The organism is Cucumibacter marinus DSM 18995 (assembly GCF_000429865.1).
GTDB lineage: Bacteria > Pseudomonadota > Alphaproteobacteria > Rhizobiales > Devosiaceae > Cucumibacter > Cucumibacter marinus.
Genome location: NZ_AUCR01000009.1, coordinates 169,556 through 225,524 on the forward strand (window position 1 = coordinate 169,556; position 55,969 = coordinate 225,524).

At 62.7% G+C, this 55,969-nt stretch carries 46 protein-coding genes and 1 tRNA gene (1 of these 47 only partly in view); 27 read left to right on the top strand and 20 right to left on the bottom strand.

All coding sequences use genetic code 11. The features are described 5' to 3' along the window. A protein-coding gene (locus G489_RS0106885) for an apolipoprotein A-IV repeat region-like domain-containing protein (RefSeq protein ID WP_029040921.1) crosses the window boundary here: on the top strand, positions 1-2,996 show its 3' portion. The gene continues 1,927 nt to the left of window position 1, outside the view; the window shows 2,996 of its 4,923 coding nt (coding positions 1,928-4,923); its start codon lies beyond the left edge, outside the window; it ends in the stop codon at positions 2,994-2,996. Positions 2,997-3,131: 135 nt separating this feature from the next. Here G489_RS0106885 and G489_RS0106890 read toward each other — a convergent pair whose 3' ends face one another. From G489_RS0106890 to acs, 8 genes are all read right to left on the bottom strand, one after another. Next, positions 3,132-4,397: an MFS transporter gene (locus G489_RS0106890; RefSeq protein WP_155889332.1), complete on the bottom strand. Its 1,266-nt coding sequence runs from the start codon at positions 4,395-4,397 to the stop codon at positions 3,132-3,134. 96 nt (positions 4,398-4,493) lie between these two features. Further along, positions 4,494-5,522: a glycosyltransferase family 4 protein gene (locus tag G489_RS0106895; protein ID WP_029040923.1), complete on the bottom strand. Its 1,029-nt coding sequence runs from the start codon at positions 5,520-5,522 to the stop codon at positions 4,494-4,496. Continuing rightward, positions 5,519-6,322: a UDP-2,3-diacylglucosamine diphosphatase gene (locus G489_RS0106900; RefSeq protein WP_029040924.1), complete on the bottom strand. Its 804-nt coding sequence runs from the start codon at positions 6,320-6,322 to the stop codon at positions 5,519-5,521. The genes G489_RS0106895 and G489_RS0106900 overlap by 4 nt, the downstream gene beginning before the upstream one ends. A gap of 111 nt (positions 6,323-6,433) precedes the next feature. After that, positions 6,434-7,039, bottom strand: a complete 606-nt coding sequence (locus G489_RS0106905) for a LysE family translocator (RefSeq protein WP_051332388.1) — start codon at positions 7,037-7,039, stop codon at positions 6,434-6,436. Between the two features lie 75 nt (positions 7,040-7,114). Next, positions 7,115-8,212 (bottom strand): glycoside hydrolase family 3 N-terminal domain-containing protein, encoded by a 1,098-nt coding sequence (locus tag G489_RS19455; RefSeq protein ID WP_051332389.1) that lies wholly within the window; start codon positions 8,210-8,212, stop codon positions 7,115-7,117. A gap of 87 nt (positions 8,213-8,299) precedes the next feature. Continuing rightward, positions 8,300-11,074 (bottom strand): EAL domain-containing protein, encoded by a 2,775-nt coding sequence (locus G489_RS0106915; protein ID WP_029040926.1) that lies wholly within the window; start codon positions 11,072-11,074, stop codon positions 8,300-8,302. A 67-nt stretch (positions 11,075-11,141) separates the two neighbouring features. After that, a complete protein-coding gene (locus G489_RS19460; RefSeq protein ID WP_051332390.1) occupies positions 11,142-12,053 on the bottom strand; it encodes a FecR family protein in 912 nt (303 codons plus the stop codon). Between the two features lie 199 nt (positions 12,054-12,252). Beyond that, entirely contained in the window at positions 12,253-14,190 is a 1,938-nt protein-coding gene (acs, locus tag G489_RS0106925) for an acetate--CoA ligase (RefSeq protein ID WP_029040927.1), read from the bottom strand. Positions 14,191-14,337: 147 nt separating this feature from the next. Here acs and G489_RS0106930 point away from each other — a divergent pair, with 147 nt between their 5' ends. Further along, the gene (locus tag G489_RS0106930; protein WP_029040928.1) at positions 14,338-14,919 is read left to right on the top strand and encodes a GNAT family N-acetyltransferase; all 582 of its coding nucleotides are present in this window, start codon (positions 14,338-14,340) and stop codon (positions 14,917-14,919) included. A 12-nt stretch (positions 14,920-14,931) separates the two neighbouring features. On the opposite strand, the gene G489_RS0106935 is transcribed toward G489_RS0106930, so the two are convergent. From G489_RS0106935 to G489_RS0106960, 6 genes are all read right to left on the bottom strand, one after another. Continuing rightward, positions 14,932-16,287, bottom strand: a complete 1,356-nt coding sequence (locus tag G489_RS0106935; RefSeq protein WP_029040929.1) for a lipopolysaccharide biosynthesis protein — start codon at positions 16,285-16,287, stop codon at positions 14,932-14,934. Between the two features lie 8 nt (positions 16,288-16,295). Further along, on the bottom strand, positions 16,296-17,432 hold the full coding sequence (locus tag G489_RS21685; protein WP_051332391.1) for a lipid II:glycine glycyltransferase FemX: 1,137 nt from the start codon (positions 17,430-17,432) through the stop codon (positions 16,296-16,298). 130 nt (positions 17,433-17,562) lie between these two features. After that, on the bottom strand, positions 17,563-18,897 hold the full coding sequence (locus tag G489_RS0106945; RefSeq protein WP_029040930.1) for a TRAP transporter large permease: 1,335 nt from the start codon (positions 18,895-18,897) through the stop codon (positions 17,563-17,565). Beyond that, the gene (locus tag G489_RS0106950) at positions 18,894-19,433 is read right to left on the bottom strand and encodes a TRAP transporter small permease (protein WP_035871834.1); all 540 of its coding nucleotides are present in this window, start codon (positions 19,431-19,433) and stop codon (positions 18,894-18,896) included. The genes G489_RS0106945 and G489_RS0106950 overlap by 4 nt, the downstream gene beginning before the upstream one ends. Continuing rightward, entirely contained in the window at positions 19,423-20,472 is a 1,050-nt protein-coding gene (locus G489_RS19470; RefSeq protein ID WP_035871836.1) for a TRAP transporter substrate-binding protein, read from the bottom strand. Before G489_RS19470 ends, G489_RS0106950 begins: the two co-directional genes overlap by 11 nt. Before the next feature lie 101 nt (positions 20,473-20,573). Further along, positions 20,574-21,047: an Lrp/AsnC family transcriptional regulator gene (locus G489_RS0106960; RefSeq protein ID WP_029040932.1), complete on the bottom strand. Its 474-nt coding sequence runs from the start codon at positions 21,045-21,047 to the stop codon at positions 20,574-20,576. Positions 21,048-21,188: 141 nt separating this feature from the next. Between G489_RS0106960 and hppD the strand changes: the two genes are divergently transcribed. The 10 genes from hppD to G489_RS0107010 all read left to right on the top strand — a co-directional run bounded on the left by hppD (position 21,189) and on the right by G489_RS0107010 (position 35,971). After that, the gene (gene hppD, locus G489_RS0106965) at positions 21,189-22,307 is read left to right on the top strand and encodes a 4-hydroxyphenylpyruvate dioxygenase (protein ID WP_029040933.1); all 1,119 of its coding nucleotides are present in this window, start codon (positions 21,189-21,191) and stop codon (positions 22,305-22,307) included. Positions 22,308-22,373: 66 nt separating this feature from the next. Next, complete coding sequence (locus G489_RS0106970) at positions 22,374-22,751, top strand: Rieske (2Fe-2S) protein (protein WP_081691444.1); 378 nt, start codon at positions 22,374-22,376, stop codon at positions 22,749-22,751. Between the two features lie 127 nt (positions 22,752-22,878). Further along, positions 22,879-26,358 (top strand): indolepyruvate ferredoxin oxidoreductase family protein, encoded by a 3,480-nt coding sequence (locus tag G489_RS0106975; RefSeq protein WP_029040935.1) that lies wholly within the window; start codon positions 22,879-22,881, stop codon positions 26,356-26,358. A 49-nt stretch (positions 26,359-26,407) separates the two neighbouring features. Beyond that, positions 26,408-27,556: an isovaleryl-CoA dehydrogenase gene (locus tag G489_RS0106980; RefSeq protein ID WP_407059824.1), complete on the top strand. Its 1,149-nt coding sequence runs from the start codon at positions 26,408-26,410 to the stop codon at positions 27,554-27,556. A 2-nt stretch (positions 27,557-27,558) separates the two neighbouring features. Then, positions 27,559-29,166, top strand: coding sequence for a carboxyl transferase domain-containing protein (locus G489_RS0106985; RefSeq protein ID WP_029040937.1), 1,608 nt, complete (start codon positions 27,559-27,561; stop codon positions 29,164-29,166). A 2-nt stretch (positions 29,167-29,168) separates the two neighbouring features. Beyond that, on the top strand, positions 29,169-31,163 hold the full coding sequence (locus G489_RS0106990) for an acetyl/propionyl/methylcrotonyl-CoA carboxylase subunit alpha (RefSeq protein WP_035871838.1): 1,995 nt from the start codon (positions 29,169-29,171) through the stop codon (positions 31,161-31,163). After that, positions 31,160-32,023 (top strand): hydroxymethylglutaryl-CoA lyase, encoded by an 864-nt coding sequence (locus G489_RS0106995; protein ID WP_029040939.1) that lies wholly within the window; start codon positions 31,160-31,162, stop codon positions 32,021-32,023. The genes G489_RS0106990 and G489_RS0106995 overlap by 4 nt, the downstream gene beginning before the upstream one ends. Beyond that, complete coding sequence (locus G489_RS0107000) at positions 32,013-32,783, top strand: crotonase/enoyl-CoA hydratase family protein (protein WP_029040940.1); 771 nt, start codon at positions 32,013-32,015, stop codon at positions 32,781-32,783. The genes G489_RS0106995 and G489_RS0107000 overlap by 11 nt, the downstream gene beginning before the upstream one ends. Before the next feature lie 25 nt (positions 32,784-32,808). Beyond that, on the top strand, positions 32,809-34,779 hold the full coding sequence (locus G489_RS0107005) for an acetoacetate--CoA ligase (RefSeq protein ID WP_029040941.1): 1,971 nt from the start codon (positions 32,809-32,811) through the stop codon (positions 34,777-34,779). Positions 34,780-34,795: 16 nt separating this feature from the next. Beyond that, entirely contained in the window at positions 34,796-35,971 is a 1,176-nt protein-coding gene (locus G489_RS0107010; RefSeq protein WP_029040942.1) for an acetyl-CoA C-acetyltransferase, read from the top strand. Positions 35,972-35,976: 5 nt separating this feature from the next. Here G489_RS0107010 and G489_RS0107015 read toward each other — a convergent pair whose 3' ends face one another. Together G489_RS0107015 and G489_RS0107020 are read right to left on the bottom strand one after the other, a co-directional pair. Next, positions 35,977-37,239 (bottom strand): SulP family inorganic anion transporter, encoded by a 1,263-nt coding sequence (locus G489_RS0107015; protein WP_029040943.1) that lies wholly within the window; start codon positions 37,237-37,239, stop codon positions 35,977-35,979. Between the two features lie 52 nt (positions 37,240-37,291). After that, positions 37,292-38,227, bottom strand: coding sequence for a phytanoyl-CoA dioxygenase family protein (locus G489_RS0107020; RefSeq protein ID WP_029040944.1), 936 nt, complete (start codon positions 38,225-38,227; stop codon positions 37,292-37,294). A gap of 124 nt (positions 38,228-38,351) precedes the next feature. On the opposite strand from G489_RS0107020, the gene G489_RS0107025 reads away from it, so the two are divergent. From G489_RS0107025 to G489_RS19475, 9 genes are all read left to right on the top strand, one after another. Further along, positions 38,352-39,209 (top strand): hypothetical protein, encoded by an 858-nt coding sequence (locus tag G489_RS0107025; RefSeq protein ID WP_029040945.1) that lies wholly within the window; start codon positions 38,352-38,354, stop codon positions 39,207-39,209. 260 nt (positions 39,210-39,469) lie between these two features. Further along, entirely contained in the window at positions 39,470-40,684 is a 1,215-nt protein-coding gene (locus G489_RS0107030; RefSeq protein WP_029040946.1) for an ROK family transcriptional regulator, read from the top strand. Further along, complete coding sequence (locus G489_RS0107035; RefSeq protein ID WP_029040947.1) at positions 40,681-41,934, top strand: M20 family metallopeptidase; 1,254 nt, start codon at positions 40,681-40,683, stop codon at positions 41,932-41,934. Before G489_RS0107030 ends, G489_RS0107035 begins: the two co-directional genes overlap by 4 nt. Positions 41,935-41,965: 31 nt before the next feature. Then, positions 41,966-43,024, top strand: coding sequence for a substrate-binding domain-containing protein (locus tag G489_RS0107040; protein ID WP_029040948.1), 1,059 nt, complete (start codon positions 41,966-41,968; stop codon positions 43,022-43,024). 129 nt (positions 43,025-43,153) lie between these two features. Then, positions 43,154-44,218, top strand: coding sequence for a substrate-binding domain-containing protein (locus G489_RS0107045; protein WP_029040949.1), 1,065 nt, complete (start codon positions 43,154-43,156; stop codon positions 44,216-44,218). Positions 44,219-44,303: 85 nt separating this feature from the next. Further along, on the top strand, positions 44,304-45,257 hold the full coding sequence (locus G489_RS0107050) for an ABC transporter permease (protein WP_029040950.1): 954 nt from the start codon (positions 44,304-44,306) through the stop codon (positions 45,255-45,257). An 18-nt stretch (positions 45,258-45,275) separates the two neighbouring features. Next, positions 45,276-46,469: an alanine racemase gene (locus tag G489_RS0107055; protein WP_029040951.1), complete on the top strand. Its 1,194-nt coding sequence runs from the start codon at positions 45,276-45,278 to the stop codon at positions 46,467-46,469. A gap of 20 nt (positions 46,470-46,489) precedes the next feature. Then, positions 46,490-47,227, top strand: a complete 738-nt coding sequence (locus G489_RS0107060) for an ATP-binding cassette domain-containing protein (RefSeq protein WP_029040952.1) — start codon at positions 46,490-46,492, stop codon at positions 47,225-47,227. A gap of 416 nt (positions 47,228-47,643) precedes the next feature. Continuing rightward, complete coding sequence (locus tag G489_RS19475) at positions 47,644-48,831, top strand: alpha-D-ribose 1-methylphosphonate 5-triphosphate diphosphatase (protein ID WP_051332392.1); 1,188 nt, start codon at positions 47,644-47,646, stop codon at positions 48,829-48,831. On the opposite strand, the gene G489_RS0107070 is transcribed toward G489_RS19475, so the two are convergent. From G489_RS0107070 to G489_RS0107080, 3 genes are all read right to left on the bottom strand, one after another. Then, a complete protein-coding gene (locus tag G489_RS0107070) occupies positions 48,828-49,334 on the bottom strand; it encodes a GFA family protein (RefSeq protein ID WP_035871842.1) in 507 nt (168 codons plus the stop codon). The genes G489_RS19475 and G489_RS0107070 overlap by 4 nt on opposite strands. Positions 49,335-49,357: 23 nt before the next feature. Further along, positions 49,358-50,191 carry an alpha/beta fold hydrolase gene (locus G489_RS19480; protein WP_210162588.1) on the bottom strand — a complete coding sequence of 278 codons (834 nt, stop codon included), beginning with the start codon at positions 50,189-50,191 and terminating at the stop codon, positions 49,358-49,360. A gap of 160 nt (positions 50,192-50,351) precedes the next feature. Further along, the gene (locus G489_RS0107080) at positions 50,352-50,717 is read right to left on the bottom strand and encodes a VOC family protein (RefSeq protein WP_029040954.1); all 366 of its coding nucleotides are present in this window, start codon (positions 50,715-50,717) and stop codon (positions 50,352-50,354) included. Between the two features lie 376 nt (positions 50,718-51,093). Here G489_RS0107080 and G489_RS0107090 point away from each other — a divergent pair, with 376 nt between their 5' ends. The 3 genes from G489_RS0107090 (at position 51,094) to G489_RS0107100 (ending at position 53,364) form a co-directional block, all read left to right on the top strand. Continuing rightward, entirely contained in the window at positions 51,094-51,744 is a 651-nt protein-coding gene (locus tag G489_RS0107090) for a TetR/AcrR family transcriptional regulator (protein ID WP_029040955.1), read from the top strand. A 111-nt stretch (positions 51,745-51,855) separates the two neighbouring features. Beyond that, complete coding sequence (locus G489_RS0107095) at positions 51,856-52,749, top strand: dienelactone hydrolase family protein (RefSeq protein WP_155889333.1); 894 nt, start codon at positions 51,856-51,858, stop codon at positions 52,747-52,749. A 75-nt stretch (positions 52,750-52,824) separates the two neighbouring features. Then, the gene (locus G489_RS0107100; protein WP_051332398.1) at positions 52,825-53,364 is read left to right on the top strand and encodes a GNAT family N-acetyltransferase; all 540 of its coding nucleotides are present in this window, start codon (positions 52,825-52,827) and stop codon (positions 53,362-53,364) included. A gap of 153 nt (positions 53,365-53,517) precedes the next feature. Here the strand turns inward: G489_RS0107100 and G489_RS0107105 are convergent, their stop codons facing one another. Continuing rightward, a complete protein-coding gene (locus tag G489_RS0107105; protein ID WP_245578836.1) occupies positions 53,518-53,877 on the bottom strand; it encodes a Rho termination factor N-terminal domain-containing protein in 360 nt (119 codons plus the stop codon). A gap of 184 nt (positions 53,878-54,061) precedes the next feature. Here G489_RS0107105 and G489_RS19485 point away from each other — a divergent pair, with 184 nt between their 5' ends. The 3 genes from G489_RS19485 (at position 54,062) to G489_RS0107120 (ending at position 55,272) form a co-directional block, all read left to right on the top strand. Beyond that, positions 54,062-54,241, top strand: coding sequence for a hypothetical protein (locus G489_RS19485; RefSeq protein ID WP_035871848.1), 180 nt, complete (start codon positions 54,062-54,064; stop codon positions 54,239-54,241). Positions 54,242-54,385: 144 nt separating this feature from the next. Then, positions 54,386-54,461 (top strand) — tRNA-Lys (locus tag G489_RS0107115). A gap of 154 nt (positions 54,462-54,615) precedes the next feature. Continuing rightward, on the top strand, positions 54,616-55,272 hold the full coding sequence (locus G489_RS0107120; protein ID WP_029040959.1) for an SOS response-associated peptidase: 657 nt from the start codon (positions 54,616-54,618) through the stop codon (positions 55,270-55,272). The last annotated feature ends 697 nt before the right edge of the window (positions 55,273-55,969 follow it).

A 55,969-nucleotide genomic window follows, 5' to 3' on the forward strand; every position in this document is an offset into this window, starting at 1 on the left:
TGGGCCGTGGCGTCGACGAGGCCGTCCTGCGCATCTCCGGCGCCGAAGAAGGCATGGTCGCCAAGGTCACCGGGGCCACCCAGTCGATCGAAACCAGCGTCCAGTCGCTGTCTTCGACCGTGGATTCGGCCATGGAGCGCTCGACCGAGTTGCTCTCGCGTTCGAGCCAGGAAATGTCGAGCCGCGTCGACCAGCACCTCGATACCATCGAGACCCGTCTCGATGGCTCGGTGCATCGCATGACCGACATGGTGGACAGCCGCCTGGGTACCCTGCCCGAGGCGATCACATCGCGTGTCGAAATCTCCGCTGAACGCCTCAACGCGCTGCACGAGACCATCAACACCACCATCTCCGCCTCGATGATCGACCTCGAATCCGGTGCCGAGCGCATCGAATCGACACTCAACGAGCGCGTCGGCGGTTTGGCCATGCGCCTGTCGACCGATGTCGAGGATGCCGCGTCGCGCATGGACGGCATTGTCCGCCAGGCCATGACCCAGCTCGGCGCTGCCACCGCGAATATCGAGTCTCTGGTCGGCGAGAAGGCCGTCGAGACCGCCGAGGACCTGTCGAAGCGCGCCGAGCAGCTGCACAGCCTGCTGTCGGGCCAGGTCGACCTGTTCACCACCCTGGTGGACGAGAAGACCGCAACGATCAATCAGACCATCGATTATCAGACCGCCAATCTCGACCAGCTTATGGGCTCCAAGCTCTCCGCACTGCGTGAATCGCTGGGCGAACAGAGCGAGACGCTGATCGATCTGATCGATTCCAAGGCGAACGCCATCACCGGCGCCCTCAACTCCAATTCGGATTCCTTCGGTCGCCTGATCGACCAGAAGTCGGCCCTGCTCTCGACGGCCCTGTCTACCCAGGCCGACACCTTCCGCGAGAAGGTGGACGAGCGGGCTGTAGCGCTTCACAACGCCCTGTCCGAACGGGTTGGCGAGTTCGAGACCACCTTCGACGAGCGCACACGCACCCTCAGCGACCTGGTCAGCACCTCTTCGGAAACCTTCCGTTCGCTGGTCGACCAGAAATCCGCGGCGCTCAACGCAGCCCTCGCCCATCGCACCGAGGAATTCGAAACGCTCGTGGAAGCCCGGACCGGCACCCTCTCCGAAGCCCTGTCGAGCCGCACGGAAGAGTTCGAAAGCCTCATCGAGGCCCGCACCGGCACCCTTGCGGAAAAGCTGGCCACCAGCACCATCGCCTTCGAGGAACTGGTCGCCCAGCGCACCGCAGCCCTCGACGAAGTGGTCTCCGGTCGCACCGAGGAATTCCGCACGCTGGTCGATCAGCGCGCGGCCGCCCTCAACGACGCCGTGGCCTCGAATTCCGAGAACTTCCAGGCCCTGGTCTCCGAAAAGTCCAAGGCCCTGGCCGAAGCCCTCGAATCCCACGCTGCTGCCTACCAGCTCATGATCGAGGAAAAGGGCTCCGAGCTCGAAAACAATCTCAAGAGCCATGGCAATGTGTTGCGCGCGGCCCTCGAACTCAATGCGTCCGAGGCCGAAGGCATCATGTCTGCTTCCACCGAGCGGATCGCTTCGGAAGTGGCCGCGGTTCTCGAACGGCTCAACGCCTCCAACCAGAGCCTGCAGCAGATCCTCGATACGTCCACCGAGAGCCTGGCGCAGCTTGAAGAGTCGGTTGGCCAGCACACCACCAACTACGCCGAAACCATTCGCGACGCTGTCATCGACACCCGCGAAGCCGGCCAGTTGATGAACAACCACGTCGATGCCCTGCGCGGCACGATCTCCGGCCTGCTGGAAGAAATCGAATCCATCAAGTCGAACCTCACCGAGCACACTGCCGGTTTCTCGACTGCCGCCCGAGACCTCACCGAGGCCGGCACGGTTACCGTCGAGACCCTGGAAGGCGGCCGCGCAGCCATGGATGCCATGGTGGCCGGTTTCTCTACCCGCGCCGACGAGATCGATCAGCGCCTGCGGGCCTTTGCCGAATCCCTGTCGGGAACGGTCGAGGAAACCGAGGCCCGCATCTCCAGCGCCCGCGAGGCGATGGAAGCCGCGGTCCGCGACAGCTCGAACCAGCTCGCCGACAATCTGCGCTCGGTCGCCGAAACCGCCAGTGGCGAGGGCCAGCGCACCGGGGAAGCCCTGCGCTCGACCCAGCAGGCGCTCATCGCCGAGTTGCAGGAAGCCATCGCCGAGGCGAGCGCGAAGTTTGCCGAGACGGCGGAAGCCATGCGCGGCACCGCAAGCGAGGTCGGAAAGGAACTGGCCAACACCCGTGCCGAACTGCAGCGCGGCGTGATGGAACTGCCCGAGGAAACCAAGGCGAGCGCCGCCGCCATGCGCCGGGTCGTTGCCGAACAGATCGAAGCGCTGAACGAGCTCAATGCCATCGTCAAGGCGCAGCCGATCTCGCGTGACGTCTCGACGGCCAGCAAGCCCGCGCCGCGCCCGGCCCCTGCTCCGGCACCCGAGCCAAAACCGGCCCCGGCACCCGCACAGGCCTCTGCTCCGGCTCCCGAGCTGGCAAAGCCCGAACCCGCCAAGCCCGCTGCTGCCAAGCCGGCTGCACCGCTGAGCCGCCCGGCCGCACCGGCGCAGGCGTCCACAAGCGGTGGCGACGAGGGCTGGCTGCGCGATCTGCTGCGGAACGCCACTGCAAACGAGCAGAACGCCAATGGCCTGCCGAGCCTGATGACAGACATCGTCAATGCCATCGACGACGGCGCGCTGGCTGAAGCATGGCAGCGGTTCCGCCGCGGCGAGGCCAATGCCTTCACCCGCCGGCTTTACACGCTGTCCGGTCAGGGCACCTTTGACGAAATCCGCAAGAAGATCCGCCGTGAGCCGGAATTCTCGCAGGCCGCAAAGGCCTACATGGCGGACTTCGAAAAGCAGCTCAAGGAAGCTTCCCAGGGACCCGGCGGCATCGCCGATTCCCAGAAGGTTCTGATCTCCGAGCGCGGCAAGGTCTACACCATGCTGGCCCATTCGAGCGGCCGGCTCGACTAGAGCTTCACGAGTGGGCGGCACCGCACGGCCGCCCCTCGATCCTGCTGATGCAGGCTCTCATCCCCGCCTCTCATCGAGGCGGGGTTTTTCTTTGAGAGTGTGCCGTGAGCTGCGGCAGGACCCGCAAGGGTCCCCTTAGCCGTCGAGTTCCTGGCGCGGGCTCATCATCCTGAGCGAGATCATCATGCACACCGCTGCGGCCAGCGCGGTCACCCCGGCCATCCAATAGGCATCGGAGCCGATGCGCGCGACAAGGAAGCCGAAACCGGTGAGCGCCAGCACCATCGCAATCTGACGGATGGTGACATAGAAACTCTGGGACTGGGCGGCGATATCCTCGCTGGTCCAGTTGGCAATGAAATTGACCATGCCGAGATAACCGAGCCCGAACGAGGCCATGTGCAGCGCCTGCAGCGGAATGTACCACCAGATATCCGGCTGGAGCGCGAAACCCACCCAGCGGACCGCGGCTAACAGGCACGCCGCCAGTAGCAGATGGCGCGCAGAAAAGCGCCGTGCGAACCGGTGGAAGTAGAGCATGATGATGATTTCGCAGGCCGGCGCGACGGCCCAGAGCGGACCGATCAGCCCCTCGGGAATGCCGGCGCGCTTCCACAATAGCGAACCGAAGCCCATCTGCGCCATGTGGCTCGCCTGCAGAAGCGCCCCGCCCACCAGAGGCAGGAAGTACCATGGCCGCCAGGCCTGTGACAGCTTGGTGGCAACAAGCGGATGCGGCGGCCGGCTTTCGGCGGTAACAACCGAGGAAGGCTGAGACGGCAGCGAAGACCGGGTGGAAGGCGTCGAAAAACCCTTGGGCGGCTCTTCACCGGCCTGCCGGAAGCGCGGCAATTGCAGCGCGGCCAGGATCAGCACGACATTGACCGCCACAATGATCGGCACAAAGGCACCCGCGCCGAGCCAGCCGAGCACAAGCCCGGAAACCACAGTCACCACGGTGAACCCCACCGTGCCCCAGACCCGCATCATGCCGAAGTTCACATTGTGCCGGCGCGCCAGATACATTGCGGCGGCATCGACGACCGGCGCGATGGCCTGGATCGGCACGATTAGCAAGGTCCACACGATCAGGATTTGCCAATAGCCATCCACGAAAAACAGCAGCAACGGAAACACTGCGGCCAGCAGCGCCCCGGCGATGATCACCTGGCGCCAGTCGCTGGCCTTGTCGGCAATGCGCCCGACCACGAGATTGAGCATGATCATCACAAAGATCGGCGCGGCGCTGATCGTGCCGATCTGCGTTTCGGCGATGCCTTGCTCGTTCAGCCAGATCGGCAGAAACGGGTTAGCCACCGCCGCCGTGTTGAACAGGGTGGCGTAAAAGATCGATGTTCGGGCTTCAGGCGAAAGCGCCCGTCCCGGCATGGCCGTAGTCAAAGGAAGTTCTCCCGGACGGGACGTGAGTCAGAACGCAAAGTCTGCGCGCGCATGACCGATTTGGCAAGCGGGAGCGGACCTGTCGGGAAACCGGCCTCAGGCGGCCACTTCCTCCGCTTCTGTTCTCACATGCACCAGCGAAGCGGCAAACTGTTCGGCGCATTCGCGCCAGGTGAAGCGCTGGGCATGGCGGCGGGCGTCGTCCCGGTTGAGCAGCAGCGCCTTGCGGATCGCCTGGTTGAGGTTTTCGTCCATCGAGCCGGCGCGCGGGTCGGTGAGCACATCGACCGGCCCCATCACCGGATAGGCCGCGACCGGGAGACCACAGGCCATCGCCTCGATCATGACATTGCCGAAGGTATCGGTTTTCGAGGGGAACACGAAAACATCGGCGCTCTGATAGGCAGTGATCAGATCGTCCCCCACCCGTTTGCCGAGGAACACAGCCTCCGGATAGCGCTGCTTGAGTTCGGCGAGCTGCGGGCCGTCGCCGACCACGATCTTGGTGCCCTGCACATCGGTCCTGAGAAACGCCTCGACATTCTTTTCGACCGCCACCCGACCGACATAGAGCATGTGCGGCCCCGGCAGATCGGTGAAGCGGGTCTTGGGCCCGGGCGCGAACTGGGCCGCATCGACCCCGCGCGACCAGAGGCTCAGATTTGTGAATTCGCGCGCCTCGAGGTCGCGTGCCACGCTCGGCGTCGGCACCAGCGTCGCACTGGCCCCCGCATGGAACCAGCGCAGATAGGCATAGGACCATTCGGATGGCACCGGCAGCCGCGCCGCGACATATTCAGGGAACCGCGTGTGATAGCTCGTGGTGAAGCGCAGCCGGTTGGTGACGCAGTGGAACCGCGCCATCAGCCCCAGCGGCCCTTCGGTCGCGATATGGATATGGTCGGGATCGCCCCCTTCAATGGTCTCGGCAATGGCGCCGAACGGGGCGAGCGAGAGGCGGATTTCAGGATAGGTCGGCAGCGGCATGGTCCAGAACCGCTCGGGGGTGAGATAGCTCACATCGTAGCCGAGACCGACGAGTTCACGGCCCACCCTTTCGAGCGAGCGAACCACGCCGTTGACCTGGGGGTGCCAGGCATCGGTAACGATGATCAGCCGTGTCACGCGACCGCCCTTTCCTTCCCTGCCCTGGGTTTTTCGAGGGATTCCACATGGAGATCCGTCCAACGGATCAACTCGAAACTCCCGTCATAGTTCTCAACGACCGCGGTGCAGCTCTCAACCCAGTCCCCGGTATTGATGTAATGCGTGCCGAATTCGTGGTGCATGTCGGCGTGATGAATATGCCCGCAGATCACCCCGTCGACCCCGGACCGCTTGGCTTCGAGCGCCAGCGCTTCCTCGAAACGGCCGATGAAGCTGACCGCATTCTTCACCTTGTGCTTGGCCCAGGCCGAAAGCGACCAGTATTTGAGCCCGAGTTTACGGCGAACCCAATTGATCAGGATGTTGACGCGCAACGCCGAGTTGTAGGCCCAGTCCCCCAGATGAGCGAGCCATTTGGCGTGGCGCACGACCACGTCGAACTGATCGCCATGGATGACGAGGTACTGCTTGCCGTCGGCGGTGTGGTGCACGACCTTGTCGACGATCTCGATGTCCCCGAAATGGGTGCCGAGATACTCGCGCAGGAATTCGTCGTGATTGCCCGGCAGATACACGATGCGTGAGCCCTTGCGGGCCTTGCGCAGGAGTTTCTGGGTCAAAAGATTGTATTGCTCAGGCCAGCGCCAGCTTTTCTGCAGCCGCCAGCCGTCGATGATGTCGCCCACAAGATAGATGGTGTCGGCGTCGTGGCACCTCAGGAAATTCAGAAGCTGTTCGACCCGGATGGCCCGCATTCCAAGATGCAGGTCCGAGATGAACAGCGCCCGGGTGCGGCGTGTTTCTATTTCGTCCGACACTGTGAACTCACATGACTGTCAGGCTTCAACGGAAGCCTATCGGCGATTCAGGATACATTTGTGTGACAGTATAGCCCGAGCGCCGATACCGATCAAAAACCAAACTGCGGTTCAAAACACAAATAGGGCAACAGCGATCAGCATCAAGCCCGCCAGAATCCAGCCCAGAACGTGCTCGAGGCCAGTGCGCTGCAGCAACAGCGCCAGCTGCCGTCCGAAACCGACCCAGATCACCGCGCTGAACGGACCGAGCGCGACCGTGCCCGCCGTCAGCCACAGGATCGAAGCCAGCCACCAATCCCCGCTGGCAACGAATGCCGCGGCATAGCCCGTCGCCATCGCCCACGCCTTGGGATTGATCCACTGGAACGCGGCCGCCTCGAGAAACGTCATGGGCCGGCCCGCCGTCTCTCCGCCCGACATGTCGATGCGCAGCCCCAGAAGCCGCCAGGCCAGATAGAGGAAATAAGCCGCCGCCGCATAGCGCAGCACGTCCTTGACCACCGGATAGGCCTGGAACACCTGCCCGAGCCCCAGAGCCACCAGGAACACCATGAACCCGAACCCGAATATGATCCCCAGCGCATGCGGCACGGTACGCCGGACGCCGAACTTGGCGCCGGATGTCATGAGCATGAGATTATTGGGTCCCGGCGAGAAATAGGTCGGGATGGCAAGGGTCAGGAAACTGATGATGGCAGTCAGTACGGCGTCCATATTTAAGTCAATAAACCTGACCTAAATACAAGGCAAGCCGTTTCCTGATGAATTCTGGTGATCAATGGATCACGTTCACCCCCGCAAGCGGGACTTGAGCGCCATGATCCGGCCATAGCTCTCATCGATCCGCGCCGCGAAAGCCGGATCGCGCTCGGCCTCTGTCACCATGATGTCGAGGATCTCGTCGGCGAGCCCGAGATGCGGCGAAACCGTGTTGGAAAACAACAGGATATCGTTACCTGCATTGACTGCGTTGATGACCGTTTCCGACAGGCTGAAATGCTTGCGGATCGCTCCCATTTCGAGGTCGTCGGTGATCACAACGCCGTCATAGCGCAGCGGCTGGCGGAGGAAGAACTTGATCCCGATCGGTGAGAGGCTTGCCGGGGCCTGTCCGCCATCCTGGTTGAACCGGTCCATGAACAGATGGCTCGACATCACCATGTCGATATCCCCGCTCTGCGCCAGCGCCGCATAGGGCTGCATCTCGGCCTGCGACCAGCTCTGCGAAATATCGACAAAGCCTTCATGGGTATCGCCCGTACTGGAGCCGTGCCCGGGGAAATGCTTGAGAGCGGTCAACACGCCGGCAGCCCGGTGTCCCTCGACAAAGGCGCGCGCATAGGCCGAAACCTTGGCCGGATCGGCCGAGTAGGACCGGCCGTATTTGGCAATGATCGGGTTGGACGGATTGACGTTGACATCAACCACCGGACCGAAATTGAGGTTGAATCCCAAGGCCCTGAGGGAGGATGCCAGCGATTTGTAGACATTCTCCGCCTGCCGCGGAGACCGGTTTTCCGCGATCCACTGCGCCGTCGGGATCTCTTCGAACCCCACCGCCTCTGTCAGCCGCTCGATATAGCCGCCCTCCTGGTCGAGGGCGATGAAGGGCGGCACCCGCCCGCCGGCTTCGAGGAACATCTGGTTCATCGATTTGACGGCATTGAGGGAAGCGACATTGTATTTGAGATACATCAGCCCGCCGATCTTGCCATCGCGGATCAGCGCAGCCATGCCGCGGGGCCAGTCGTTCGCGGCGCTGTCGCCCTGAAAACCCAGAAGCAGCATCTGGCCGGCCTTGGCCCGGATGTCCTGTGCCTGTGCGGTCACGGACGCGGACAGCGCCGTTGAGATCACCAGCATCGCAATCAGAAGTCGCCTGATCATATCCGAATATCCCGAGCCATTTGCGCCACCCTGCGCAATTGCTGTGGCGGCGAAATGGCAGACTAGAAGGAAAAAGTGGAGAAGCCCTTATCCCCGGCCGCCGACAGCGATCGGCAGTGGTCCGGCAAAGGCTTCGGCAATCTCCGCCGCGCTCTGCGGGCGCCCGAAATGATAGCCCTGCCCGATCTGGCAGCCGGCGAGCTTGAGGACCCAGGCCTGATCCGCCGTCTCGATCCCCTCGGCCACGACGGCGAGATCGAGGGCGTCACACAGCGTCAGGATCGAACGCACGATGGCCATGGAGGAGATATCCTCGGGCAGGTCCTTGATGAAGGAGCGGTCGATCTTGACCGTATCGACCGGCAGCCGGGCCAGATAGCCGAGCGAGGAATACCCCATGCCGAAATCGTCAAGCGCAACCGCCACGCCACGGTCGCGGATTTGCGACAGGGTGGCAATGAAGCTCTCCGGCTTGCGGATAAACACGCTTTCCGTGATTTCGACTTCAAGCCGCTCCGGCGGCAGGCCGGACAGTTCGAGGGCCTGGTCGATTTCCGTGAGCACATCGCCATATTCGAACTGAAGCGCCGAAACATTGACGGCGACACGGCAGTTCGAGGGCCATGTCACTGCATCCGTACACGCCTTGCGCATGGCCCATGAGCCCAGCATCATGATCAGCCCGCTGTCTTCGGCGAGCGGAATGAACTGGGCCGGAGACACATGGCCCAACAGCGGATTGTGCCAGCGCATCAAGGCTTCGGCGCCAATATGTTGACCAGTCTGCAGATCGACCTGCGGCTGGTAGACGATCCGCATCTCGTCGCGCTCAAGGGCTTCGCGCAGCGCGACATCGAGCCGCTGGAACTGCTTCACCCGCGCATCGAATTCGGCATGGAAGAAACAGTGGCTGTTGCCCGGCTGCTCCTTGGCTTCGGCGAGCGCCATGTCGGCATGGGCGATCAGGGTCTCCGGATCGCTGCCCGACGCATTGGAATCCGTCAGCCCGACACTGATCCCGATCACCGCCCGGTGTTCGTTGATCACATAGGGCGCAGACAGGATTTCGATCAGAACCTTGATGAAGCCGACACGTTCTTCGAGCGTCAGCACGCGCGGCACGGCCAGCGCGAACCGGTCCGCCCCGAGCCTGGAAACGCAGAAGCCGTCGAGACCCTCAAGCCGCCGCACTACCTGGCAGAGCACTTCATCCCCTACACCGTGTCCCAGGGATTCGTTGATGTTCTTGAACCGGTCGAGATCGATCAAGACCAGCGTCACACCGACATCGTCGGTCCGCCAGTTCTCGAAGAAATGGCAGATATCGGTGGCCAGACGCGTCCGCGAAAGGGCCCCGGTCAATGCATCATGATCGGCCAGGAACCGCACTTCGGCCTGGTGCCGGGTCCGCTCCGTGATATCCCGGAAGGTCAGGCATGCCACGCGCTCAACGGTCGTCTCGTCAACGCCCGGCACTTCGGAAACCGATATCGTGAACTCGATGACAAACTCGCTGCCGCTCGAGGGCCCGGCCAACATGGCTTCGACCGGCTCGCGGTAGCTCTGTTGGGCCCCGGGATTGCGCATCACTTCCATCACCGCTTCGGCCAGCACCGGCGGCAGCGCGGCTACGACGTTTTCGCCCGTCAAACGGCCATCGTTGTGCAGGAGGCGGGCGACCGGATCGCTGGCCGTGAGGATAACGCCCTCCTGATTGACGACCACCACCCCGTCGAAGTGATCCTTGATCACCCGGTCCAGAATGGCTTGTGTCGCGGCCTGCTCGCGTTCCTTGGTCCGCGCCAGAAGGCCGCGCAGATCGATCTCCCGGCTCATCACTGCAAGGATCAGGGCGATCGAGGCCGCATGGGCGCCGGCGGTCTCAGTCACGATCCCGGCACGGTCGAACAGCACCATGGCCGCGATTTCGAGACCGAACGAACCCACAAATGAGAAACTCAAAACGGCCCAACCGCTGTAATCGCGTTTGAGGAACACAATGCCGAGGCACAGGGCCAGCCCGAGCAGGGCTGTAACGCCGGGACCGGTCTGCACGAGGTTCCGGTCAAGAAGCAGGGTTTCTGCAGCTGCGATTTGCAGGATGGGGCCGTAGGCAATGCCAAACCGCGGCACGACGAGATTGTCGCGAAGTTCAGTTGCACCAGCGCCAATCACCACATTTTTTGAGCGCAAGCGGTCGGGATCGACCTGCCCGGTGAGCACGTCCGCGGCCGAGATGACTTCGACGGATTCTATATCGATCGAATAATCGATCAGGAATGACGAGAGATCCTCGGATTCCATGCCCGCGAGCACGCTGGGCAACGAACTTGTGGCTTCCCCGCCAATCATCACCGAGCGGGGAAATCGGCGGATCACGCCGTCATTGTCGGCAACCACATTTACGGCCGCTGACCACGCATGCTCGGCAAATGCAGGAAGCGGGGCGTTAATCGCCTCGACCACGCGCCCATCGGCGAGTTCCACTGGCTGGCGGAAACTGGCCAGAGTTACGAACCCCCCTGCTCGCTCAAGCGCGGCGGCGAGAGCGGCATCGTCCTCCGGCGTCGAACGGGAGGAGAAATCGACATCGAACGCGATCTCGTCGACGCCGTAATCGAGCAGGACATCGATCAGCTCGGCATGAACCCGGCGGGGCCAGGGCCACACACCGATGGTGTCAAGCGCCCGGGAATCGATCGACACCATGACGATGTCACCGGTGGGTGCGCGATTGCCGAGAGAAAAGCGCAGGTCCTGAAGCGCATGGTCGGCGGATTGGAACAAACCGAAGGCCGCAGCAACAAACACTGCCGCCGAAATCACGGCAGCAGTGAGAATCTGTTTGATTGCTTTGGTCACGTTGCCCCCGAGACGCTAAGCCGGATGCGCCGGCCACTCTGGGCCCGCGCATCCGGGTAATTCTGGACTAGAGCAGTCCGCCAACAGTGTTGGTCAGTTTCTTGACAAGGCCCCCGCCGTTGCCTTGTCCGCCACCATTTCCGTTGCCGCCGCCATTGCCGTTGCCGCCGCCGTTACCGCCGCCATTACCGTTGCTATTGCCATTACCGTTGCCATTGCCGTTCCCATTCCCATTGCTGTTTGAATTGCCGTTGCCATTGTTGCCGCTGTTTCCGTTGCCGTTGCCGGTCAAGGCATCAACGGTGTTCCCGACGGTCTTCTTGAGCTGGCCAGGTGCCGTTTCGAGGCCGTTGCCATTGCCCTGACTGCCCGGATCCACTGGTTTGCCGGTCGCCATGTCCACAACGGCAGGCAGGCTGCCCTCGCCATCAACCTCAAGCGACATGCCGGTGTCTTCGCTGGCGCCTGCCTGTTGGCCCGGACGGATATCGACACGGGCCCGACGCTTGGCGTCCTGCACCTGCACCACGCCGCGTTCGACCTTGACCATGGCCCCGTTTTCATCCGCATCGACGCTGAACCGGGTTCCCTTCACCACGGCAGCGAGTTGCCGCGTGATCACGGCAAAATGCCGAACATTGCGCTTTTCGACGTCAACATCGAGCGTGCCGAAATCCTGATACACATTGGTGAATTTTTCCCCGGGTGCCCGGTCGACGACCCGGATCTGGGTGTTTGCTCCCAGATTCATGACTTCCTTGCCGCGCCGTAACTCCACGCGACCGCCCTTGCCGGTGCGCAGGATCACGCCATCCGGCAGTTCGTCGCCGCGCACAAGCTCCTGCCATTCACCGTCGGAAAGGAAATGGACCGGTCCGCGCAACTTGTCGGCAACCCAGTCAGTTGCCCAGGCCGGAACCGCACTCAGACTGGTGATGGCTATAAGAGCCGCACCTATGATTTTCGCCGCGTTGTTCATTGTGACGCCCCACATTTGTCGTCCCTAAGGACTTTTCCGGGGTTCACTATGAAACAGGCTGCCCAAGCAACACTTAACGCGCCGGGAAAGCTCCAAATGCGGTTTTCATTTCATGAATCGAACGGTTAGATCTTGAACCGTTCGGACAAAAAAAAGGGCGGCCCGAAGGCCGCCCTTGATCCGTAAAACCACTTATCAATCAGCGGTTCTGGCGATTCTCGATCAGATCGTCGACAACGCCCGGGTCAGCCAGCGTCGAAGTATCGCCAAGAGAACCATAGTCGTTCTCGGCAACCTTTCGCAGAATTCGGCGCATGATCTTGCCCGAACGGGTCTTGGGCAGGCCGGGAGCGAACTGGATGAGGTCGGGCGTACAGATCGGTCCGATTTCCTTGCGCACCCAGCTCTTGAGCTCGGCCTTGAGGTCGTCGGAAGGCTCTTGCCCGGACATTAGCGTGACATAGCAATAGATACCCTGCCCCTTGATGTCGTGCGGATAACCGACTACGGCAGCTTCGGAGACCTTGTCATGCGAAACAAGCGCGCTTTCGACCTCGGCGGTGCCAAGGCGGTGGCCCGAGACGTTCAGCACATCGTCGACGCGGCCGGTGATCCAGTAATAGCCGTCGGAATCCCGGCGGCAGCCGTCACCGGTGAAATAGTAGCCCTTGTAGGTCTCGAAATAGGTCGAGACAAAGCGGTCATGATCGCCATAGACCGTCCGCATCTGGCCCGGCCAGCTGTCGGCGATGCACAACACGCCTTCAACGCCATTGCCTTCCTGCACTTCGCCTTCGGCGGACAGGATTTCAGGCTTGATCCCGAAGAACGGCTTGGTGGCCGAGCCCGGCTTGGTGGCCGTCGCCCCGGGGAACGGGGTAATCATGAACCCGCCGGTTTCTGTCTGCCACCAGGTGTCGACGATGGCACAGCGTCCGCGGCCGACCTTTTCGTGATACCAGCGCCAGGCCTCGGGGTTGATGGGCTCGCCCACCGTGCCCAGGATCCGCAGGCTCGACAGATCGGCGTTGTCGACGAAATGATCGCCGGCGCCCATCAGCGCACGGATCGCGGTCGGCGCGGTGTAGAAGATGTCGACCTTGTGCTTGTCGCAGACCTTCCAGAAGCGCGAGGCATCCGGATAGTTCGGCACGCCCTCGAACATCAGCGTCGTCGCGCCGTTCGCGAGCGGGCCATAGACGATATAGGAATGCCCGGTCACCCAGCCCACATCGGCGGTGCACCAGTAAATATCGCCATCATGGTAGTCGAAAACCAGCTGATGGCTCAGCGAGGTGTAGACGAGATAGCCACCGGTCGTGTGCAGCACGCCCTTGGGCTTGCCGGTCGACCCCGAGGTGTAAAGGATGAACAGCGGATCTTCCGCATTCATCGGCTCGGGCGGGCAGTCCGGCGAGGCCTTTGCGGTTTCCTCGTGATACCAGTGGTCGCGGCCATCAACGAAGCCGACATCGCCGCCGGTGCGCTTGACCATCAGCACCTTGACGCCATCGACACCATCGAGCGCCTTGTCGACATTGGCCTTGAGCGGCACGGCCTTGCCACCGCGCACGCCCTCATCGGCGGTCACGACGATCGTGGCGCCGCAATCCTGCACGCGGCTGCGCAGCGCGTCCGGCGAAAACCCGCCAAACACCACCGAGTGAACGGCCCCGATGCGGGCGGAGGCCAGCATGGCATAAGCGGCTTCCGGGATCATCGGCATGTAGATGCAGACCCGGTCGCCCTTCTTGACGCCCATTGCCTTGTAGGCATTGGCCAGCCGGCTCACATGCTCATGCAATTCGCGATAGGTGATGTGCTTGTCTTCATCCGGGTTGTCCCCTTCCCAGATGATCGCGGTCTGGTCGCCCCGGGTCTCGAGATGCCGGTCGATGCAGTTGGCGGAAACGTTGAGAACCCCGTCCTCATACCACTTGATGGAGACATCGGGGTATTCGAAGGTGGTGTTCTTGACCTTGGTATAGGGCTCGATCCAGTCGAGCCGTTTGCCCTGCTCGCCCCAGAATGCATCCGGATCAGCGATCGATAGCGCGTACATATCTTCGTACTTCGCAGCATCGATCTGGGCGCGCGCCGCGATCTCCGCAGGCGGCTCGAAAATATCGCTACTCATGGGTTACCCTCCTCAAGGTGCCTCTTTGACGCGCTTTATAGCCACACCATCCCCTTTGTTTCAAACACATAACCGACGCACGTTGTCGCAAGGAAAACGCAAACAATTCCCGCTAGCCTCGGGGCGTGGGCGCAAAAGGTGATGATAATGGACGATAACGCGCGACCGAATTTTTCCGTCAGAGCGTCGACGGCAGGTGACCTCGACTGGGCATATGAACGCCTTGTCGAGGCGATCGATACTTCACCCTATTACAACGACAGTTTCAAGGCCTGGGAGAAGGCCAGGCTCAACCGGAAATTCGTTGATGACCTGTTCGCCCACGACCCGTGGCACATCTTTATCGGCGAAGCTGACGGCGAACGGGCTTCGGTGCAGTTTTCCGGCCCCGATTGCGGGGTGTTGTTCCTTTATTGGTCCTACGTGTCCTTCCCCTACAGAAACTCGGGGATTGCCCAGTTTTCCCTGAGGCGCTGGGCGGAGCATTTCGACCGTGGCGACTTCCACAAGGCCGTCACGTTCACCAGGCCGGACAACCGGGCCGCCAATATCCTGATGAAGAGGTTCGGTTGGCAGCTCGTGGCCGAACTTCAGCAGCATATCTTTGGCGAGAACTATTTGATGTTCGACCTGCCCTTCGAGAAGGTGAACCCGGGCTATGTGACGCTCGAGCAGCCGGGCCGGCTTGGCCGCGTGGCCCGCCGCATCAAGGCATTGACCGCCAGGTAGAACTTGGCGCGATCAGCGGATGTCGGGGATTTGCCCTTCGGCATCGAGAGCCGGGCGCCCCGCCTCGAGCTTCAATCCGGCAAACACCGAAACATCGGCGCCGGTCACCGCCCGGCACATCCCCCACCAGCCTGCAGACAGCGCCATCAGGGCGGCCAATGCCGCCAGCGCCGCACCATTGAGGCCAAAGGCCGGGATCAGCACGAAATTGGCCACGACCAACGTGATCAGCCCGCCCAGCACCACCGGCAGCGCCGCATAGGGCCGGTCACGCAAGCTCAGGACGAGCGTTGCCGGGCCAAAGGCCGACCGGATGACCAGCCCGCCCATCAGCACCAGCAAGGCGGGATAGCCTTGCTCGAAGGCAGGGCCGAACAGGGACAGGGCGAGCGGCCCAAGAATGGCCGCTGCGATCAGGGCCAAAACCGATACCGCCAGCGCGATCAGGTTGGACTGCACCACCCGGTGGGTGAATGCGGCCTTGTCTTCTCCCGCATTGGAGGCGAACAGGTCCGGCAGGAACACCGAATAGACCGCACCGATACCGAAACTGGCCAGGACGAAGAACCGGACACAGACCCCGAAGACCGCAAGCTCTTCATGGGTCATCAGGTTCGAGATCAGAATGAGGTCGAAATCGAACAGGAAATCGGTCGCGGCCGCGATGATCACCCAGGGCGCTGCAAACCGCCACCAGCGGGCATAGGCGGTGCCCAGCCCCTCTCCCGATCCGCGCGGCACACGATTGACGGCGCGATAGGTGATCACGCCGTGCCCGACAGCATTCAGCGCGAGAACCAATGTCAGGCCGAGCGCCAGATGAACGAAGGGCAGCGTTGCCCCGCCTTCCCACACAGCAAGGGCCCCGACAATCGCAATCATCGCCAGCGGACGCACAACGACGTCCGGCGCGAATGCCACCAGGGGCCGCCTGAGCCCCACAAGCATGCCGCCGCAGATAAACACCACCGATTGTGCCACGGCACCGGCAAGCCAGGCGCCGCCGACCGGAGACAAGGTCTCGACCCATTCTGTCTGCGGCAGCGGAAGAAACATGAACGCGGCGAGCAGGAGGCTCGACAACACCACGACATGCAGAACCGCCGTGCCGACAAAGCCGCGCAGCAGGTCGCCTCTGCCATTGGTGGCATATTCGGCGGCAAAATAGCTGGCGATGACCTGAAAACCGAGCGGCAACACCATCGCGGTGAGATTGATCGCGGCCACCAGCAGCAGGTACTGGCCGAGCGTTTCCGCTCCCCACAGATTGGCGATAAGCATCTGCACGCCGAACAGCAGCCCGGCGCCGAACAAACGGCTGCCGAAGATCGCTGTGCTCTTGGAGATGACGTGGCTGATGCGCGCCATGCTGCGGCCTAGCCCCGGGGGGCCTTGCGGTCCAGTACGCGCTTGATGCGGGCGCGGAGATCGCGAATGCCGTAGATGGTTGTGCCGAAAAGGCGTGGCCACCAATGATGGGCGTAATGCATGACCGGCGGCACCTGAGTGATCATGCCGGCCTTGCCGACCATGCCCGCCTTGAACTGGTGCAGCCCGTCGAAGCCATCCGTCCCGCCCAGATCATACCATTTGATGCGCGGGTTCCGGCTGAGCCATTCGATGATCCGGCCATGCATGAAATAGCCGGCCCTCAGCGGCAAAGCGTCGTCGCTGGTTGCGCCATAGAGATAGACCGCGGTCTCCCCGGCGGTGAAGATCACCGCGCCGGCGACGGCCCGCCCCTGCTTGCGCACCATGAACACTTCCGGCCGAACGCCTGGATCGGCCTTCATCAAGTCAGGCAGGCTCGTGAAAGCGGAATAATCAGGAAACTGCTTGCGCGCTGACATTTCTTCATAAAGCGCGTTGAACACATAGAGCGCGTCAGAGCCGCAAAGCTCGAACGTCATCTCTTCCTTCTCCGACTTTCGCAAATGGTAGCGCCACTTTTGCGCATAGCTCTTCATCGTCTCTTCGGACGACAGCCCGATCCGCACGAAATACCGGTTGGGATAGGGCAGCTGCGGGCCGGGCCGGAACTGCTGCTCTGCCAGTGCCGCATGCGCGTAATTGTCCTCGACCGGCATGGCGCGCGGCAAGATGGAGAGCATCAGCCCCTTCTCTGCCGCATAGCGTTGCTTGAGGATATCGACCATCGCCGCGTAGTTCGCCGGCGCATCAGCAGAGTTCTGGTCGGCCAGCACCGGCCCCCATTTGACCACCGCAAAGCCGCCAAGCCGGAACGGCAAGGATTTGTGCATGATCAGGCAACCGCCGATGACGGAGCCGGCACGGGTAAATCGGAGGGCATCGATTTCCATATTGGGCCAGCGTACGGCCGAAAACGCGACCAGCTGCTCCTGGCAGACGCCATCCATCTCGCCGACAAGGCGATCCCATTCGCCCGGGGCGACAAGCTCGGCAGTGACACCGCGCGACGCCGCAATGGCGCCGGGCTGGTGCCGATCCGCGGATTGCTCATCAATGTGGGGAAGCGCCGTTTCGGCCGACATAGAAGACCCCTGTTTTGAATTCGGGGCCTAAAATCGCATCGAAACCTTACTCAAGAACAACTAGCAACTCGTCAAAGCCGTGTTTTCGTCTGCCATGGTTAAGTTGCTTTGATAATTGGTAAAACTTGTCCTAATTTGTGCCCAGACCGGTGAGCACCAGGCTCAACCAGGGCACGGCGACGAGCAGGCTGATCCGGATCAGATCCGCACCCACAAACGGCAGGACACCGCGATAGAGAGCCGCAGGCTCGATGGTTGGCGCCACGCGCCGGATGACAAACAGGTTGAGCCCGACCGGCGGGGTAATCAGGCCCAGTTCGACGACGATCAGCACCAGAATACCGAACCAGACCGCAAACTGATCATGGGTCAGGCCGAAATCCAGCCCTGCCAGGGCCGGAAAGACAACCGGGACGGCCAGAATGATCATGGAAAGGCTTTCCATGACACAGCCGAGCACCACGAAGCCCAGCAGCACAGCGGCCAGCAGAAGATGCGGTGGCACCGGCGCTTCGGCAATGAATGACGCCAGCATGGCCGGCAGGCGCGTGAGGGCCAGGAAGCTGTTGAACACTTCGGCTCCCAACAGAATGAAGTAGATCATCGCGGTCGTGATCGCCGTCGCCTTGAAAGCCGCGAGCAGAGTTTGCCGGTTCAGTCCGCCGCGCGCGAAGGCCAGAACCGCAGTGGCGACCACCCCCACCGAGGCCCCTTCTGCCGGCGTGAAGACCCTTGTGTAAATGCCGCCAATCACAATCAGGAAGATGGCTGCCGCCGGCCACACAGCCCGCAAGGCCGCCCACAGCTCGGCATCATCGAAAGCGCGGTTTTCGGGCGTTTGAGGCCGGTTCCGCGTCATTATCCACACCACGCCAAGATAGCCGAGCACCGCCAGAAGACCGGGGATGAGCGCCGCGGCAAACAGGGTCGCCACGTTCTGCTCGACAAGAATGGCATAGATCACCAGCACGACCGATGGCGGTATCAGGATGCCCAGCGTTCCTCCCGCCGCCAGCACTCCCGCGGCAAGCGCATCATCTGTGCCGCGCCGCTTGAGCTCTGGCAGGGCCACCTGACCCATGGTCGCCGCCGTGGCCAGGGAAGACCCGCAGATCGCCCCGAACCCCGCACAAGCCAGCACGGTCGCGCCTTCAACACCGCCGCGTCGCCGGCCCATCGCGGCGTCAGCTGCGCGAAACAATGCCTCCGAGATTCCGCCAAGACCGGCAAACTGGCCCATGAGAATGAATAGCGGCACCACCGCCAGCCCGTGGTTGGAAAAGGTGCTCACCATGACCGATTTGAGCTGCGCGAGCATGGGCGCCGGTGTGCCCAGCACGAGCAGGCTGCCCGCCACGCCGCAGACCAGCATGGCAAGGCCCGCGGGTACGCGAATGAGGATCAGGGCCAGCAATAGGCCGAGCCCGGCAAAACCGAGTGTCGCGCCGCTGAGGCCCGCAATCATGGCCCGACAGGCTCCCCGCCACGCTCAAGCGGCTTTCCGGTGACCGCCAACGCGGCGCCAAAAAGGCTGATGCCGGCCCATGCCACCCCGGGGATCATCACCCCGGCATAAAACCACCAGACCGGAAACTGCAGGATATAGGTGGTTTCGCCGCTCTGGAATTTGTCAAACAACCCGAGGCCCAGCCGCCAGGCCAGAAGGCAGGCGATAACAGCAAAGCCGAGCGCCACAGCGAGGTCGAGCACATACCGTACCGGCCGCACAAAGCGTCGCGCGAGAAAATCAACGGCGGCATGCCCGCCTTCGAGTTGGCACAGCGGCAGAAAGCAGGCGACTGCGATTGCGGCGCCGAGTTGGATCAACTCAAAATCGCCCGGGACCGGCCGAAGTCCCAATGGAACCAGCGCCCTCCCGGCAATGCTGACACAACTCATCAGCGCCATGGCGCAAAGGATGAGCCCGCCGATCAGGGCAAACCCGTGCGCCACAAGACGAACCGGGCGAGCAACAGCCCGCCCGTCGGCTCTACTCTTCATCTTCGACGAAATTCGCGCTTTCTTCGATCAGTTCCTTGGCGCGGGCCAGGAGCGCGGCACCGTCATAGCCTTTGTCGGCCATTTCGCCGATCCAGCGTTCGGTAACCCGTTCGCCAACTTCCTGCCAGCGGGAGACCTCGTCGGGACCAAGCACGATGATTTCGTTGCCCGCCTCCTCGGCGATCTTGCGCCCGTAATAGTCGTCTTCGTCCATCGCTTCGCCCATCCAGGCCGCCAGATCTTCACCCGAATATTCGTCGATGATCTCCTGAAGATCTTCAGGCAGGCGCTCATAGGACTGTTTGTTCATCGTCAACACGAAGGTTTGGCTGTACCAGCCTGTCTCACCTTCAAATTCGGTGTGATACCCAACCAGTTCGGCGATCCGGAGCGCAATCGTGACCTGCCAGGGAATGGTAGCCGCTTCAATCACACCCTGGGTCAGGTTTTCGGGCACCGCAGGCACCGGCATGCCGATCGGTACCGCGCCGAGTTCCTCGAGCATCATGTTGATGACCCGATTGCCACCCCTCACCTTCAGCCCTGCCATATCCTCGAGCGAGCGCACGGGCTTTTGCGAGTGGATCAGCCCCGGACCATGGGTGTGGAAGGCAAGGACGTGCGTTTCGTCGAACTCATCGCCTGAATTCTCGACCATGAAGCGGTGAAAGGCCCGCGACGTGGTTTTCCCGTCCCTGATGATGAAGGGCAGTTCGAACGTCTCTGCCGTCGGGAAACGCCCGGGTGTATAGCCGATCACCGTCCAGATGATATCGGCCACGCCATCGCGCGCCTGATCGTACAAATCCGCCGGCGATCCGCCGAGCTGCATCGAAGGGTAAAGCTCGACGGCGAGCCGTCCCCCGGATTCCAGTTCGATCGCTTTTGCCCAACCAGCCAGGACTTCGCGCGGAATGGTCGATGTTTCAGGCAGGAACTGGTGCAGGCGCAAGGTGTAGTCCTGCGCCGCAGCCCCCAGCGTGCCCAGCCCCGTGGCGGCGATAACGATTGCGGCAAGACGTGCCGGCCCCTTGAGCATATGCCCCTCCGTTTGACAAACCCCCGGGGCGCAGGGCCGCACTCGGCTCGCTGCGCCCGTGGAGGCCTGTTTACGCGGTTCGGGAGCCGCCGTGAACCCGCTTACATCAGCGGCAAGCGCGAATTGATCGGCAGCTTGGAGGTTTCCTTGGTGCGCTCGAGCACGATGGTCGAATGCACCTGGGAGACGCTGTCATGGGCGAGAAAGACCTTATTCAGGATCGTCGCCAGCGTCTTGAGGTCCTTGAGCACCATCTTGAGGCTGTAATCATAGTCACCGGTCACGAGATAGCATTCCTGCACCTCGTCGATGTCACCCACCAGTTCCTCGAATCGCCGCGCATTGTGCGCGGAGTGCGTCGCCAGCCGGACCTGGACCAGCACCGTGACCTCGAGCCCGAGCCCTTCGGGCGACAGCAAAACCCTCACGCCCTGAATGATTCCGGCCTTTTCGAGCGCCGCCCGGCGCCGCGAGCATTGGGAGGCTGAAAGCCCCACCCTGTCAGCCAGTTCGGCGTTTGTCAGCGAGCCATCCTCCTGCAACGCTGACAGCAATTTCATATCAATAGCGTCCATGCACGTTCCCCGCGTGTATTGCCCTGTTGTACGCATCAACAGTGCGCATCTCTAACAAATCCAGACGTGTTTGCACAGCATTTGCGGGTGTTCAGTGATAGATTGTGTTTCACAAATGCACAGATTGTGAGGAGGTCTGAAATGGGTCCTTATCCGCATGACGCGCCGCCGGCGAAGATCACCGATCAAAACCCGGCAGGCACCGACGGTTTCGAATTCGTGGAATACGCCCATCCGGAACCCGAAGAGCTGCATAAGCTCTTCTCGCTGATGGGTTTTATCCCTGTCGCCAAACACAAGACCAAAGCGATCACGGTCTATCGCCAGGGCGATGTGAACTATCTCGTCAATGAGGAACCGGGCAGCCAGGGCGTCAATTTCGTCGCCAAGCACGGCCCGTGCGCGCCCTCCATGGCCTTCCGCGTCGTCGATGCCGAACACTCCTACAAGCGTGCGCTCGAAAACGGCGCCGAACCCTATGATCCGGCCGAGGGCACCAAGGCGCTCGACGTACCCGCGATCAAAGGCATTGGCGGCTCGCTGCTCTATTTCGTCGAGACCTATGGCGAAAAGGGCTCCGCTTATGAAGCCGAGTTCGACTGGGTCGGCGAAGCCAACCCCTATCCCGAAGGCATCGGGCTCTATTATCTCGATCATTTGACCCACAACGTCCATCGCGGACGCATGGATGTCTGGTCGGATTTCTACGAAAAGATCTTCAACTTCAAGCAGATCCGCTATTTCGACATCGAAGGAAAGCTGACCGGCCTTTACTCCAAGGCCCTCACCAGCCCCGATGGCAAGATCCGCATTCCGATCAACGAAAGTGCGGACGAGAAAAGCCAGATCGAGGAATATCTCAAGGAATACCAGGGCGAAGGTATCCAGCACATCGCCTGTGGCTGCCACGATATCTATGAATCGATCGAACGCCTGCGTTCGGATGGCTTGCCCTTCATGCCCTCGCCGCCCTCGACTTATTACGACATGGTCGAAGGCCGCGTGCCCGGGCATGGCGAAAACATGGACCGGCTGGAAAAGAACGGCATCCTCATCGATGGGGAAGGCGTTGTCGAAGGCGGCATGACCAAGATCCTGCTGCAGATCTTCTCGGCCAATGCCATCGGCCCGATCTTCTTCGAGTTCATCGAGAGGAAGGGCGACGACGGTTTCGGCGAGGGCAATTTCCGCGCCCTGTTCGAATCGATCGAGGAAGACCAGATCCGCCGCGGCGTGCTCGGCACCGACGCGGCCGAATAGTCAGGCCACTGGAGCGGCCGGGGCGTCTGCACAGCAGGCGCCCCACTTGGCCAAACGGGAGATCCTATGGCTGACACCATGAGTTGGCAGCGTGTGCGCGGTGCACCGGATTCGGGCGCCGTGATCGCACGCACAAGCGACCTGCCTGAAGACGGCACGCTGGCCGTCACCTTCTCGGGCAAGGGCCGCGACTTCCCCATCTTGCTGGTGCGCAAGGGCGAGGCCTTTGCGGCCTTTCTCAACGCCTGCCCGCATCAGGGCCTTCCGCTGACCTTCCGCTCGGAAGACGTGACCACCGCCGACGGGCAAAGGCTGATGTGCTCGAACCATCACGCCGAATTCGACCTTTTGACCGGCGAAGGCGTTGCCGGATTCGGTCAGGGCTGTGCGCTGATGCGCATTCCCCTTTCGCTCGATGCGGAGGGGCTCATCTGCGTGGCCTGAGCCACGCCCCAATCCCCGCCGGTTACAGGGCAGCCGGCGGGGATTTTTATCGGCGCCGCAAAAGAATAAGATGAACTGGCGTCGAAACCTTCTCGAGGGCTGCGAGAGACGGAGGAGACGGGTCGTCATGACGACATCGCAGATCTTGCTGGACGACAAATACACAAAGACCGAGGGACAGATATTCCTGTCCGGTCTGCAGGCGCTGGTTCGCCTGCCCATGGTGCAGATGCGCCGTGACCGTGCCGCCGGCTTGAACACCGCGGCGCTGATCACCGGCTATCGCGGTTCGCCGCTGGGCAGCTACGACCAGCAGGTCATGAAGGCCAAGCGCTTTCTCGACCCGCTCGACATCACCTTTCAGCCGGGCGTGAATGAAGATCTCGCCGCCACCGCCATCTGGGGGACCCAGCAGGTGCACCTGTCCGAGGGCGCCACAAAGGACGGCGTTCTGGGCATTTGGTACGGCAAGGGACCGGGCGTCGACCGCTCCGGCGATGCCTTCAAGCACGGCAATGCCGCCGGCACGTCGCGTCATGGCGGCGTACTGGCGCTCGCCGGCGACGACCATTCCTGCAAATCCTCCTCGATCCCCCACCAGTCCGACCACGCCTTCATGTCGGCACTGATGCCGATGCTCTACCCTTCCTCGATCCATGAATTCCTAGAGATCGGCCTGCTCGGCGTCGCCATGTCGCGCTATTCGGGCTGTTGGGTCGGCATGAAATTCATCTCGGATACCGTCGAGACCACCGCCGCCATCGATCTGGGCGGTGAGAACCGGGAATTCGTGATCCCGACCGACTTCGAAATGCCCGAAGGCGGGCTCAATCTCAGATGGCCTGACCCCCCGCTTGTCCAGGACGAACGCCTGCAGGAACACAAGGGCTATGCCGCCATCGCCTTTGCCCGTGCCAATGGCGTCGACAAGATCACCCTCGACAGCCCCAATGCCCGGCTCGGCATCGTCGCCTCCGGCAAGGCCTATGAGGATGTGCGCCAGGCACTCAAGGAACTGGGCATAGGCTCGGTCGAGGCCCATTCTATCGGGCTCAGGATCTACAAGGTCCGCATGCCGTGGCCGCTCGAACCCGAAGGGATCCGGCATTTCTCCGAAGGTCTCGAGGAGGTCCTCATCATCGAGGAACGCCGCGAGATCATCGAGAACCAGATCAAGCAGCAGCTCTTCAACTGGCGCGCCGATGTCCGGCCACGCATCATCGGCAAGTTCGACCATGAGGATCACCACATCCTCTCCCTGTCGCGCTCGCTGACCGTGGGCGCCGTGGCCCGCATGATCGCCAACCGGGTTCTCGAACTCGATTTCGACGATGGCCTCAAGCGCCGCATCGCCAGCCGCCTCGATTATCTCACCGAGCGCCATGAGATCGGGCAGAAACACCAGCCGCCCCTCGCCCGCCTGCCCTTTTATTGCGCCGGTTGCCCGCACAACACCTCGACCCGTGTGCCGGAAGGCTCAAAAGCCATGGCCGGCATCGGCTGCCATTTCATGGCGCAATGGATGGACCGCAACACTGAGACCTTCACCCATATGGGCGCCGAGGGCGTGCCCTGGACCGCGATCCACCGCTACACCGAAGAGAAGCACCGCTTCGTCAATCTCGGCGACGGGACCTATTTCCATTCCGGCATTCTGGCGATCCGTCAGTCGGTGAGCGCCAAGGCACCGATCACCTACAAGATCCTCTACAACGACGCCGTTGCCATGACCGGCGGCCAGCATGTCGACGGGCAGATGTCGCCCCAGCAGGTCACCCACCAGCTCTACTGGGAAGGTGTGAGACCGATCTATCTGCTCACCGACCACCCTGAACAGTACAGCCTGTCCGACCTTGCCCCCGGCACCATCCTCAAGCATCGCGACCATATGGACGCGGTCATGCTCGATATCCGCGAGGAACCCGGCACCTCGGCGATTGTCTATGTGCAGACCTGCGCCGCCGAAAAACGCCGCCGCCGCAAGCGCAAGGAATTGGAAGATCCCCCGACCCGCGTGATGATCAACCCGTCGGTCTGTGAGGGTTGCGGCGATTGTTCGGTGCAATCCAACTGCATCGCCGTCGAACCGCTCGAGACCGAGTTCGGACGCAAGCGCAAGATCAACCAGTCGGCCTGCAACAAGGATTATTCCTGCCTCAAGGGCTTTTGCCCGAGCTTTGTCACCATCGAGGGTGGCAAGCCGCGCAAGCGCGCCGCCGCCGGCGGACCGGACATTTCAGGCATTTCCGAACCCATGTTGCCGGGCATTCACACCCGTCCCTGGAACATCGCCATTACCGGCATTGGCGGCACCGGCATCCTGACCATCGGCGCTATTCTCGGCATGGCCGCCCATATCGAGGGCAAGGCCGCGATGATCCTTGATATGGCCGGTCTTGCCCAGAAGGGTGGCGCGGTGCTCTCCCATGTCCGGATCGCGGAAACACCGGATCAGGTCACCTCGCCGCGCATCGTGACCGGTGGCGCCGATCTGTTGCTCGCCGCGGACGATGTGGTGGCTGCAGGGATGGAAGGCGCAACACTTTGCGATCCGGCCCGCACCAATGGCGTGGTCAACACCAAGGTCACCCCGGTCGCCGATTTCGTGCGCAACCGCGATTTCGACTTCAAGGCCGGCGCCGTAGTCACCGCGGTCAAGAAAAACGTCAAATCCGATCAGCATTTCCGCAACTTCACGGATCTGGCAGAGATCGTGGCCGGCGACGCCATCGCCACCAACATCATGATGCTCGGCTATGCCTGGCAGGCCGGGCTGGTGCCGGTGTCCCGCGACGCGATCCACAAGGCCATCGAACTCAACGGGGTTGCCGTCGACGCCAACAAGAACGCCTTTGAATGGGGCCGCGTGGCTGCCTCGGCGCCCGAGCGCATCGAGGCCCTGGCCGAACCGGAAGCCGATGCGCCCAAACTGCAGAGCGAGATGAGCCTTGATGAACTAATCGATCATCGCATTCATCACCTCACTGCCTACCAGAACCAGAAGCTGGCCAAGCGCTATTCGGCCCTGGTGGCCAAGGTTCGTTCGCTTGTCGACACCCGTCACCTTGACCCGGCACTCGCCCGCGCAGTGGCCGTCAACTATGCCAAGGTGCTGGCCTATAAGGACGAATACGAGGTGGCGCGGCTCTTCACCCGACCCGAATTCGAAAAGCAGCTCACGACCGAGTTTGACGGCGACTACCAGATCGCCTTTCACCTCGCGCCGCCTTTCCTGCCGGGCAAGGACCCGAACGGTCGTCCCAAAAAGCGCAAATACGGACCATGGATGCGGCGCGGTTTCAAAATCCTCGCGGGCATGAAGAGCCTGCGCGGAACCCCGCTCGATCTCTTCGGCCTCAGCGCCGACCGCAAGCTCGAACGCGGCTTGATCCGCGAATACGAGATGCTGGTCGAACGGGTTATGGAGGACGTCGATCCGCCCCGACAGGACGCCGCGCTTGAACTCCTCAACTGGCCTTCGACCATTCGCGGGTTCGGGCCGGTGAAGATGAAGGCGGCGGAAGACGCCCGCAAACGGCTTCCCGCCCTGTGGGAAGCGTTCGAAAACCCCGTGCCGGCTGGCGCGCCGGCGCAGGCTGCGCAATAGTTTCAACCAGGCGCCGGATCTGAGGGAGGATCGCGTGTTCGATGCGAGCATGAATTTCGGGCTGGGCGAAGACATCGACGCCGTCCGCGACATGGTGCGGCGCTGGGCGGGGGAAAACCTCGCCCCGCGCGCCGCCGAGATCGACGAGACCAACACCTTCGCCGCCGACCTTTGGCCGGAATTGGGCGAATTGGGCCTGTTGGGTATCACCGCCGACGAAGACTATGGCGGCTCGGGCATGGGCTATCTCGCCCATGTCGTCGTCATGGAAGAACTCTCGCGCGCCTCTGCCTCGACCGCCCTCTCCTATGGCGCTCACTCGAACCTGTGCGTCAACCAGATCAACCGCCACGGCACACCCGAGCAAAAGGAAAAATACCTGCCCAAGCTCTGTTCGGGAGAGCATGTCGGCGCGCTCGCCATGTCCGAACCCGGCGCCGGGTCGGATGTGGTCTCGATGAAGCTCAAGGCGGTCAAGAAGAACGACCGCTATGTGCTGACCGGCAACAAAATGTGGATCACCAACGGGCCGGACGCCTCAACGCTCGTGGTCTATGCCCGCACTGACCCTGAAGGCGGCGCCAAGGGGCTGACGGCCTTCCTGATCGAGAAGGACATGGCCGGGTTCTCGACCGCCCAGAAGCTCGACAAGCTCGGCATGCGCGGCTCGAATACCTGCGAACTGGTCTTTGAGGACTGCGAAGTGCCGTTCGAAAACGTGCTGGGCGAAGAAGGCGGCGGTGCCCGCGTCTTGATGTCGGGGCTCGATTATGAGCGCGTGGTGCTTTCGGGCGGCCCGCTCGGTATCATGGCCGCCTGCATGGATGTGGTCGTGCCTTACGTTCATGAGCGCAAGCAGTTCGGCCAGCCCATCGGCGAATTCCAGCTCATGCAGGGCAAATTGGCCGATATGTACGCGACGATGAATGCCTGCCGTGCCTATGTCTACGCGGTGGCGGCCGCCTGCGACCGGGGCGAAACCACCCGCAAGGACGCCGCCGGTTGTATCCTTTACTCCGCCGAGAAGGCGACCCAGATCGCGCTCGAAGCCATTCAGGCGCTGGGCGGCAATGGCTATATCAACGAATACCCCACGGGCCGGCTGCTGCGCGACGCCAAGCTCTATGAGATCGGCGCCGGCACCTCGGAAATCCGCCGCATGCTGATCGGGCGCGAACTGTTCAAGGAGACCGCATAGCCATGGCGGTCATCAAGTCCGCGATTTCGACCCGCTCGCCGGAATTCGAGGCGAACGACGCCGCCATGCGCGAGCAGATGCGTGTAGTCGAAGAAGCCGTGACCCTCGCCATGGATGGTGGCGGCGAAAAGGCCCGCGAACGCCATGTGGCGCGCGGCAAGCTGCCGCCCCGCGACCGCGTCGCCCAGCTTCTCGACCCCGGCTCGCCCTTCCTCGAGATCGGCACCACGGCCGCCCACGGCATGTATGACGGCGCCTCCCCTGGCGCCGGCGCCATTGCGGGCATCGGCCGGGTTTCTGGCCGCGACGTCATGATCGTGTGTAACGACGCGACCGTGAAGGGCGGCACCTACTATCCGATGACGGTCAAAAAGCACCTGCGCGGACAGGAGATCGCGGCGGAGAACAACCTGCCCTGCCTCTATCTCGTCGATAGCGGCGGCGCGAACCTGCCCAATCAGGACGAGGTCTTCCCCGACCGCGATCATTTCGGGCGCATCTTTTACAATCAGGCCAATATGTCGGCCCGCGGCATCCCCCAGATCGCCGTCGTGATGGGGTCCTGCACCGCCGGAGGCGCCTATGTGCCCGCCATGGCCGATGAAGCGATCATCGTCCGCGATCAGGGCACGATCTTTCTCGCCGGCCCGCCACTGGTGAAGGCGGCGACCGGGGAAACCGTGACCGCCGAGGATCTTGGCGGCGGTGACGTGCATACCCGCCTGTCCGGCGTTGCCGACCACCTCGCCGACAATGACGAGCACGCTCTGGCCCTCGCCCGCCAGATCGTCGCCAATCTCAACCGCCCAAAGCCCGAAACGCTGGAAATCCGCCCCCCGGAGCCCCCGCTTTACGACCCTCAAGAGATCTACGGCATCGTCCCCTCTGACCTGTCCAAGCCCTACGATATCCGCGAGGTGATCGCCCGCGTCGTCGACGGGTCGCGCTTTGACGAGTTCAAGGCCCGCTATGGCACGACGCTCGTTTGCGGCTTCGCCCATATCGAAGGACTGCCGGTCGGCATCATCGCCAACAATGGCGTGCTGTTTTCCGAAAGCGCCATCAAGGGGGCGCATTTCGTGGAACTCTGTTCCCAGCGCAAGATCCCGCTCGTCTTCCTGCAAAACATCACCGGCTTCATGGTCGGGCGCAAATATGAGAGCGAAGGCATCGCCAAGAACGGCGCCAAGCTGGTGACGGCCGTGTCCACGACGTCGGTTCCCAAAATCACCATGCTGGTGGGCGGGTCGTTTGGGGCCGGCAATTACGGCATGGCCGGACGCGCCTATTCGCCCCGGTTGCTGTGGACCTGGCCCAATTCGCGCATCTCGGTGATGGGCGGAGCGCAAGCGGCCGGCGTGCTGGCGACCGTCCGGCGCGACGGGATCGAGCGCAAGGGCGGTGATTGGCCGGAAGCCGACGAACAGGCCTTCCGCAAACAGATCACCGACCAGTTCGAAACCCAGGCGCATCCGCTCTATGCCAGTGCACGGCTCTGGGATGACGGCATTATCGACCCGGCAAAGACCCGCCAGAGCCTGGCCCTGTCGCTCTCGGCCGCGCTCAACGCGCCGATCCCCGACACCCGTTTCGGCCTGTTCAGGATGTGATGATGACCACCTCTCCCATCCGCAAGATCCTAATCGCCAATCGGGGCGAAATCGCCTGCCGGGTGATCGACACGGCCCAAAGGCTCGGCATTGCGACCGTCGCTGTCTATTCGGATGCCGACCGGGACGCCCTGCATGTCCGCCGCGCGGACGAGGCGATAAACATCGGCCCGGCTGAGGCCAAACAGAGCTATCTCAACCAGCAGGCCGTGCTGACCGCCGCGCGCGAAACCGGCGCCGATGCCATCCATCCCGGTTATGGCTTTCTCTCCGAAAACGCGGATTTCGCCCGCGCTGTCGAGACCGCCGGCTTGATCTTCATCGGTCCGCCGGCCAGCGCCATCCGCGCCATGGGGCTGAAAGACGCCGCCAAGGCAGCCATGGAAAAGGCCGGCGTACCCGTCGTACCCGGCTATCACGGCGACAGCCAGGACCCCGATTTCCTCGCCAAGAAGGCCGATGAGATCGGTTATCCCGTGCTGATCAAGGCCCGCGCAGGCGGCGGCGGCAAGGGCATGCGGCGCGTCGAGCACGCCGCCGAGTTCCGTTCCGCGCTCGAAAGCGCGCAGCGCGAGGGTGAAGCCGCCTTTGGCGATCCCGCCTGCCTGATCGAGAAGTACATCTCGACCCCGCGCCATATCGAAATCCAGGTCTTCGCCGATGCCCATGGCGATGCCGTGCATCTGTTCGAGCGCGATTGCACGCTTCAGCGCCGCCATCAGAAGGTGATCGAGGAAGCCCCGGCCCCCGGCATGACCGAGGCCATGCGCCAAAAGATGGGTGAAGCCGCGGTCGCCGCTGCAAAGGCCATCGGCTATCGCGGCGCCGGCACCGTTGAGTTCATCGCCGATGCTTCTGCCGGGCTCGATGAAAACCGATTCTATTTCATGGAGATGAACACGCGTCTTCAGGTGGAACATCCGGTCACCGAGATGATCACCGGCACCGACCTCGTCGAATGGCAGATCGCTGTCGCCAATGGTGAACCCCTCCCCAAGACCCAGGACGAATTGGCGATCACCGGCTGGGCGATGGAAGCCCGGCTATACGCCGAGGACGCCGAAAAAGGGTTCCTGCCCGCCACCGGCACGCTGCATCATTTGCGCTTCCCTGCTGACGCCCGCATCGAGACGGGCGTTGCCGAAGGCGATAGTCTCTCCCCGCATTACGATCCGATAATCGCCAAGCTGGTGGTGCATGGCCCCGACCGCGAAACGGCCCGGCTGAAGCTGGAGCAGGCTTTGGAAGGCACACAGATTGCCGGTACCGTGACCAATCTCGGCTTTCTGGTCCGCCTTATCCGTGATCGCGCCTTTGTCGAGGGCGTAATGGACACGGGGCTCATCGACAGGGAGTTGGACCAGTTGACCGAAGCAACCCCGCCATCGCCCCTGGCCATCGCGCTCGCCGCCATCCAGGCCGCAGGGTTTCTCGATCCTGCTCACGGCACAGATGTCTGGGACCGGCTGACCGGTTTTCGCCTCTGGGGTGAGGCGCATCGCGACGTGTCGCTTATCCATCGCAACGACCCCCTGCGGGTCCGGCTGACGGGAACGCCGGAGATGGGGTTCACTGCACATTGGGGCGATCACGAAGTGCATCTCAGTTGCTCGACAAAAACCGGTGGCGGCCTGACCGTCAGGGCCGATGGCCACGCCTTTCCGGCCAGTGCGGCCGTGCATGCGGGCGGCGTGACCGTGTTCGTCCAAGGCGAGACCACCGATTTCGCCCTGCCGGATCCGCTTCAGGGCAGTCTCGAGACCGCCGACCATTCCGACGAGATCACCGCGCCGATGCCCGGAACCATCAAGCTGGTGGCGACGGCGCAGGGAGAAGCGGTCGAAGCCGGCCAACCGCTCATCGTCATGGAAGCGATGAAGATGGAGTACACCCTCACCGCCCCGCGCAACGGCACGATCGCCACCTTGAACGCAGGACTTGGCGATCAGGTTGCCGATGGCGCGGTTCTGGCCACCCTGGTCCCGGAGGAGGCGTGAGCGAGACCGTCACCATCGTTGAAATGGGACCGCGCGACGGGCTGCAGAACGAGCCCCGCCTGATCCCGACCGAAGACAAGATCCAGCTTGTCGACCTTCTGTCGCTCTGCGGTTTCACCCGCATCGAGGCTGCGAGCTTCGTGTCGCCCAAATGGGTGCCGCAAATGGGCGACGGCGCCGAAGTGATGGCAGGGATCGAGCGGCGCAACGGCGTGCACTACGCCGCCCTCACCCCCAATCTGAAGGGGTATGAGGCGGCGCGCAAAGCCGGCGTCGACGAGGTTGCGGTCTTTGCCTCTGCCTCGGAAGGCTTCAGCCAGAAAAACATCAACTGCTCGATTGCCGAAAGCCTGGAACGCTTCGCGCCGCTGCTCGAACGGGCGAAAGCCGATCAAATGCCGGTGCGCGGCTATGTGAGCTGTGTCGCGGACTGCCCCTATGACGGACCGACACCGCCCGGAAAGGTCGCGGAAGTCGCCAAGGCCCTCATCGACCTGGGCTGCTATGAGATCTCCCTTGGCGACACCATCGGCCACGGCACCCCGGAAACCATCGGCCGCATGCTCGACGCGGTACTCGCCGAAATCCCCGCCAACCAGCTCGCCGGGCACTATCACGACACCAAGAACCGGGCCCTCGATAACATCGAAGTGAGCCTCGACCGTGGTCTGTGCGTGTTTGATGCGTCGATCGGCGGCTTGGGCGGATGCCCCTTCGCCCCCGGCGCCAAGGGCAATGTCGCCACCCTTGCGGTACACGACATGCTCACCGGGAAGGGTCACAACACCGGCCTCGACCGCGACCGGCTCAACCAGGCGGCGAGCTTCGCCCTTGCGCTCAGAGGTTCCCATGCCCTTTGAAACCATCATCCTTGAGACCAACGCTCACGGCATCGCCACGCTCACTCTCAACCGGCCCGACAAGCACAACGCCCTCTCGGCCCGCATGATCGCGGAACTCAGCGAAGCCGCGCAACAACTCGCCGCCGATGATGCCGTCCGCGCCGTCATCCTGACCGGCGCCGGCAAGAGCTTTTGCGCGGGTGGCGATCTCAACTGGATGCGCGAGCAGTTCGAGGCCGACCGAAGCCGGCGCATGGCCGAGGCGCGCAAGCTCGCCGACATGCTCAAGGCGCTCGACGATCTGCCCAAGCCCCTGATTGGGCGCATCAATGGCCAGGCCTATGGCGGCGGGCTGGGTATGATCGCGGTCTGTGACATCGCCTTTGCGTCCGAGACCGCAACCTTCGGCTTCACCGAGACACGACTGGGGCTGATCCCGGCCACCATCGCGCCCTATGTCGTGGGCCGCATCGGCCAGGCCAGGATCCGCGAGGTCTTCATGTCGCCGCGCATTTTCGGCAGTGGCACGGCCAAACGCCTCGGTCTGCTCGCCCATGTAGTCGAGCCCGATCACCTCGATGCGGCGGTCAGCGAAGAAGCTGAGCTCTACCTCAAGGCCGCTCCCCAGGCAGTGGCCGAGGCCAAGGCCTTGGCAAAAGCCATGGGTTCCCCCGTGACCGAAGAGGCAATTGTAACTACCGTTGCGTGGCTGGCGGATATGTGGGACCAGCCCGAGGCGCAGGACCGCATCGCCAGATTTCTGGACAAACAACGCTGATCGGAAGCTAACGCTGACGGGAAACATGACCGAGCCAACCGCCACCCCCGAACCGCTCTGGAGCCCTGCCGAAGATCGCATTGCCGAGGCGACAATGACCCGCTTTCGGGCGTTCTGCGGTGAGCGGTCAGGTGACAGCTTTGCCGACACCCCGGCACTCCATCGCTGGTCGCTCGACCATACGGAAGACTTCTGGGACGCCATCTGGGATTTCGGCGGCGTCGTTGGAGAAAAGGGTGAACGGCGCCTGATCGACGGCGACAAGATGCCCGGCGCCCGTTTTTTCCCCGACGCGAAGCTGAATTTTGCCGAGAACCTGCTGCGCGGTACCGGCGGGCGGGATGCCATCGTCTTCAAGGGCGAGGACAAGGTGTCCTATCGCTGGAGCTGGGACGAACTCCGGCAAAAAGTCTCCATGCTGCAGCAGGCCATGCGTGCCATGGGCATCGGCCCGGGCGACCGTGTCGCCGCCCTGATGCCCAACATGCCCGAAGCCGTGGCCGGCATGCTCGCCGCAACCTCGATCGGCGCGGTCTGGTCCTCCGCTTCCCCCGATTTCGGCGAGCGCGGCGTGCTCGACCGCTTCGGCCAGATCGAACCCAAGCTGCTGATCGCCTGCGACGGCTATTGGTACAATGGCAAGGCTTTCGATATCGGCGACAAACTCAAGGCTGTCACAGCCCGGCTTCCGACGCTCGAAAAGACCGTGATCGTCTCCTATGCCGGCGACACCGGCAACGCCATCGCCACGCTGCCCAATGCCGACACGATGGACGGCTTCATGGCGCCCCATATGGCGCGGGAGGTTGAGTTCACCCGCCTGCCCTTCGATCACCCGGTCTATATCCTGTTTTCCTCGGGTACCACGGGCGTCCCCAAATGCATCGTCCACCGCGCCGGCGGTGTGCTTTTGCAGCACCTCAAGGAGCATCTCCTCCACGCCGATACCAATCCGGGCGACCGGGTGTTCTATTTCACCACGCTCGGCTGGATGATGTGGAACTGGCTGGTCTCGGCGCTCGCTTGCGAAGCAACGCTCCTGCTGTTCGACGGCTCCCCCTTCGCAGGCGGGCCAGAAATCCTGTTCGACTACGCCGACGCAGAAGCCATGACCCTGTTCGGCACCTCGGCCAAATATATCGATGCTGTCCGCAAATCCGGCCTCGAGCCGAAAACCACCCACCGGCTTGAAAAGCTCAAATCCATGGCCTCCACAGGCTCGCCCCTGAGCCCGGAGAATTTCGATTTCGTCTATGCGGGCATCAAATCCGACATCCATCTCGCCTCGATTTCCGGCGGCACGGACATCGTCTCCTGTTTCGTGCTCGGTGATCCAACCCGCCCGGTCTATTCCGGCGAAATACAGGGCCCCGGCCTCGGGATGAAGGTCGAGGTCTGGAACGAAAACGGCCAGCCGGTCACCGGCGAAAAGGGCGAATTGGTCTGCGCCGCACCGTTCCCCGTAATGCCGCTCAAGTTCTGGAACGATGAGGGCGACAAGAAGTATCACGCCGCCTATTTCGAGCGTTTCGACAATGTCTGGTGCCATGGCGACTACGCCGAGGTGACGCCACGCGGCGGGATCATCATTCATGGCCGGTCGGATGCGACCCTCAATCCCGGCGGCGTGCGCATCGGCACCGCCGAAATCTACAATCAGGTCGAGCAGATGGACGAAGTTCTTGAAGCCATCTGCATTGGCCAGGACTGGGACGACGATGTCCGTGTCATCCTGTTCGTGCGCCTCACCGAAGGCGTGACGCTCGATGAGGAACTGACCAAGGCGATCAAGACCAAAATCCGCAACGGCGCCTCGCCGCGCCACGTACCGGCAAAAGTGATCGCCATCGCCGACATTCCGCGCACCAAATCGGGCAAGATCACCGAACTGGCCGTCCGCGACGTTGTCCATGGCCGCGAGGTCAAGAACAAGGAGGCCCTCGCCAACCCCGAGGCCCTCGATCTCTATCGCGATCTCGACGCCCTCAAATCCTGATTTCCGGGAGCCCCCAATGACCGAAGCCGCTTATATCGTTGCCGCCCGCCGCACTCCCATCGGACGTTTTCTCGGCGGCCTCGCCCCGGTGCCTGCTGTTGATCTCGGGGTGATCGCGGCAAAGGCCGTACTCGACGATAGCGCCATCGATCCCGCTACCGTGGGCGAAGTCATCATGGGCCACGTGCTGACCGCCGGGCTTGGCCAGGCCACCGCCCGCCAGGTCGCGATCAAGTCGGGCATGCCCAACCATGTGCCGGGACTGACCATCAACAAGGTCTGCGGCTCGGGACAAAAGGCCATACACCTCGCCGCGCAATCGGTGATGCTGGGCGATGCCGACACCATCATTGCCGGCGGCATGGAATCGATGAGCCGGGCCCCACACGTCCTCGACATGCGCCAGGGCGTCAAGTTTGGCTCTGCCGAGGCGCGCGATACCATGCTGATCGACGGGCTCTGGGATGCCTATAACGACGTCCATATGGGCATGACCGCCGAGCGGCTCGCCGACAAGTTCTCGATCTCACGAGATGATCAGGACGCATTCGCGTTCGCCTCGCACCAGAAGGCGGTCGCCGCCATCGAAGCAGGCCGCTTTGCCAACGAGATCGTTCCGGTTGAAATAGCGGGCCGCAAAGGCACCACCACTATCGATACCGACGAGCAGCCCCGCGCCGACACCAGTCTCGAAACCCTGGGCAAGCTGCGCCCCGCCTTCACCGGCGAAGGCAGCGTGACCGCCGGCAACGCCTCCGCCCTCAATGACGGGGCGGCCGCGCTTGTGGTGATGAGCGAAAGCCGCATGAAGGCGCTCGGCCTCACCCCCCTCGCCCGCATCGCGAGTTACGGCAATGCCGGGGTCGAGCCGATGGAGATGGGGCTTGGCCCCGTTGGTGCCTCAAGACGAGCGCTCGAGCGTGCCGGCTGGAGCGCGAACGACCTCGACCTCATCGAACTCAACGAGGCTTTTGCCGCCCAGTCTCTTGCGGTCATCAAGGAAACCGGCTTCAACCCGGAAATCACCAATGTGAATGGCGGCGCCATCGCCCTCGGTCATCCCATCGGCGCCTCGGGCGCCCGCATTGTTGTCACGCTCATCCACGAGATGATCCGGCGCGACGCCAAGAAGGGCCTCGCCTCGCTGTGCATCGGTGGGGGCATGGGCGTCGCCCTCTGCCTGGAACGCTGATCGCGCTACCGATGCGGCTCTGACCAGTCCGAGGGCGGCGCGCCACGCCGGAACAGCCGGATCGCCAGCCCCACAGCCACACCGACACCAATGGCAATGGTGAGATCGGCAACGACCGTCAGCACCAGCGTCAGAACCAGCAGAAACTGGTCGGAACGCCGGGCTTTCAGATATTCGGGCCAGCGCGTCGGCTCGCTCATGTTCCAGGCCGTCAGCAGCAGCAAGCCCGCCAGCACCGGCATGGCGAGATAGCCGGCCAGCGGCGCCGCCACCAGCATCACGACGAGGATCGTGAGGGCATGCACAATGCCGGCAACGGGCGTCTTGCCGCCCGCTCGGACATTGGTCGCCGTGCGGGCAATCGCACCGGTGGCCGGCAGCCCGGCAAACAGGGCCGATCCGATATTGGCGGCCCCCTGCGCGATGAGTTCGGCATTGGGCCTGTGCTTTCCGGTAATCATCCGGTCGGCGACCATGGCGGACAGAAGCGATTCAACACCCGCCAGAAAGGCGATGATCAGCGCCGAGGGAAGAAGGTCACGCAGCCGCTCAATGCTGATGTCCGGCAGCGAGGGCATGGGCAGACCGCGCGGCAAGTCACCGAACCGCGACTGCACGGTGTCGACCGGCAACGCCGCCAGCGCCACCACCGCTGAGACCAGCCCCACCGCCACGATCACACCCGGCAAGCGCGGAAAAGCTCGCCTGAGCCCCACGATCAGCACCATCGCCGCAACGCCGGCGCCGAGCGCCCAGCCATTGAAGCTCTCCCGGCCCTCCCAGAGAACCGCCAGTTTCTCGAAGAATTCGGCGGGAACGCCCTCGATCGAGAGTCCGAAAACGTCCTTGAGTTGGCTCGACGCGATGATGATCGCAATACCGATGGTGAAACCATTGATTACCGGCTCGGGCACCAGCGCAATCAACCGCCCGGCCCTCAGCATTCCTGCAACCAGCAGGATCGCCCCGGCCATCAGGGTCGCCAGCACCAGCCCGTCATAGCCATGCTCGGCAATGACGCCGAAGACGACGACGATGAACGCTCCGGTCGGGCCACCGATCTGAACCCGGCTGCCCCCGAGCAGGGAAATCAGGAAACCGCCAACAATCGCGGTCACCAGCCCGTCTGCCGGCGATGCGCCTGAAGCGATTGCAATCGCAAGGCTCAGTGGCAGCGCTACCATGGCCACGGTGATGCCCGCGGCAATGTCCGCCAGAAAGGTCTGGCGGTCATAGGTCTCCAGAGTGGTGAGAATCTTCGGCTTCATGAACGGGATATACCGCCACGGGCGCCGCTAACAAATGCGGCAGACTGCCCGCCTACCAGGACTTCAATCCCAGAAGCTTCTCTCCGAGCGGGTTGAGACTGGCCACCTCGCCATGCTTCTTCTCCCATTCGCGCGGATCGCCGGGAAACGCGTCGCGCTTCGAGTGATCGAGTTCCCGCCACTGCCGCACCCGTTCGGCCCGCTCGGCTTCGTTGCTTTGTTCGGCCGGATACATCGAGATGTACTGCGCCATGCGCACCCGCCCGTCCGAATAATTCGGGCGAATGCCGTGTGCCAGTAGCGAATTGAAAATCAAAAGGTCTCCCGGCTCGAGATCGACATTCTCACGCTCGAGCCCGGTCATGTCGGGATGCATCGGATCACGGTCGGCTGGCTGGGTCTTCACCCATTCCTCGAAATGCTCGAAAAGATACGGCACACATTGAAAGCCGCCGGTCTCGCTATCCTGCTTTTGAAGGCTCAGCACGCCCTGCACCCCGATGGGCTGCGGATCGAGAGAGGTGTCGACATCCCAATGGATGAACCCGTCCGTGCTGCCCTTTTCCCGCCTCGGCGGATTGAGGATCGCCCGGTCGATGGTTACCCAGAGATCTTCGCGGTCCCAGATATCGACAAAGGCATCATAGACCCGCTGCTCCATGCGATTATCCCACAGATACTGGTGATTGTAGATCTCCAGCATCCCCGCATTGTTGAGCTCTTTCATCTTGTGCTCGCGCCGCTGCGGCGCGTACCAGGTCGCGGGATCATTCGGGTCCTTCTCGTCGAACCGCCATAGCAATTCGACCAACCGCTCGACATTCTCCCGTGGCACCGCCTGTTTGACGATCACATAGCCCTTGGTCGTCCAGTGCTGCCAATCCGCCTCGGACAACACGCGGAGCGGCAGGCGTTTTTTGATGTCCTTGAGCTGCGGTGACTGTTTCGATGTCGGGTGGCTGTGTTCTTCCCTGATCCCGGTATCCATGATCGCATCCTCCCTTGCGCCGCCAGGGGAATACCCTCGGCGGCCGCCCATGCTGCCAACAATTTTCTGTTTCGCATAGCACCCAGACGCTAGACTGCCTGTGCGGCGGCAGGCGGAGGAGACAATGTTCACACCCCTTTTGCGGCCGATCGCACTGGCCACCGCCCTTTCAATCGCCGCCCCGGCATGGGCACAAACCGTCCCGCCCCCCGTCCAGCAATCCGCTCTCGAATGGTACACGGACGTTCGCGCAGCCTTTGAAGAGAGCCGGGCCAAACCCTTCATCGACATTGACGGCTTCCGAGACTATCTCGCCGGCCTCACCAATCTCACCGCCTTCCGGATCCTGACCGAAAGCGAACCCTTTGCGCCAGAGGGCACAACCGAACGGCTCGAGCAGGAAGAACGGGTTTTCAAGCGGCTGACAGCAATCCTTGATGCGGCCTATGCCGTGCTCGACGGCACCGTCGACGGGCAATCGCAGATCCTGCCCGATGAGGAAGGCAGCGTCGGTGCGCTGTTCTGTTCAGCCGCCCGGGTCTCCCATGCCATCGGGGTAGTCGAAGCGCTTGAAACCAAACTCGCCCTCGTCGAGGCGCAGGTCGCCCTCGGTGAGTGGAAGCTGGCCGACAATCAACGGGTGCTCGAAGACATCGAAACCCAGCTCGACTATCTTGACCGTGGGTTTACTCATTTCGGCGCCCGCGTACTTCTCGGTATCGATGTCAGCGGTTCGCGCCCCGCCATGTCACTCGCCGAGTTCGACCGGGCGATGGAGGCGTTCGACGCCCAGATCCACGCGGCGGACACCCGCGCTGCCTATTATCGCGCCGCCGGCGGGGATGATGCCGTCTGCACCGCCTATCGATTCATCCTCTACGATCCCGAAGCCCCGACCGATCCCCGCCTGATCCTCGATTTCATCGAAAAGGGCCGGCTGATCGAACTGGTGCACCTGTTTCTGGACACGCGAACCTCCTAGGCCGTTTCCCCCTGGAGAGGACACCGGCCCGCCATGCCGGATCCGATAATTTCGATCAGAGCAATTTTTTCCACAGGCCTGCCGCATCCGAACGAGCCGCCCCCACGCCCCTGATTCCAAACCCTTTTTGGCCGGCCACGCGACGTCTCAAGTCACTCTGCGGTGCCCTCACCGCGCCCTTCCCCGGCCCAAAACCGATTGACCCTAGTACTTTCCGCATCTATTAGTTCGGTAAGGGAACGAATTAATTAAGAGCGAAAATGCCGTCAGCCAGTCAGATTTCACGCCAGTTCTCCCAGCGCGCGGTGATGGAGGCCATCATGAATGATGGTCCCATCTCCCGCGCCGCCATCGCCAAGTCGACGGGACTATCCAAGCAGACGGTTTCCGAGATCGTCGGCGGGCTCGAAGATGCGGGCTGGGTGCGTGAGACCGGGCGGACCAGCGGCCATGTCGGGCGCAGCGCCGTCAATTACGAGATCGTGCCGGAAGCCGCCTATATCGCGGCGGTCGACCTCGGGGGCACCAAGGTCCGGGCCGTGATCGCCGACCTCGCCTGCTCGATCCATGGCGAACGCGTCGAGCCGACCGATCCCAAGGGCGGCGTCGCGGTGGCAGAACAGATCGCCCGTCTTTGCCGGCAGGTTGCCGAAGACGAATCCATCCCCCTCGACAAACTCGCCCTCGCCGTTGTCGGCGCGCCGGGCGTACCGGAAACGGAAACCGGCAGCATCCAGATGTCCCCCAATATCGGCGGCATCGACACCATTGATTTTGCCGGCGCCATCCGCACCTCCCTCGGTGTCGATGTCGTGCTCGAAAACGACGTCAACCTGGCCGTTCTCGGCGAGAACTGGCTCGGTCTCGGACAGGGCGCATCGAACCTTGCCTTCATCGCGCTCGGCACGGGTATCGGTGGCGGGCTCATCCTCAATGGCGAACTGATCCGCGGCGCCGCCAATTCGGCTGGCGAGCTGGGCTTCCTCCCCTTTGGGGCGGATCCCTTCGAAGCGGAAAGCAAGAAGGCCGGCGCCCTCGAACGCGTGGTGGCCACCGTCGGCATGAAGAACCGCTACCGCGAACTGAGCGGCGATGCCGTCGAGGTTCCCGAGATCTTCGACCGCGCCGAACAGGGCGACCAGAATGCCCTCACCGTACTCGACGAAACCGCGAAATATCTCGCCCGAGCGGTCTGTGCTGTCTGTGCCGTCGCCAACCCCGAAAAGGTCATTCTCGGTGGCTCGATCGGCGAACGCAGTGAACTGGTCGAGCGCGTCCGCGCCCTCCTGCCCGCCGGCTTCTCCCGCCCGATCACGGTCGAACGCTCGGCCTTGGGTCACAGCGCCTCCCTGATCGGAGCCGCCGCCATCGGTCTCACCCAGTTGCGTAATGCCCTGTTCGGCGCCGAGGCCCCTGCCGGCACCATCGCCCTGCCCTCGGGCAGGACCGTCAACCTCAGCGAGGCCGCCCAATGAGCACCGTTTCCGCCGCCGACCTGACACCCCATCTCGACCGCGACACCGCTCTCGCCCTTTTGCAGGGCGCGATCCGCACGCCGTCCATCACAGGCGATGAGGCTGGCTTCGCCGCCTATCTCGGCACCGAGATGGAAAAGCGCGACATCGCCGACATCGAAACCGCCGAATTCGCCCCCGGCCGCTCCAATGTCTGGGGCACACGCAAGGGCTCGGGCGGCGGCCAAAACCTTCTTTTCATCGGCCACACCGACACTGTGCGCGTCGATGGCTGGAAGGAACGCTGGGAAGGCACCGACCGTGAAAGCCCGTTCTGCGGCGAACTCGTTGACGGCGCCGTCTGGGGCCGTGGCGCGTGTGACCTCAAGGCCGGCATCTGCGCCGCCCTCGCCGCCCTGTCGCTGATCGATGCCGCCGGCATAGCGCTCAAGGGCAACCTCTCCTTCGCCTTTGTCGGCGACGAGGAAAGCGGTCAGGAAGGCTCCGGCGTCAGCGCCGGGGTCAAGCACTATGCCGATCAGATCAAATCCGGCGCCGTCGCCGGACCGGATTTCGCGGTCTATGTCGAACCGACCCGGCTCAATGTCTATGCCGCGCAGATGGGCTTCTTCATCGCCGACGTCACGGTGAAAGGCAAATCGGTCTATTTCGGCTTCCCCGAACAGGGTCACGACGCGCTCAAGGCAGCGAATTTGATCCTGACAGCGCTCTACGCTCATTCGGATGACATCAATGCCCGCGCCGTGCACGGACTTGTAGGCCGGTCCTTCCTGCTGCCCACCGGCATCAATGCAGGCGGCTACATCGCGGTGCCCGGCGAAGCCAAATTCTCGTTCATTCGCAAGCTTCTGCCCGGCGAAAGCCTCGATGAGGCGGTGGCCGAAATAGAAGCGGTGATCGAGCGAGCCAGTACCAATCCCGAAATCACGGTCGAGATCGCCTATCCGGCAGGTCGCGACCATCGCTTCGGCGGCTCGCCCTGCGGTATCGACACCGCCCTGCCTGCAGTGCAACTCCTCAGCGCGGCCGCCGAAGACTCGTTTGAAGGGCGCGGCGCCATTGAAGGCGCCCCCTATTGGTCAGAAGCCCCGTTCTTCGTGAACGGGCTCGATGTCCCTGCCGTTTACTGCGCGCCGGGCGACATCCGCAACGCACACACCACCGAAGAACACGTCGATGTGGAGGAATACTGGGCGGGGATCGTCGCCTTCGCCCGGTTCATCATCGCCTTCTGCAATCAGGAGCGGTGATTTGAAGACGACGACAAAGGGAGACAGAACCATGGCACTTCGTACAACTCTTGCGGCTCTCTCTGCCGCAACGCTGCTGGGGCTCACCCCTGCAGCCATGGCCCAGACGACCGGGCCGAACGGCGAAACGGCAACCCCGACCGCCGAAGTCACCGTGTCCGACGCCCAGGCTGAAGAGCTTCGGGCCGGCGGCCACACCGCTGCCCTGCTCTGGCACGACCAGTCCGATTTCGTGAACGCGGTCACCGCCGGCGCAACCGATGAATTCGAACGCCTCGGCATCGAAGTCGTCGCCACCGCCAACGCCGCGTTCGACGCGGCAAAGCAGCGTTCGGATATCGAGACCGCGCTCGTGCGTGAGCCTTCGATCATCCTGTCGCTGCCGCTCGATCCCGTGACTTCGGCTGCCGCTTTTGCCGAAGCCAAGGACCTCGGCGTCAAGCTCGTTTTCCTCTCCAACCTGCCTGCCGACTATGTGCATGGTGAGGACTACGCCGCCATCGTCACCGACGATCTGTTCCAGATGGGCAAGCAGGCCGCCGACGCACTCGCCGCTGCGATGGGCGAAACCGGCAAGGTTGCCTGGATCTATCACGACGCCACCTATTACGTGACCAACCAGCGCGATAATGCGTTCAAGACCACCATCGAGAACGATTATCCGAACATGGAAATCGTCGCCGAGGAAGGCATTGCCGACCCCGCCCGTGCGGAGGAAATCGCAAACGCCATGCTGCTGCGGAACCCGGATCTCGGTGGTGTCTACGTCACCTGGGCCGGTCCGGCAGAAGGCGTGCTGGCCGCGCTGCGCCAGAACGGCAACACCGACACCAAGATCGTGACCCTCGACCTTTCCGAGCCGATCGCGCTCGACATGGTCAATGGCGGCAACGTCACCGCGATCGTGGCTGACGAGGCCTATGAGCTTGGCCGCGCCATGGCCGCAACCGGCGCTCTCGCCCTTCTGGGCGAAGACACCCCGGCCTTCATCGTGGCCCCTGCGGTCACCGTGAACGCGGACAATGTGGCTGAAGGCTGGATGACCTCGCTTCACCGCGAGGCGCCCGAAAGCGTCCTGAACGCGAACTAAGCGTTCCAAAAGCAATAACCGGGAAAACCCCGGAAGGTCGCGCACCGGAGCCGAATTTGCATGCCGGACTCCGGTGCGTGACCCGCGAAACAAGGGCACGCGAATGCCCTGTTCCATCAGGAGGATAACATGAGAAGTCTTGTTTTTGCCGCAGCGATTTCAACCGCTGCCCTGTTGACCGCCCCGGCACTCGCTGCCGACGGCGCAACGGTCGGCCCCAATGGCGAAACGCCGACCCCGGTCGCTGAACTGACCCTGTCGGACGCCGAAGTCGCAAAGGTCGCCGAAGGCGGCTACACCGCGGCCCTGGTCTGGCACGAACTTTATGACTGGTCCGGTGCCGTCGCCCAGGGCGCCAAGGACGAGTTCGAACGCCTCGGCATCGAGGTGGTGGCCGAAACCGACGCCGGCTTCGACACAGCCCGTCAAAAGGCCGATGTCGAAACCGTCATGGCCCAGAACCCCTCGATCATCGTGTCACTGCCGATCGACCCGCCGACTGCCGCCAATGTCTACGGCATCGCCCGCGATGCCGGCGTGAAGCTGGTCTTCATCGACAATGCGGTGAACGGCTTCACCCATGGCGAGGACTATGTGACCGTCGTCTCCGCCGACCTGTTCCAGATCGGTTCGAAGGCCGCCAACGCCCTCGCCGCCGCGATGGGAGAGGAAGGCACTGTCGGCTACATGTTCCACGACGCCGATTTCCCGGTCACCAACCAGCGCGATCAGGCATTCAAGGCGACCATCGAGCAGGACTATCCGAACATGGAGATCGTTGTTGAATCCGGCATGACCGATCCGGCCAATGCCGAGGACATCGCCCGCGCCATGCTTTCGCGCAATCCCGATCTCGGCGGCATCTACACCCCTTGGGCCGAACCTGCCCTTGGCGTGCTCTCGGTCCTGCGCCAGCAGGGCAACACCGACACCAAGGTGATCACCATCGACCTCAACGAGCCGGTCGCGCTCGACATGCTCAATGGCGGCAATACCGCAGCGATCATTGCTGACGAAGCCTATGCGATCGGCGTCTATGCGGCCCGCGCCGCTGCAGCCAGCCTGCTCGATCGTTCGGTCGATCCGTTCCTGGTGGTCGATGCACTGGCGATCACGCCGGACAACATCGTTGAAGGCTGGGAGAAGTCCCTCAGCCATCAGCCTCCTGAATCAGTCATGAGCGCCGCGCAGTAAACGACGCGGCGAACCTCGCCGGCCCGGAGCCCTGCCGGGTCGGCACCTCACAAAGGCCCAATCGCCAAAACGCCGGACAAGACCGATGGAACAAGTGAAAAAAATCTTCGCCCGCTTCGACCTGCAGCAATATGTGGTCTATGTCGGCTTCCTGCTGATCTTCCTCTATTTCGCAGTCACCCTGCACGATGACGGGTTTCTGACCCAGCGCAACCTGACCAACATCGTGCTGCAGACCGCGCCCGCCACGATCATGGCCATCGGCCTGGTCTTCGTCCTCTCGGCGCGCGAGATCGACCTCTCCTTCGGCTCGATCGTCGCTGTCGCCGCCCTCTCCGCTGCCGTTGTCATGCAGGAATACAATATGTTCCTGGGCATCGCCGCCGGGCTCGGGGTCGGCCTCGCCATCGGGCTGTTCAACGGGGTGCTGGTCGCCTATCTCCGCCTCCCCTCATTCCTGGTTACCCTTGCGACAATGGGTTTGTTCGCCGGGGTTGCCCGCACGCTCACCAATCTGCGCTCCATCCCCGTCATCGATTCCGGTTTTACCGGCTTCTTCGGTGCCGGCTCCTTCCTCGGCGTCCCCTCCCTTGTGTGGTGGTCGTTCGGCGCGGTGATCGTCGGGCACTATATCTACCGTGAGACCCGCTTCGGCGCGCATGTGCTGGCCACCGGCGACAACGCCCGCGCTGCCCAGGTCTCCGGTATCAAGGTGCCGCGCATCCGTGTCGCCGTTCTCGCCCTTTCCGGCGTCTGCGCCGGCCTTGCCGGGCTCCTTTATGCGGGCCGCCTGCAGGCCGCCAAATACACCCTTGGCGAGACCGATCTGATGACCGTGATCGCCGCGGTGATCGTCGGCGGCACACTCCTGTCGGGCGGCAAGGGCACCGTCATCGGTGCGCTGGTCGGCTCGCTGCTCATGGGCATGCTCAATAACGGGCTTATCCTTCAGGGCCTTTCGGTCTCCGATCAGATGATCGTCCGGGGTATCATCATCCTCGTCGCGGTGGCCGTGTCCCTGCGCGATACCAACCACTGATCGAAGGGAGCGCGAACCATGTTTCTCGATGTTCTCCGCCGCCGTAATCCGGGCCTGATCGAAGCCTCGATCGCCCTGCATCAGGCAGGCCGCATCCCGGCTAATTGCTACGCGATCGACCTCGACGCGGTCACCGAAAACGCCAAGGTCTTCAAGGCCGAAGCCGACAAGCACGGCCTCAAGACCTTCGCCATGACCAAGCAGGTCGGCCGCAACTCCGATTTCTGCAAGGCCGTCATGGCCGGCGGCATCGACCGCGCCGTCGCCGTCGACATGGCCTGCGCCATCGCCTGCAACAATGCCGGTCTGCGCGTCGGTCATCTCGGTCACCTCGTCCAGATCCCGAAATACGAGGCGCCCGGCGCTGCCCGCGTACTCGCTCCCGACTACTGGACGGTTTTCAATGAGCAGAAGGCCCGCGAGGCCGCAGAAGCCTCCTATCGCGTGGGGCGCGAACAGAACCTGCTCGCCCGCATTCAGACTGAAGGCGACACCTTCTATCGCGGCCATGAAGGCGGGTTTGCCGCCGAGGACATCGTTGCCGTCGCCGAGATGATGGACAGCCTCGACGGCGCCCGTTTCGCAGGCATCACCACCTTCCCCGCCCTCCTGTTCGATCAGGAGACCGGCAAGGTGAAACCTACCCCGAACCTTTCGACCCTCAAACGCGCTGCCGAAGCCCTGGCGCAGGCGGGCCGGACCGACATCGAGATCAACGCCCCGGGCACCACCTCTTCGGTGGTGCTGGGCGCGCTGGCCGAAGCCGGCGCCACCCAGTGCGAACCGGGCAATGGCCTGCATGGCACAACGCCCCTGCACGCCCTTGAAGACCTGCCCGAGCGCCCCGCCGTCGCCTATGTCTCCGAGGTCTCCCACGAGCATGGCGGCCGGGCCTATTGCTTTGGCGGCGGTCTCTATATCGACCCCGTTTTCCCTTCCTATGACGTCAAGGCCGTCATTGGGTCCGAGCCCAACACCGATGCGCTGGCGAGCGTTGAAATCCCGCCCCCGAGCGCCATCGACTATTACGGCATGATCGACACCTCCGGCCCGGTAAAGCCGAAAATCGGCGACAGCGTCGTCTTCGGGTTCCGGGGACAGGCTTTCGTCACCCGCGCCCTGACAGTCGGCATCTCGGGTATTTCCTCGGGCAACCCCCAGGTCCATTCCATCGAAAACGGCTTTGGCGACGCGGTCGCCTGGCCGCTTTGAGCGCAACAAGGAGCACGACAATGGAAACCCAACCGCTTCTTGAGCTTTCCCATATCCGCAAACAGTTCGGCGGTGTCGTCGCGGTCGAGGATTTCTCCCTCGACCTGCATCCCGGCGAGATCGTCGCCCTTGTGGGCGACAACGGTGCTGGCAAATCGACGCTGATCAAGATGATCTCGGGCGTCTATCAGCCCACCGACGGCGCCATCCGCCTGTCGGGTGAGACCGTCAGCTTCACCGACGCCTCCGAGGCTCGCGCTCGCGGCATCGAGGTCGTCTATCAGGACCTCGCCCTCGCCGATCAGCAGCCGGTCTATATGAACCTCTTCCTTGGCCGCGAGAAGCTGATGAAGGGCCTGCCCCTCCTCGACCGCCGCTCGATGGTCAAGGAAGCCCAGCAGCTCGTCGAGGACCTCGATGTGCGCATCCCCTCCGCCAAGGCGACCATCCGCGATCTCTCTGGCGGTCAGCGCCAGGGCATTGCCATCGCACGGGCCACCCACTGGGCCAAGCAATTGATCCTGCTCGACGAGCCCACCGCCGCGCTCGGTGTCGCCGAGACCGCCAAGGTGGAAAAGCAGATCGCCGCGCTCAAGGAGCGCAATGTGGCGATCCTCATCATCTCGCACAGTCTCGATCAGGTCTTCCGCCTGTCGGATCGCATCTGCGTGCTGCGCCGCGGCCAGCAGATCGGCATTCGCGAGACGGCCAAGACCGACAAGAACGAGATCGTTGCCATGATCACCGGGGTGAACTGAAGCGAAACGGCTTCATCGACCACCGCCCTCATTCTGAGCTTGTCGAAGGACGAGGGCGAGGCGTCGGTACGTTCAGGAGGCATTTGCCCGAACCTCATCGTCATTCTCGGGCTTGACCCGAGAATCCACGATGAGACGAAATGCGGAAAGCGGTCGTGATAATCCTTGACCGCTGCAAACCGCCGGAATTCTGCATGGACCCTCGGGTCAAGCCCGAGGGTGACGAAGTTGGGGGAGGCGGCAACGCTCCACACATCGCGCTGTCCCGGCCAGCCCGCCGGCGTGAGGCGAGGGACGAACCGGGACCTCATTCCCGACACGAAATCAAAACCACCCCACGCTTGCCCAGCCGTTAAGGGCCTGACATGAAAGAACTGTAGGAGGCTCCCTCCCCGCCCTCATTGTCAGGCGCCGACATGTCCCCGCACGACACCTCATCCGCCTCGCCCACGCTGACAATCACCGGTGCGCGCATCCTCACTGAAAGCGGCTTCGAGGACGGCGTCGTGCGGATCGAGGACGGCCTGATCACAGAAATCACCGGGAGCGAAGGCGCACGACAAGGTGAGCGCATCGACGGACACGGTTGCCTGCTCCTGCCCGGCATCGTCGATCTGCATGGCGACGCGTTCGAGCGGTCCCTCAACCCGCGGCCGGGCGTCCGGTTTGCGCCCGAACTCGGCTTCGATGAAGCCGACCGGTTGATGACGGCTTTTGGCATCACAACGGCCCTGCACGGGCTGACCTGTTCCTGGGAGCCTGGCCTTCGCGGCACCGAGAGTTTCGCCGCCATGGCAAGGGCCTTGCGCGATCTCAAGCCTCGACTGCGTTGCGACACGCACATCCATCTGCGCTTCGAAATCCACACCCATGACGGGGTCGGCACCGCCTTGCCGCTAATCGAAGACGGTACCGTGCGCGTCCTCGCCTTTAACGACCACCTCGAAGCCACCGAAAAGGATATGGCCATCCCCGAGCGTGCCGACCTCTACCCGGCGCGCACCGGTGTCGACCTCGACGTTTTCAAGGCATTGCTCAGCGAGGTGCGTAAGAGCGCCAGTCGCATCGATCAGACGGTCAGCATCCTCGCCGATGCAGCGAACAGGGCCGGCGTCGCGCTGCTGAGCCATGACGATCCCGATCTCGAAACACGCGCCCATTATCGCGCACTTGGTGCCCGCATCGCCGAATTCCCGCTCACCCGCGACGTCGCCGCCAACGCCCGCGAGCATGGCGAACACGTTGTCATGGGCGCCCCCAACGCCCTGCGCGGCCGCAGCCACAAGGCTACAAACCCCTCGGCCAGCGATATGATCTCCGCCGGCCTGTGTAGCGTCCTTTCGACCGACTATTACTACCCAGCCCCTCTGCATGCCGCCTTCCGGCTGGCGCGCGACGGGGTTCTGCCACTCGAAAAAGCTTGGGAACTGGTCTCGGCCCATCCCGCCGAGGCGCTGGGATTCACGGATCGCGGGCGGATCGAAAAGGGCCTCCGCGCCGATCTGGTGCTTGTCGATGCCGGCGCGGATATGACCGCATCTCCCGAGGTTATGGCCACCGTGGCCGCTGGCACCCCGGTCTTCCAGACCGCGCGACGCCGCTAACGCCCGAACAGCATCGCCGCGCGGGCACCCAGCAACCGAAACATGAAGCTGATCGGGTAGCCCGGCGCTATTGGCGCGTCATCGGGCGACACCGCCCCGTCCGGCCGGTGTTTGGTCTGCACACGCATCTCGATGGGCGGCGGCTTCCCCACCAGCGCGGTGGCGAACATCGAATACCAGTGCCCCGGTCCGAAATCCGTATAGAGCCCGGTATTGCAGCATGACGCATGATACCGCGTGGTCGGTGAATTGGGCTTCAGCTTGCGTCCTTCGATCAGCTCTTGGCCGCGGACGACGCTCACCCGGTCCTTGCGGCACAGGATATAGGGCGTGCCCCCGTCGCTTTGCAGGATGGGAGCGGCACCTGGCAAAGCCTCGATAGCCTTGCTGCCTGCCTGGCAATCATCGCAGCAGCAGGCGGTCACAGCGATCGGCTTGCCCCGCGCCACCATCTCGACGCCCCCGCAAGCGCAGCAGAACTTCATGGGGTCGGTTTCCGGCATAGCCCCCTCCCTCTGTTCGGGTGCTAGAGCACCCCGGCCAGCTTGTTGGCGAAATCCTCGGCCATGAATGTGAAACCGACATGATCACCGGGTACGCTCACGGTATCCTGCCCGAGCGCCTCCGCCAGTGCCACCCCGCTGCGATGGGCGATATCACCCTCACTCATCTCGCCGACCAGCACCACTATCCTTGTGTCAGTTGCCAGAAGGGCCGCAATATCGGGCTCATATTCGGACAGCGGCTTCATCCCGTGCTCGAAGAAATAAGGCATGTTTGCCTCGGTGCGGGCAAAGCTCGCCATATCCTCCTCGCTCATCTCGCCCGGTGGCGGACCGGCCTCCTCGCCCTCGCCGTCCATGCCCGCGATCTCGAAGAACTTCTGCAGCGCCGCATCCGTGCCCTGGGTCAGATAGATCTCATGGATCTCCCAGTCGACCGCGAGCGCCTCTTCCGCGTCGGGCAGCAAATGGAGCGCCGGCGGTTCATGTGCCGCCAGCACCGAGACGAGGTCCGGATGCCTGGCCGCAAGATTGAGCCCGATCTGCGCGCCGCCGCTGGTGCCGAACACCCGCGCGGGTCCCTCGCCCAACGTCTCGATCAAGACCGCGATGTCGTCCGCGGCGCGGTCGACGCTCAGGGGTTCCGCCTCACCGGTAAAACCGCTGCGCGAATTGCCGCGCGGATCGATGGCGATCACGGTGAAACGGTGGGCAAGCGCCACTGCCAACCCGTTAAAAACCCCGGCATCCTGCGGTCCGCCGGGAATGAGGATCAGAACCGGTCCCGTCCCCCGCTGCTCATAATAGAGCGATGCGCCTGGCACCGTGATCGAGGCTGATTGAATATCCGTCGTCATTGTCATTTGTCCTGTCGAATGTCCTGAATTGTCCAAAGCGAAACCCGCAATGCCCCCGGGATTGGCGTGCCGGCCGCCGCCGCAAAACGGCGGCGACCAGCACCAGAGTAGGTCTTCCAGTATGGATTGAAGGCAGTAAGGTCTTGAGTATGAACGAGCTCTAGGGCGTGGCGATGATGATCCGGTTGCCCTCGCTGTCGCGGAATTCCGCGACCGTCCGCCCCGGTTGCCATTCCGGCTCATGAGGGGCGGTGACAATCTCGACGCCCTTGTTTCGCAACTCGCTGACCCTGCCCTCGACATCGCTGTCCACCAGCACCAGTACCGGGTCCTCCGACGGATCCTCATTCGAACGCCTGACAAAATGGAGGTGAGTGCTTTCACCGGGAAACCCGATCTCGACCCAGTGCCAGCCGTCAGGTCCCATGGGCGCATCTGCCACCACCTCGCATCCGAGCTTTTCGACATAGAACGCCTTGGCTCTCGCCTGATCCAACACCGGCAATTCGGCAAATTGAACAAACATTGTGTTCTCCGCAAAGCGAGGGATGGGCCGGGTCAGATGGCGCAGGCACCCCTTCCCCGAACCGACCGGCCCACCCTTGTTGGCCCGACCGAAATCATGATCGAGAAGCTCCAGCCTCCCTGCCACACCGCAAGGTGGTTTCTTTGGCTAGAACTAGACGGTACAGTACTACTCTGTCAATAGACGGATCGTCAGGCAATGGTTGTGCGGGCAGGAAATATGGAAACGGCGCGGCTGAGCCGCGCCGGCTTTTCAAGCATGCGCTGGGCGTCCACATCGTACGCCTCCGGCCAATCCATCGCACGAGGCTTCGCCAATCTGCGCTTTGCGGTTCCCGTATGCCTGCCGCCTGCCTATAAGGGTCCCGGGAAAAGCCATGACAACACAATCCGATTCCACACTCCCCGCCCCTGGAACGCGTTCGGCACGCAAACGCGAAGCGATCCTTGCGGCGGCAACCGGGGTCTTCCTGAAATCGGGCTATCTCGGCACGAATATGGACGAGATCGCGGCCCTCTCCCATGTTTCGAAACAGACGGTCTACAAGCACTTCTCCAGCAAGGAAGCGCTCTTTATCGAGATCGTCACCGGCATGACCGATATCACCGGTGACGCCGTACATGACTACTTCCATCCACTCGGCGATAATGACGATCTGGCCGCCTATCTCGAAGCCTACGCCTACCGGCAGCTCTCGATCGTGGTCACACCACGCATCATGCAACTGCGGCGACTGGTGATCGGCGAAGTCAGCCGCTTTCCTGAACTCGCGCGCGTCCTTTACGAACATGGTCCCGGCCGGGCCCTGAAGATTCTGGCCGACCTGTTCCAACAACTCGACGCGCAAGGGCGCCTGGCCATCGACGATCCGGTCATGGCTGCCGAGCATTTCAACTGGCTGGTGATGTCCGCCCCCCTCAATCGGGCCATGCTGCTGGGCGACGATGCGATCCCGGGCGAAGCCCACCTCCGCCGCTACGCCCATGAAGGCGTGCGGGTGTTTCTGGCAGCCTACGGCGCCCGCTGATCGGCGGCGCCACATCCTGGCATCTCGGGCTCAGGCTGACCTTCCGCCCCTTGCCTTTCTGTGTACGATGGAGCGCTGTCAAAACAACGCGCTACGCTAGAGGAGGCCTGCTTGCTCTCACATCGCAGCATCATGACCGGCCTCCGGGCAGCGCTGATGGCCCTTTTTGTCTTGCCCGTGACTGCCCCTGCTCTTTCGCAGGAACGCGATCTCCACAACAGCACCAAGCAGTTTTCCGCCCCTGCCGACCTCTCCTGGCAGGACTGGGAGGATCCGGATGAACTCGAGCGGACCTGGGACGCGGCGATAGTTTGGGCGCCCGATGGCATGGGCGGGTCCGAGCGCCTGACAACAGATAAGTTGGAGCAGCAAGCCGCCGATACGGGTATCACGCTTCCCACAATCATCTATATGCATGGCTGCAGCGGCATCTGGCCGGGCTCCCATGAACGCATGAAGTTCCTCGCTGCCAACGGCTTTCTCGTCATCGCACCGGTCAGCCTGGCGCGGGAGACCTACCCCCAATCCTGCGACGTGGACACGCTCGAGGCCGGAATGTTCCGCGGCACGCTGGGGCTCCGCCGGAATGACGCCGGATACGCCATCGCAAAGGCGCGGAACCTCGCAATCGTTGATGGGAAAAACATGGTGCTGATGGGGTTCAGCGAAGGCGGCATCGTCGCCGCGACCTTCAAGCCCAAAGACGAAACCCAAACGGTCAGGGCCAGGATTTCGGAAGGCTGGACATGCCACACTCCCTGGCCGGAAGACCGCGGCATCAACGCGCCCGAGAACGAGCCTGTATTAACCCTGCTCGGTCAGGGCGACCCCTGGCACCAGAACCAGTGGACCGAGGGCGATTGCGAAGAATTCCTCGATCCCGGCAATGGAAGCCGGTCAATCGTCTACCGCCAAGGCACGATCGCCGACGAGCACGGCCTCCTGGAATTCGAGACCGCCAGAAACGAAGTCCTCGCCTTCCTGCAGGAACACCTCGATCTGTGATCGCGCCCGTGCCGGCCCTGCGATTGCGCTGGTCTCGCGAGGGCGGTATGTCCCCCCTTGGAAAAGGGGCGGACTTTGAAAATCACCTCCGGCTTTGCAGGACGCAAGCAAGCGCTCATTGCACTCTTCACCCGGACCTTCACCGTCTCGGAGGGACAGAAGGAAGGCGCGCTGATTGGCGACTTGGTGCGGGACCTGCTCGCGGATACGCCAACGCGGGACATCCGCGTGTTTTGCGCCGAGGTTGAAGGCGATCCCATTGGTGCAGCAATCTTCACGCGACTGACCTACCCGGAGGACCCGCATATCGTCTTCCTGCTATCTCCACTAGCCGTCGCGCCGGAGAGCCAGGGGCAAGGCATCGGACAAGCCCTGCTCAAAAAGGCACTGGAGATGCTGCGATGTGAAGGCATTCAGATTGCTATCACCTACGGCGACCCAAGCTTCTATGGACGCGTCGGATTCAGACCAGTCACGGAAAAACAGGCCCGCGCGCCTCTGCCGCTCAGTTTCCCTGGTGGGTGGATCGGGCAGTCTCTGACAGAAGTGCAGATGCCCAACCTTCAAGGACCGTCGACCTGCGTCTCCGCGTTGAACCGGAGCGAATTGTGGTGAAGCTTGCGCAAGGTTAGTGCTCGCCGCCTTCCGACATGGCGGTCAGAGCGAAAGGCGGAAAGGATGTATTGCCGATATCCGCGGAGCATAGATGAGCATCGACGGCCGCACTGGGGGCGGTCATCGGCGATCCATCATCTATGAGCAAACCGCCTAATGGTCCCGCAGCGCGGCGATGAGCTGCTTCTTGTTCATCTTCGAGCGGCCGTCGATCCCGATCTTTTGCGCCTGATCATACAGATCGGCCTTGGTCCATTCCTCATAAGGCGGCGCCTTGCCACCCTTTTTGGACGGCTTTTCGCCCGCGGCCTTGGCGTTCGAGATCCGGGCAGCCTTTTCCTTGCTCATCCCTTTGTCTCGAAGTTCCTCATACATCTCGGGCTTTTTGACCGAAGGTCCCGGTGCGTCCCGTCCATTGCTTTTGGGCATGATGCGTCTCCTTAGCCATTCGGGAGCAAGGGCCAGAAACCCGCTGGCGGCGTGCAGGCCGCCGCGTCGATCGGTATTTCTCATTGTTGCGCTCCTTTCCCTGTGGTTGTGGGGAGAAACGCGTCACGCGGCGTTCGGTTGCCTCGGCGGCGGGTCGCCGCTGCGCCGGTCGCGCGACAGAAGACCTGCCTGTTCTGTTCAATCGATCCGGGAACGGGCCCCGCCATCCAGGCATTTGACCCCCAGATATCCCCGTCAGGAGGTTTCCATGCCCGATACCGGACAGACAGGACACAACCCCGAAAACACTACGCCGCGCCAGCACCGCACGCTCGATGTCCGTCAGGCCCGCATTGCCTTGCGCACGCCCTGGCAAAGATGGGTTTTCATCGGCGGCATCGCCCTGTGTCTCGTGCTTGGACTGGTGATCGTTATCGCCCTCACCTAGCGCAGGCCACCGGCCATCCGGGGCCCTCCAGGGCAGATTAGCGGAGCGCATTCATCGTGTTCACAAAGCGCGCTGGACAGACCGGAATTGATTTGCTACTAGCCGCCCCACACGACGGCCCGGCTCGCCGGCGCCTGTCGATGTGGGTGTATAGCTCAGTTGGTAGAGCAGCTGACTCTTAATCAGCGGGTCCAAGGTTCGAGTCCTTGTACACCCACCAAATCCTCCAGGATTTCCGCTTCCATTTCGCACCGAGTCGCAGGCTTTGGGCCAGGGCTGCAGGCGGCGACGGCACCGTCCGTCGGGCGGAACCCCGCTTGCGCGAATTTGCACCCAGGCTTTAACCTGCCCCTTGCTTGAGCGAGGTCTTGGCGATGTGTGGACGGTTTTCTGATGTTCTGAGCTGGCAGCAATTGCACGACCTCTATGAGATCGTCGGCGACGCCCAGACCGGTCACAACCTTCTGGGGCGCCAGAACATCGCCCCCACCCAGGACGTACTGTTTTGCGTGCAATCGGAAGACGGCCGCGAATTTGCCATCGGGCGCTGGTGGCTGGTGCCGTCCTGGGCCAAGGAAGTCGGCAAGTACCCGACATTCAACGCCCGTGGTGAGACCGCCGCAAGCAAAGCCAGCTTCCGGTCTGCTTTCAAGTCCCGGCGCTGCCTGATCCCGGCCGAAGGTTACTACGAATGGACCAAGGCGGAGGATGGCGGTCGCGACCCCCATTTTATTCACCTGGAGGGTGAACCTCTCAGCTTTGCCGGCCTGTGGGAGAGCCATCCAGAATTCGGCCTCAGCTGCACCATCGTTACTCTTCCGGCCGCCCCCGGGATTGCGCATCTGCATAACCGGATGCCTGTGGTTCTGAGCCCGGATGCCTGGTCAGGCTGGCTCGACCCGGCCAACGACGCCAAGGCTGCCAGCGCCTTGCTCGAAAACAACCGCGGCAGCGATCTCGTCTCCTACCGCGTCTCGCGCAAGGTCAACAAATCGAGCTATCACGGCGACGATTGCCGCGAGCCGATCTGACCTTCCTGCCGGCAAACTGAACTGCCCAGCTCCGTCTGGCACGGGCACCGTCGCACTCTGACGTCGGGAACGACGAATCGAATCCGGCCGTCCAAATTGCAGTATATGGGAACGTTTTCGCAGAGCGCAGAAGCGTAAGTGCAGCGATCGTTCGATCCACGAACCAATAAATAGCCAATGATTTCAATCTACTATGACTGGCGCATAAGTAGAAATCACTAGCCAATTTTCCCGGTTTCGATATTATTGAACTGCGGAGCAATTGAAGCATGGCCGCAATCAGGGGCGGGACTCATGATTTCATACAGGGCTTGGCTGACGCCGGCCGCCATCGTGGTGGCCATCCTCGTCGGATGCTGGCTGGTTCACAATCAGCTGGCGACCTCGAATTTCCACGTCACAGTCTTTGTCTTGCTTGCGGCGGCCTTCGCCCATTTCCAGCTTCGCGCGAGCCGACCGAGCCTCGCAATTGAAGCAACGCTGTCGTTTCAGCGACCAGTCAATCAGGTAGAGCCCCCGCTCATGCCCCCTGTGGCTGTCGCTGCTGGCCGGAGCAGGCAAGTTGCCCCCTGTCTGCTCCGGCCAATTCCTGGCTAGCCGATATCCGGATCGTTTTCGACGGTCTGTTTCTGGGTGCCGAGGCCCTCGATGCCCAGTTCGATTGTGTCGCCGGGCTTGAGATAGGTCGGCGGGGTCA

Coding starts and splice junctions, on each gene's coding strand:
- G489_RS0107045 (WP_029040949.1), top strand. CDS start 43,154: ATGAGAAGTCTTGTTTTTGCCGCAGCGATTTCAACCGCTGCCCTGTTG.
- G489_RS19460 (WP_051332390.1), bottom strand. CDS start 12,053: ATGAACAACGCGGCGAAAATCATAGGTGCGGCTCTTATAGCCATCACC.
- G489_RS0107015 (WP_029040943.1), bottom strand. CDS start 37,239: ATGAAGCCGAAGATTCTCACCACTCTGGAGACCTATGACCGCCAGACC.
- G489_RS0107000 (WP_029040940.1), top strand. CDS start 32,013: ATGCCCTTTGAAACCATCATCCTTGAGACCAACGCTCACGGCATCGCC.
- G489_RS0107025 (WP_029040945.1), top strand. CDS start 38,352: ATGTTCACACCCCTTTTGCGGCCGATCGCACTGGCCACCGCCCTTTCA.
- G489_RS19485 (WP_035871848.1), top strand. CDS start 54,062: ATGCCCGATACCGGACAGACAGGACACAACCCCGAAAACACTACGCCG.
- G489_RS0107060 (WP_029040952.1), top strand. CDS start 46,490: ATGGAAACCCAACCGCTTCTTGAGCTTTCCCATATCCGCAAACAGTTC.
- G489_RS0106980 (WP_407059824.1), top strand. CDS start 26,408: ATGAATTTCGGGCTGGGCGAAGACATCGACGCCGTCCGCGACATGGTG.
- G489_RS0107080 (WP_029040954.1), bottom strand. CDS start 50,717: ATGTTTGTTCAATTTGCCGAATTGCCGGTGTTGGATCAGGCGAGAGCC.
- G489_RS0107030 (WP_029040946.1), top strand. CDS start 39,470: ATGCCGTCAGCCAGTCAGATTTCACGCCAGTTCTCCCAGCGCGCGGTG.
- G489_RS0107090 (WP_029040955.1), top strand. CDS start 51,094: ATGACAACACAATCCGATTCCACACTCCCCGCCCCTGGAACGCGTTCG.
- acs (WP_029040927.1), bottom strand. CDS start 14,190: ATGAGTAGCGATATTTTCGAGCCGCCTGCGGAGATCGCGGCGCGCGCC.
- G489_RS21685 (WP_051332391.1), bottom strand. CDS start 17,432: ATGTCGGCCGAAACGGCGCTTCCCCACATTGATGAGCAATCCGCGGAT.
- G489_RS19475 (WP_051332392.1), top strand. CDS start 47,644: ATGTCCCCGCACGACACCTCATCCGCCTCGCCCACGCTGACAATCACC.
- G489_RS0106970 (WP_081691444.1), top strand. CDS start 22,374: ATGGCTGACACCATGAGTTGGCAGCGTGTGCGCGGTGCACCGGATTCG.
- G489_RS0106930 (WP_029040928.1), top strand. CDS start 14,338: ATGGACGATAACGCGCGACCGAATTTTTCCGTCAGAGCGTCGACGGCA.
- G489_RS0107120 (WP_029040959.1), top strand. CDS start 54,616: ATGTGTGGACGGTTTTCTGATGTTCTGAGCTGGCAGCAATTGCACGAC.
- G489_RS0106990 (WP_035871838.1), top strand. CDS start 29,169: ATGACCACCTCTCCCATCCGCAAGATCCTAATCGCCAATCGGGGCGAA.
- G489_RS0106950 (WP_035871834.1), bottom strand. CDS start 19,433: ATGAAGAGTAGAGCCGACGGGCGGGCTGTTGCTCGCCCGGTTCGTCTT.
- G489_RS0107005 (WP_029040941.1), top strand. CDS start 32,809: ATGACCGAGCCAACCGCCACCCCCGAACCGCTCTGGAGCCCTGCCGAA.
- G489_RS19470 (WP_035871836.1), bottom strand. CDS start 20,472: ATGCTCAAGGGGCCGGCACGTCTTGCCGCAATCGTTATCGCCGCCACG.
- G489_RS0107055 (WP_029040951.1), top strand. CDS start 45,276: ATGTTTCTCGATGTTCTCCGCCGCCGTAATCCGGGCCTGATCGAAGCC.
- G489_RS0107105 (WP_245578836.1), bottom strand. CDS start 53,877: ATGAGAAATACCGATCGACGCGGCGGCCTGCACGCCGCCAGCGGGTTT.
- G489_RS0106975 (WP_029040935.1), top strand. CDS start 22,879: ATGACGACATCGCAGATCTTGCTGGACGACAAATACACAAAGACCGAG.
- G489_RS0106960 (WP_029040932.1), bottom strand. CDS start 21,047: ATGGACGCTATTGATATGAAATTGCTGTCAGCGTTGCAGGAGGATGGC.
- hppD (WP_029040933.1), top strand. CDS start 21,189: ATGGGTCCTTATCCGCATGACGCGCCGCCGGCGAAGATCACCGATCAA.
- G489_RS0106945 (WP_029040930.1), bottom strand. CDS start 18,897: ATGATTGCGGGCCTCAGCGGCGCGACACTCGGTTTTGCCGGGCTCGGC.
- G489_RS19455 (WP_051332389.1), bottom strand. CDS start 8,212: ATGATCAGGCGACTTCTGATTGCGATGCTGGTGATCTCAACGGCGCTG.
- G489_RS0106985 (WP_029040937.1), top strand. CDS start 27,559: ATGGCGGTCATCAAGTCCGCGATTTCGACCCGCTCGCCGGAATTCGAG.
- G489_RS0106905 (WP_051332388.1), bottom strand. CDS start 7,039: ATGGACGCCGTACTGACTGCCATCATCAGTTTCCTGACCCTTGCCATC.
- G489_RS0107020 (WP_029040944.1), bottom strand. CDS start 38,227: ATGGATACCGGGATCAGGGAAGAACACAGCCACCCGACATCGAAACAG.
- G489_RS0107070 (WP_035871842.1), bottom strand. CDS start 49,334: ATGCCGGAAACCGACCCCATGAAGTTCTGCTGCGCTTGCGGGGGCGTC.
- G489_RS0107050 (WP_029040950.1), top strand. CDS start 44,304: ATGGAACAAGTGAAAAAAATCTTCGCCCGCTTCGACCTGCAGCAATAT.
- G489_RS0106935 (WP_029040929.1), bottom strand. CDS start 16,287: ATGGCGCGCATCAGCCACGTCATCTCCAAGAGCACAGCGATCTTCGGC.
- G489_RS19480 (WP_210162588.1), bottom strand. CDS start 50,191: ATGACGACGGATATTCAATCAGCCTCGATCACGGTGCCAGGCGCATCG.
- G489_RS0107040 (WP_029040948.1), top strand. CDS start 41,966: ATGGCACTTCGTACAACTCTTGCGGCTCTCTCTGCCGCAACGCTGCTG.
- G489_RS0107010 (WP_029040942.1), top strand. CDS start 34,796: ATGACCGAAGCCGCTTATATCGTTGCCGCCCGCCGCACTCCCATCGGA.
- G489_RS0107035 (WP_029040947.1), top strand. CDS start 40,681: ATGAGCACCGTTTCCGCCGCCGACCTGACACCCCATCTCGACCGCGAC.